This window comes from Paracoccus caeni (assembly GCF_016629665.1).
GTDB lineage: Bacteria > Pseudomonadota > Alphaproteobacteria > Rhodobacterales > Rhodobacteraceae > Paracoccus > Paracoccus caeni.
The window spans coordinates 1,135,168-1,190,133 of sequence record NZ_JAEPRQ010000001.1 but is presented as its reverse complement, the minus strand read 5'-3'; the positions used below and the strand labels follow the sequence as shown (position 1 = coordinate 1,190,133).

At 62.1% G+C, this 54,966-nt stretch carries 60 protein-coding genes and 1 tRNA gene (2 of these 61 cut by a window edge); 9 read left to right on the top strand and 52 right to left on the bottom strand.

The genetic code is table 11. The features are described from left to right. Positions 1-213, top strand: partial view of a hypothetical protein gene (locus tag JJJ17_RS05705; RefSeq protein WP_200684394.1) — the 3' portion only. The gene continues 42 nt to the left of window position 1, outside the view; only the last 213 of its 255 coding nucleotides appear in the window; the start codon falls outside the window, past its left edge; the stop codon is at positions 211-213. 402 nt (positions 214-615) lie between these two features. Here JJJ17_RS05705 and JJJ17_RS05700 read toward each other — a convergent pair whose 3' ends face one another. From JJJ17_RS05700 to JJJ17_RS05555, 30 genes are all read right to left on the bottom strand, one after another. Continuing rightward, a complete protein-coding gene (locus tag JJJ17_RS05700) occupies positions 616-2,292 on the bottom strand; it encodes a ribonuclease J (protein ID WP_200684392.1) in 1,677 nt (558 codons plus the stop codon). Continuing rightward, positions 2,285-3,064: a type III pantothenate kinase gene (locus JJJ17_RS05695; RefSeq protein ID WP_200684390.1), complete on the bottom strand. Its 780-nt coding sequence runs from the start codon at positions 3,062-3,064 to the stop codon at positions 2,285-2,287. Before JJJ17_RS05695 ends, JJJ17_RS05700 begins: the two co-directional genes overlap by 8 nt. Positions 3,065-3,069: 5 nt before the next feature. Continuing rightward, the gene (locus JJJ17_RS05690) at positions 3,070-3,828 is read right to left on the bottom strand and encodes a biotin--[acetyl-CoA-carboxylase] ligase (protein WP_234463958.1); all 759 of its coding nucleotides are present in this window, start codon (positions 3,826-3,828) and stop codon (positions 3,070-3,072) included. Positions 3,829-3,835: 7 nt separating this feature from the next. Further along, the gene (gene nuoN, locus JJJ17_RS05685; RefSeq protein ID WP_200684385.1) at positions 3,836-5,308 is read right to left on the bottom strand and encodes an NADH-quinone oxidoreductase subunit NuoN; all 1,473 of its coding nucleotides are present in this window, start codon (positions 5,306-5,308) and stop codon (positions 3,836-3,838) included. A gap of 10 nt (positions 5,309-5,318) precedes the next feature. After that, positions 5,319-6,899 carry an NADH-quinone oxidoreductase subunit M gene (locus JJJ17_RS05680; RefSeq protein WP_200684383.1) on the bottom strand — a complete coding sequence of 527 codons (1,581 nt, stop codon included), beginning with the start codon at positions 6,897-6,899 and terminating at the stop codon, positions 5,319-5,321. A 1-nt stretch (position 6,900) separates the two neighbouring features. Then, positions 6,901-9,072 (bottom strand): NADH-quinone oxidoreductase subunit L, encoded by a 2,172-nt coding sequence (nuoL, locus tag JJJ17_RS05675; RefSeq protein WP_200684381.1) that lies wholly within the window; start codon positions 9,070-9,072, stop codon positions 6,901-6,903. 6 nt (positions 9,073-9,078) lie between these two features. Further along, on the bottom strand, positions 9,079-9,384 hold the full coding sequence (gene nuoK / locus JJJ17_RS05670; protein ID WP_200684379.1) for an NADH-quinone oxidoreductase subunit NuoK: 306 nt from the start codon (positions 9,382-9,384) through the stop codon (positions 9,079-9,081). 73 nt (positions 9,385-9,457) lie between these two features. Further along, on the bottom strand, positions 9,458-10,039 hold the full coding sequence (locus JJJ17_RS05665; protein ID WP_200684377.1) for a hypothetical protein: 582 nt from the start codon (positions 10,037-10,039) through the stop codon (positions 9,458-9,460). Then, positions 10,036-10,515, bottom strand: a complete 480-nt coding sequence (locus JJJ17_RS05660) for a hypothetical protein (RefSeq protein WP_200684375.1) — start codon at positions 10,513-10,515, stop codon at positions 10,036-10,038. The genes JJJ17_RS05665 and JJJ17_RS05660 overlap by 4 nt, the downstream gene beginning before the upstream one ends. Before the next feature lie 14 nt (positions 10,516-10,529). Then, positions 10,530-11,132 (bottom strand): NADH-quinone oxidoreductase subunit J, encoded by a 603-nt coding sequence (locus tag JJJ17_RS05655; RefSeq protein WP_200684373.1) that lies wholly within the window; start codon positions 11,130-11,132, stop codon positions 10,530-10,532. Continuing rightward, positions 11,129-11,542 (bottom strand): carboxymuconolactone decarboxylase family protein, encoded by a 414-nt coding sequence (locus tag JJJ17_RS05650; RefSeq protein ID WP_200684372.1) that lies wholly within the window; start codon positions 11,540-11,542, stop codon positions 11,129-11,131. The genes JJJ17_RS05655 and JJJ17_RS05650 overlap by 4 nt, the downstream gene beginning before the upstream one ends. A gap of 136 nt (positions 11,543-11,678) precedes the next feature. Beyond that, positions 11,679-12,170: an NADH-quinone oxidoreductase subunit NuoI gene (gene nuoI / locus JJJ17_RS05645; protein WP_200684371.1), complete on the bottom strand. Its 492-nt coding sequence runs from the start codon at positions 12,168-12,170 to the stop codon at positions 11,679-11,681. A 5-nt stretch (positions 12,171-12,175) separates the two neighbouring features. Then, complete coding sequence (locus tag JJJ17_RS05640) at positions 12,176-12,355, bottom strand: hypothetical protein (RefSeq protein ID WP_200684370.1); 180 nt, start codon at positions 12,353-12,355, stop codon at positions 12,176-12,178. Positions 12,356-12,357: 2 nt separating this feature from the next. Further along, entirely contained in the window at positions 12,358-13,389 is a 1,032-nt protein-coding gene (nuoH, locus tag JJJ17_RS05635; RefSeq protein ID WP_200684369.1) for an NADH-quinone oxidoreductase subunit NuoH, read from the bottom strand. A 24-nt stretch (positions 13,390-13,413) separates the two neighbouring features. Continuing rightward, positions 13,414-14,181, bottom strand: coding sequence for a hypothetical protein (locus JJJ17_RS05630; RefSeq protein ID WP_200684368.1), 768 nt, complete (start codon positions 14,179-14,181; stop codon positions 13,414-13,416). Positions 14,182-14,186: 5 nt separating this feature from the next. Next, complete coding sequence (gene nuoG, locus JJJ17_RS05625; protein ID WP_200684367.1) at positions 14,187-16,208, bottom strand: NADH-quinone oxidoreductase subunit NuoG; 2,022 nt, start codon at positions 16,206-16,208, stop codon at positions 14,187-14,189. A gap of 16 nt (positions 16,209-16,224) precedes the next feature. Then, positions 16,225-16,389: a hypothetical protein gene (locus tag JJJ17_RS05620; protein WP_200684366.1), complete on the bottom strand. Its 165-nt coding sequence runs from the start codon at positions 16,387-16,389 to the stop codon at positions 16,225-16,227. Next, positions 16,386-16,745, bottom strand: a complete 360-nt coding sequence (locus JJJ17_RS05615; RefSeq protein ID WP_325168777.1) for a DUF5333 domain-containing protein — start codon at positions 16,743-16,745, stop codon at positions 16,386-16,388. Before JJJ17_RS05615 ends, JJJ17_RS05620 begins: the two co-directional genes overlap by 4 nt. 89 nt (positions 16,746-16,834) lie before the next feature. Continuing rightward, complete coding sequence (locus JJJ17_RS05610; RefSeq protein ID WP_200684365.1) at positions 16,835-17,395, bottom strand: hypothetical protein; 561 nt, start codon at positions 17,393-17,395, stop codon at positions 16,835-16,837. Continuing rightward, a complete protein-coding gene (gene nuoF / locus JJJ17_RS05605; RefSeq protein ID WP_200684364.1) occupies positions 17,392-18,687 on the bottom strand; it encodes an NADH-quinone oxidoreductase subunit NuoF in 1,296 nt (431 codons plus the stop codon). The genes JJJ17_RS05610 and nuoF overlap by 4 nt, the downstream gene beginning before the upstream one ends. Positions 18,688-18,711: 24 nt before the next feature. Next, on the bottom strand, positions 18,712-18,942 hold the full coding sequence (locus JJJ17_RS05600; protein WP_200684362.1) for a DUF5337 domain-containing protein: 231 nt from the start codon (positions 18,940-18,942) through the stop codon (positions 18,712-18,714). Beyond that, positions 18,939-19,574: a hypothetical protein gene (locus tag JJJ17_RS20530; RefSeq protein WP_200684360.1), complete on the bottom strand. Its 636-nt coding sequence runs from the start codon at positions 19,572-19,574 to the stop codon at positions 18,939-18,941. The genes JJJ17_RS05600 and JJJ17_RS20530 overlap by 4 nt, the downstream gene beginning before the upstream one ends. 39 nt (positions 19,575-19,613) lie before the next feature. Further along, entirely contained in the window at positions 19,614-20,540 is a 927-nt protein-coding gene (nuoE, locus tag JJJ17_RS05590) for an NADH-quinone oxidoreductase subunit NuoE (protein ID WP_200684357.1), read from the bottom strand. Positions 20,541-20,662: 122 nt separating this feature from the next. Next, positions 20,663-21,901: an NADH-quinone oxidoreductase subunit D gene (locus JJJ17_RS05585; RefSeq protein ID WP_200684355.1), complete on the bottom strand. Its 1,239-nt coding sequence runs from the start codon at positions 21,899-21,901 to the stop codon at positions 20,663-20,665. Then, entirely contained in the window at positions 21,901-22,521 is a 621-nt protein-coding gene (locus JJJ17_RS05580; RefSeq protein ID WP_200684353.1) for an NADH-quinone oxidoreductase subunit C, read from the bottom strand. Before JJJ17_RS05580 ends, JJJ17_RS05585 begins: the two co-directional genes overlap by 1 nt. Positions 22,522-22,525: 4 nt before the next feature. Continuing rightward, a complete protein-coding gene (locus JJJ17_RS05575) occupies positions 22,526-23,059 on the bottom strand; it encodes a NuoB/complex I 20 kDa subunit family protein (protein ID WP_200684351.1) in 534 nt (177 codons plus the stop codon). Further along, a complete protein-coding gene (locus JJJ17_RS05570; RefSeq protein ID WP_200684350.1) occupies positions 23,050-23,415 on the bottom strand; it encodes an NADH-quinone oxidoreductase subunit A in 366 nt (121 codons plus the stop codon). The genes JJJ17_RS05575 and JJJ17_RS05570 overlap by 10 nt, the downstream gene beginning before the upstream one ends. Before the next feature lie 268 nt (positions 23,416-23,683). Beyond that, positions 23,684-25,144 (bottom strand): xylulokinase, encoded by a 1,461-nt coding sequence (gene xylB / locus JJJ17_RS05565; RefSeq protein WP_200684349.1) that lies wholly within the window; start codon positions 25,142-25,144, stop codon positions 23,684-23,686. Between the two features lie 159 nt (positions 25,145-25,303). Then, complete coding sequence (locus JJJ17_RS05560; RefSeq protein WP_200684348.1) at positions 25,304-26,509, bottom strand: ABC transporter substrate-binding protein; 1,206 nt, start codon at positions 26,507-26,509, stop codon at positions 25,304-25,306. 193 nt (positions 26,510-26,702) lie between these two features. Further along, complete coding sequence (locus JJJ17_RS05555) at positions 26,703-27,275, bottom strand: NADPH-dependent FMN reductase (RefSeq protein ID WP_200684347.1); 573 nt, start codon at positions 27,273-27,275, stop codon at positions 26,703-26,705. Positions 27,276-27,580: 305 nt separating this feature from the next. Between JJJ17_RS05555 and JJJ17_RS05550 the strand changes: the two genes are divergently transcribed. Continuing rightward, complete coding sequence (locus JJJ17_RS05550) at positions 27,581-28,054, top strand: Lrp/AsnC family transcriptional regulator (protein ID WP_200684346.1); 474 nt, start codon at positions 27,581-27,583, stop codon at positions 28,052-28,054. 133 nt (positions 28,055-28,187) lie between these two features. Beyond that, positions 28,188-29,600 carry an FAD/NAD(P)-binding protein gene (locus JJJ17_RS05545; RefSeq protein WP_200684345.1) on the top strand — a complete coding sequence of 471 codons (1,413 nt, stop codon included), beginning with the start codon at positions 28,188-28,190 and terminating at the stop codon, positions 29,598-29,600. A 2-nt stretch (positions 29,601-29,602) separates the two neighbouring features. Here the strand turns inward: JJJ17_RS05545 and JJJ17_RS05540 are convergent, their stop codons facing one another. The 9 genes from JJJ17_RS05540 to JJJ17_RS05500 form a co-directional block, all read right to left on the bottom strand. After that, positions 29,603-30,445: a PhzF family phenazine biosynthesis protein gene (locus JJJ17_RS05540; RefSeq protein WP_200684343.1), complete on the bottom strand. Its 843-nt coding sequence runs from the start codon at positions 30,443-30,445 to the stop codon at positions 29,603-29,605. An 18-nt stretch (positions 30,446-30,463) separates the two neighbouring features. Next, positions 30,464-31,114: a CDP-alcohol phosphatidyltransferase family protein gene (locus JJJ17_RS05535; RefSeq protein ID WP_234463882.1), complete on the bottom strand. Its 651-nt coding sequence runs from the start codon at positions 31,112-31,114 to the stop codon at positions 30,464-30,466. Further along, entirely contained in the window at positions 31,111-31,479 is a 369-nt protein-coding gene (locus JJJ17_RS05530) for a hypothetical protein (RefSeq protein ID WP_200684341.1), read from the bottom strand. The genes JJJ17_RS05535 and JJJ17_RS05530 overlap by 4 nt, the downstream gene beginning before the upstream one ends. Beyond that, complete coding sequence (locus tag JJJ17_RS05525; RefSeq protein ID WP_234463881.1) at positions 31,479-32,429, bottom strand: phosphatidate cytidylyltransferase; 951 nt, start codon at positions 32,427-32,429, stop codon at positions 31,479-31,481. The genes JJJ17_RS05530 and JJJ17_RS05525 overlap by 1 nt, the downstream gene beginning before the upstream one ends. Then, the gene (locus JJJ17_RS05520; RefSeq protein ID WP_200684340.1) at positions 32,426-33,076 is read right to left on the bottom strand and encodes a lysophospholipid acyltransferase family protein; all 651 of its coding nucleotides are present in this window, start codon (positions 33,074-33,076) and stop codon (positions 32,426-32,428) included. Before JJJ17_RS05520 ends, JJJ17_RS05525 begins: the two co-directional genes overlap by 4 nt. A gap of 239 nt (positions 33,077-33,315) precedes the next feature. Continuing rightward, positions 33,316-34,524: an MFS transporter gene (locus tag JJJ17_RS05515; RefSeq protein ID WP_200684339.1), complete on the bottom strand. Its 1,209-nt coding sequence runs from the start codon at positions 34,522-34,524 to the stop codon at positions 33,316-33,318. Between the two features lie 162 nt (positions 34,525-34,686). Then, positions 34,687-35,859: a bifunctional 2-methylcitrate synthase/citrate synthase gene (gene prpC, locus JJJ17_RS05510; RefSeq protein WP_200684338.1), complete on the bottom strand. Its 1,173-nt coding sequence runs from the start codon at positions 35,857-35,859 to the stop codon at positions 34,687-34,689. Then, on the bottom strand, positions 35,856-37,379 hold the full coding sequence (locus JJJ17_RS05505) for an MmgE/PrpD family protein (RefSeq protein ID WP_234463880.1): 1,524 nt from the start codon (positions 37,377-37,379) through the stop codon (positions 35,856-35,858). The genes prpC and JJJ17_RS05505 overlap by 4 nt, the downstream gene beginning before the upstream one ends. Next, on the bottom strand, positions 37,376-37,771 hold the full coding sequence (locus JJJ17_RS05500; RefSeq protein ID WP_200684337.1) for an acyl-CoA thioesterase: 396 nt from the start codon (positions 37,769-37,771) through the stop codon (positions 37,376-37,378). Before JJJ17_RS05500 ends, JJJ17_RS05505 begins: the two co-directional genes overlap by 4 nt. 120 nt (positions 37,772-37,891) lie before the next feature. On the opposite strand from JJJ17_RS05500, the gene JJJ17_RS05495 reads away from it, so the two are divergent. Then, a complete protein-coding gene (locus JJJ17_RS05495; RefSeq protein ID WP_200684336.1) occupies positions 37,892-39,289 on the top strand; it encodes a short-chain fatty acyl-CoA regulator family protein in 1,398 nt (465 codons plus the stop codon). A gap of 9 nt (positions 39,290-39,298) precedes the next feature. Here JJJ17_RS05495 and JJJ17_RS05490 read toward each other — a convergent pair whose 3' ends face one another. The 10 genes from JJJ17_RS05490 to JJJ17_RS05445 all read right to left on the bottom strand — a co-directional run bounded on the left by JJJ17_RS05490 (position 39,299) and on the right by JJJ17_RS05445 (position 47,328). Further along, the gene (locus tag JJJ17_RS05490) at positions 39,299-40,339 is read right to left on the bottom strand and encodes a threonine aldolase family protein (protein ID WP_200684335.1); all 1,041 of its coding nucleotides are present in this window, start codon (positions 40,337-40,339) and stop codon (positions 39,299-39,301) included. Next, positions 40,336-40,776 carry a YcgN family cysteine cluster protein gene (locus JJJ17_RS05485; RefSeq protein ID WP_200684334.1) on the bottom strand — a complete coding sequence of 147 codons (441 nt, stop codon included), beginning with the start codon at positions 40,774-40,776 and terminating at the stop codon, positions 40,336-40,338. Before JJJ17_RS05485 ends, JJJ17_RS05490 begins: the two co-directional genes overlap by 4 nt. Next, the gene (locus tag JJJ17_RS05480; protein WP_200684836.1) at positions 40,776-41,708 is read right to left on the bottom strand and encodes a bifunctional riboflavin kinase/FAD synthetase; all 933 of its coding nucleotides are present in this window, start codon (positions 41,706-41,708) and stop codon (positions 40,776-40,778) included. Before JJJ17_RS05480 ends, JJJ17_RS05485 begins: the two co-directional genes overlap by 1 nt. Before the next feature lie 31 nt (positions 41,709-41,739). Then, positions 41,740-42,183 carry a MaoC family dehydratase gene (locus JJJ17_RS05475; RefSeq protein ID WP_200684333.1) on the bottom strand — a complete coding sequence of 148 codons (444 nt, stop codon included), beginning with the start codon at positions 42,181-42,183 and terminating at the stop codon, positions 41,740-41,742. Positions 42,184-42,372: 189 nt separating this feature from the next. After that, the gene (locus JJJ17_RS05470; RefSeq protein WP_200684331.1) at positions 42,373-43,152 is read right to left on the bottom strand and encodes a peptidoglycan-binding protein; all 780 of its coding nucleotides are present in this window, start codon (positions 43,150-43,152) and stop codon (positions 42,373-42,375) included. A gap of 368 nt (positions 43,153-43,520) precedes the next feature. Beyond that, a complete protein-coding gene (locus JJJ17_RS05465; protein WP_200684329.1) occupies positions 43,521-44,390 on the bottom strand; it encodes a TIGR01459 family HAD-type hydrolase in 870 nt (289 codons plus the stop codon). Further along, the gene (locus JJJ17_RS05460; RefSeq protein ID WP_200684327.1) at positions 44,390-45,307 is read right to left on the bottom strand and encodes a manganese-dependent inorganic pyrophosphatase; all 918 of its coding nucleotides are present in this window, start codon (positions 45,305-45,307) and stop codon (positions 44,390-44,392) included. Before JJJ17_RS05460 ends, JJJ17_RS05465 begins: the two co-directional genes overlap by 1 nt. 106 nt (positions 45,308-45,413) lie before the next feature. Further along, positions 45,414-45,902 (bottom strand): CatB-related O-acetyltransferase, encoded by a 489-nt coding sequence (locus JJJ17_RS20635; RefSeq protein WP_200684325.1) that lies wholly within the window; start codon positions 45,900-45,902, stop codon positions 45,414-45,416. 417 nt (positions 45,903-46,319) lie between these two features. Then, positions 46,320-46,706, bottom strand: a complete 387-nt coding sequence (locus JJJ17_RS05450; protein WP_200684323.1) for a hypothetical protein — start codon at positions 46,704-46,706, stop codon at positions 46,320-46,322. Then, on the bottom strand, positions 46,699-47,328 hold the full coding sequence (locus JJJ17_RS05445; protein WP_234463879.1) for a DUF5671 domain-containing protein: 630 nt from the start codon (positions 47,326-47,328) through the stop codon (positions 46,699-46,701). The genes JJJ17_RS05450 and JJJ17_RS05445 overlap by 8 nt, the downstream gene beginning before the upstream one ends. A 151-nt stretch (positions 47,329-47,479) precedes the next feature. On the opposite strand from JJJ17_RS05445, the gene JJJ17_RS05440 reads away from it, so the two are divergent. Together JJJ17_RS05440 and JJJ17_RS05435 are read left to right on the top strand one after the other, a co-directional pair. Beyond that, a tRNA-Gly gene (locus JJJ17_RS05440) sits at positions 47,480-47,554 on the top strand. Positions 47,555-47,861: 307 nt separating this feature from the next. Further along, positions 47,862-48,440 carry a TetR/AcrR family transcriptional regulator gene (locus tag JJJ17_RS05435; protein WP_200684321.1) on the top strand — a complete coding sequence of 193 codons (579 nt, stop codon included), beginning with the start codon at positions 47,862-47,864 and terminating at the stop codon, positions 48,438-48,440. Between the two features lie 77 nt (positions 48,441-48,517). On the opposite strand, the gene JJJ17_RS05430 is transcribed toward JJJ17_RS05435, so the two are convergent. After that, complete coding sequence (locus tag JJJ17_RS05430; protein WP_200684319.1) at positions 48,518-51,019, bottom strand: GcvT family protein; 2,502 nt, start codon at positions 51,017-51,019, stop codon at positions 48,518-48,520. A 177-nt stretch (positions 51,020-51,196) separates the two neighbouring features. On the opposite strand from JJJ17_RS05430, the gene panC reads away from it, so the two are divergent. After that, on the top strand, positions 51,197-52,054 hold the full coding sequence (gene panC, locus JJJ17_RS05425) for a pantoate--beta-alanine ligase (RefSeq protein WP_200684318.1): 858 nt from the start codon (positions 51,197-51,199) through the stop codon (positions 52,052-52,054). Between the two features lie 10 nt (positions 52,055-52,064). Beyond that, entirely contained in the window at positions 52,065-52,874 is an 810-nt protein-coding gene (panB, locus tag JJJ17_RS05420) for a 3-methyl-2-oxobutanoate hydroxymethyltransferase (RefSeq protein WP_200684317.1), read from the top strand. 16 nt (positions 52,875-52,890) lie between these two features. Here the strand turns inward: panB and JJJ17_RS05415 are convergent, their stop codons facing one another. Continuing rightward, a complete protein-coding gene (locus JJJ17_RS05415; protein WP_325168766.1) occupies positions 52,891-53,628 on the bottom strand; it encodes a LysE family translocator in 738 nt (245 codons plus the stop codon). A 262-nt stretch (positions 53,629-53,890) separates the two neighbouring features. Between JJJ17_RS05415 and JJJ17_RS05410 the strand changes: the two genes are divergently transcribed. Continuing rightward, on the top strand, positions 53,891-54,412 hold the full coding sequence (locus tag JJJ17_RS05410; protein ID WP_200684316.1) for a hypothetical protein: 522 nt from the start codon (positions 53,891-53,893) through the stop codon (positions 54,410-54,412). 33 nt (positions 54,413-54,445) lie between these two features. On the opposite strand, the gene JJJ17_RS05405 is transcribed toward JJJ17_RS05410, so the two are convergent. After that, positions 54,446-54,966, bottom strand: the 3' end of a protein-coding gene (locus JJJ17_RS05405) for an MFS transporter (RefSeq protein WP_200684315.1). The gene runs 634 nt beyond the window's last position; 521 of the gene's 1,155 nt are visible here — the last part of the coding sequence; its start codon lies beyond the right edge, outside the window; its stop codon occupies positions 54,446-54,448.

Sequence of the window (54,966 nt, the reverse complement as noted above, 5' to 3'; positions counted from 1 at the left end):
GGCGATCGGTTCCCGGATTTCGTGCCTCTGACGGATATGGGGGTTGCAGACCGAGATGCGCTCGCAAAGACCCTCGCATATTTTGAAGAGCACGGTTGGGTAGAATTGCAGAAGGTTGCGCCGAACACGCCGGGCGACACGGTCCTAGTATCTGCGAAAGCAACAGCGGCGGGATATGACGAAGCGGTGAGGCGCGGCGGCATTACCGACTAGGTTTGGTCCGGCCGCGCGATTCTCTGCCCGCCCCTTCGCCACACCGTCTCGAACACCTTGTCGAGGCGTGCGGGGGGTGAGACGCTGCACGTAGCGGCGCTTGGGAAGCATCTGATCGAACAGTCTGTCGAGGCGGCTTGCGGTCAGCTTGCGATCATTGGTGCCAGCCTTCGGTTCAATGGCGGGCGGGGCCCCATTATTGCTGCTCGGTCGGCGTGCGTCGTCGTGGCGCTTCCGTGATGAATTTGTCGCATGATGCGACCCTTCCTTTCCAAAGAAAGGGTCGCATCATCACATCGTGGGATCAAAGAGTTCGGCGAAATGAAAGCAACTGCTGTTCGAGACCGCCAATCAAGCGGCGCGAACTGAAACCGTCGTCTCCCTACACGCGCGCCGATCAGATCATTCCGCCATCAGGCGGCTGATGATCACCGTCACCTCGGGCTTTTTGCCGATCTCTTCCATGGAGACCTGACGGGTCACCTTGCGGATCGCCTCTTCCATCTTGGCGTCGTCGCGGACCACGCGGCTGTCGGCGCCTTCGAGGAACTCCGACAACTCGCCCTCGATATGCGCGGCCAGATCCTCGCCGCCGCGGGTGCGGCCCGGCAGGCCCATCAGCTCGACCCAGGCATCGGGAAGGACGTTGTCCTCTTCGTCCACGATGACGCTGACCAGCGCGTGACCGTTCAGCGCCATGCGGATACGGTCGCGGACAATGCCGTCCATGGCGCCGATCAGCACGTTGCCGTCCAGATAGATGCGGCCCGTCTCGATCTGATCGACGATACGCGGGGCGTCGCCGGTCAGGTCCAGCATGGCGCCATTCGTGACGATCTCGGCGGCGATGCCCTTGGATCGGGCAAGCTGGACATGCTCGCGCAGATGCATGTGTTCGCCATGCATCGGCACGACGATCCGGGGTTTCAGCAGGTCGTGCATCGCCTCGATATCCGGGCGGTTGGCGTGGCCCGAGACATGGAAGAAGCCGTCATCCGCGTCATAGACATCGACGCCCAATTCACTGAGCGCGTTCATGATGCGGATCACCGAACGCTCGTTCCCCGGAATGGTGCGCGAGCTGAACAGGAAGCTGTCGCCTTCCGCCAGCGACAGTCCCAGATAGCGACCGCGCGACAGTTGCGCACTGGCGGCGCGGCGTTCGCCCTGCGAGCCGGTGACCAGCAGCAGCACCTTGTTGCGCGGCAGATCGGCGGCTTCCTCGGGGCTGATCGTTTCGGGAAACTCTGACAGGATGCCGGTTTCCAGGCCGACCGAGACCATGCGCCGCATGGCCCGGCCCAGCAGGCAGATCTTGCGACCCGACGCCTTCGCGGCCTCGGCCAGCGTCTTCAGACGGGCAATATTGCTGGCGAAGGTTGTCGCCACCACAAGGTTCGGCTGCGTCACCATCCATTCGAGGATCGGATTGGCCAGCATCGCCTCGGACCGGCCGGGATGGGGTGAGAAGATGTTGGTCGAATCGCAGGCCAGAACCTTGACGCCCTGCCCTTCGCTGGCGATCTGCTGCCACATGGCGGGATCGAAGGCCTCGCCCACGACCGGGGTGCCATCCAGCTTGAAATCGCCGGTATGGACCACACGGCCCGCAGGCGTATCGATGATCAGCGCGCCGCTTTCGGGGATCGAGTGGCTGATCGGCACGAACTGCACCTTGAAGGGCCCGGCATCGATCACCTCGGGGCGCGCAGAGACGATGTTCACCGCCTCGGCAGGCAGACCATGCTCTTGCAGTTTCAGCCGACACAGCGCGCCGGTAAAGGCGCGGGCATAGATCGGCACATCAAGGCGCTTCCACAGGTGGCCAAGCGCGCCAAGGTGATCCTCATGACCATGGGTGATGAAGATGCCGTCAAGCCGGTCGCGGTTCGCCACCAGCCACGCCATATCCGGCATGATCAGATCGATGCCGGGCGAGCCGTCCATGTCGCCGAAGGTCACCCCCAGGTCGACCAGGATCAGCCGTTCCTTGCCGGGGCGGCCATAGCCATAGACATAGGCATTCATGCCGATTTCGCCCGCGCCGCCCAGCGGCAGATATATCAGGCGCTCAGCCATTGCCCATCTCCTTGTTGTAATCGTAAATCAGGCGCAATCCATGCACCGTCAAATCGTCTTCGATATGATCGAAGAGATCAAATCCCTGATCGAAGAGCGGCGCAAGTCCCCCCGTCGCCACGACTTTCATCGGCCGGTCACGCTCGGCCCGCATGCGTTTGATAATGCCCTCGATCAGCCCGATATAGCCCCAGAAAATCCCGGACTGGATACAGGCGACGGTATTGGTGCCGATGACCCGCTCGGGCATGGTCACATCGACATGGGGCAAGGCGGCGGCGGCCATGTGCAGCGCCTCCAGCGACAGGTTGACGCCGGGCGCGATGACGCCGCCGACATAGGCGCCATCCACATCGACCACGTCGAAATTGGTGGCGGTGCCGAAATCGACCACGACCGTATCGCCGCCATGGCGATCAAATGCGCCGACGGTATTGGCCAGACGATCGGGACCGGGGCGTGTGCCCTCATCCACGCGGGGCGGAACCGGCAGCAGGCAGTCGGGCTTGCCGACGACCAGCGGGCGGGTGTCGAAATATCGATTGCACAAGACGCGCAGGTTGAAGACCACGCGCGGGGCGGTGGCGCTGATGATGCAGGCATTCACCTGCAATTCGAACTTGCGCACCGCGATCAGGGTGGACAGCCAGACGTAATATTCATCCGCCGTGCGCCGATGATCGGTCGAGATGCGCCAATGCGCCAGAAACTTTTCGCCGTCCCAGATCGAGAAGACGGTGTTGGTATTGCCGGTATCGATGCAAAGCAGCATGGGCGTCAGCCTCCGCTGAAGAAGATGTCGGCGGCGGGGATGGCGGTGCGCCCCCGCGCGGTAGTCAGGATCAGTGCGCCGGTCTCATCGATGCCTTCGAAGCGGCCGGTGGTTTCGCTGCCGCCGGTGCGGGCGGTGATCGTCTCGCCCAGCTTGGCCGCACGGGCCAGCCATGCAGTGCGGATCGGCTGGAAACCAAATTCACGCATCTGTCGCGACCATTGATCGAAGGCCACGGCCAGCGCGTCCAGAAACTCGTCCGGCGTCACGATCAGCCCGGTTTCGCCCTTCAGGCTGACGGGCCGGGTTGCCTGTGTCTCGACCTCGGACGCCTCTGGCGCTGCGGCCAGATTGACACCGATACCGATCACCAGAGTCGAGACCTGCCCGCCCGATCCCGCGCTTTCCAGCAGGATGCCCGACAGCTTGCCGCCATTCAACAGCACATCATTCGGCCATTTCAGCGCGATATTCAGATGCGGCCCACACAAGGCGATCAGCGCGTCATGCACGGATAGCGCCGCGACAAAGGACAGCCGCGCCGCATCCGCCGCAGCGCCTTCCGGGCGCAGCACCAGCGAAGCCGCAAAATTGCCCGGCGGGTCGGTCCATGCCCTGCCCCGCCTGCCACGGCCTGCCTCTTGCTTGCGCGCCAAAACCCATGCCGGACCGCTGAGATGCGGGGCCAGTCGGAACGCCTCGGCATTGGTGCTGTCCACGCGGTCAAGCACATGCCGCGCGACCCCGTCAGGCCAGCCGGTCAGGTCGGGATCAGCCACCAGCGGGGGTCTCGGCCACGACCTCGGTCCCGACCAGAGATTGCGCGGCGGTGGCGGCGGCATCCTCGACGCCCAGCATGGTGATCGCACCGATCAGCAGCGCAGCCGCCGGAACCACCAGCGCCAGATACTGAACCGCGTTCATGCGGCTTTCCACGCCTTCGCTCTCACCGCCGAAGAACATGTAATAGACGATGCGCAGATAGTAGAAGGCACCGATGACCGAGGCGATCACGCCCAGCACCGCCAGCCATGCCATATCCGCCTGCACCGCCGCATTCAGCACGCCCAGCTTGGCGAAGAAGCCAAGGAAAGGCGGCACGCCGGCAAGGCTGAACATCAGGACCAGCACAGCAATCGCCTTCAGCGGCTCGCGCGAGGCGAAACGGTTCAGGCTATCCATATCGGTGATCGGGCGGCCATCACGCTCCATCGACAGGATGAAGGCGAAGGTGCCGACATTCATCACCGCATAGATCGCCATATACATCAGCATCGCCTGCACGCCGGTTGCCGTGCCTGCGGCAAGGCCGACCAGCGCGAAGCCCATATGCGCGATCGAGGAATAGGCCATCAGCCGCTTGATATTGCGCTGCCCGATCCCGGCAATCGCGCCAAGGAACATCGACAGCACCGCAAGGAAGGCGATGATCTGGCTCCAGTCGCCGGTGACATTGCCGAATGCCTCGAACATCAGCCGGGCGATCAGCGCCATGGCGGCGACTTTGGGTGCGGTGGCGAAGAAGGCGGTCACCGGCGTCGGCGAGCCTTCGTAAACGTCCGGGGTCCACATATGGAACGGCACTGCCGAGACCTTGAAGGCCAGGCCGACCAGCAGGAAGACCAGACCGAACAGCAGACCCATCGACAGATGGTCGCCGGTTACCGCGCCGATGATCCCCTCGAAGCTGGTGGTGCCCGAGAAACCATAGACCAGCGATGCGCCATAAAGCAGCAGACCCGAGCTCAGCGCGCCGAGGACGAAATATTTCAACCCGGCTTCCGACGATTTCACGCTGTCGCGGCGCATGGCGGCGACGACGTAAAGCGACAGCGATTGCAGCTCCAGCCCCATGTAAAGCGACAGCAGATCGCCCGCCGACACCATCATCATCATGCCGATCGAGGCCAGTGCGATCAGGATCGGAAACTCGAAGCGCAGAAAGTTGTAACGCTCCATATAGTCAACGCTCATCGCCAGCACGGCGGCGGCGGCCAGCAGGATCGTCACCTTGGCGAAACGCGCGAAGGCGTCGTCGATGAACATGCCGAAGAAGGCGGTCTCGTCGCTGCGGTCGCCGTAGCCGATATAGAAGGCCGTGATCAGCAGGGCGGCGACAGTGGCCCACAGGATCGGCTTGGCGATCTTGTCCTTGCCGAAATAGGCCCCGGCCATCAGTGCGGCCATCGCGAAGATCGCCAGCAAGAGCTCGGGCAGGATGGTCGAGAAATCGAGCGCGGTCATCTTGCTTACCTCAATGGCTGGCTTCGGCCGGTTCCGCCGCAGCGGCGGTAACGGCCAGCCCGTCGCGTCCGTCATGCGGCAGGGCGTCGTGATAGTTGACCAGCAACGCCTGAACGGCGGGGCCGGTGATGTCGGTCACAAGGCGCGGATAGACGCCAAGGATCAGGGTCATGGCGATCAGCGGCGCGAATATCCACTTCTCGCGGGCGGTCATGTCGTTGATCGTCTTCAGGCTTTCCTTGACCAGCGCGCCAAGCGTCACCCGGCGGTAAAGCCAGAGCGCATAGCCCGCTGACAGGATAACGCCGGTCGCGGCGACAAAGGCCACCCAGGTATTGGCCTTGAACGTCCCCATCAGGGTCAGAAACTCGCCCACGAAACCCGAGGTGCCCGGCAGGCCGACATTGGCCATGGTGAAGAACATGAAGACCAGCGCATAGACCGGCATCCGGTTCACCAGCCCGCCATAGGCGTCGATTTCCCGCGTATGCATGCGGTCATAGATCACGCCCACGCAGAGGAACAGCGCGCCCGAGATGAAGCCGTGCGACAGCATCTGGAAGATCGCCCCGTCCAGACCCTGCTGGTTCGCGGCAAAGATGCCCATGGTCACGTAGCCCATATGCGCAACCGAGGAATAGGCGATCAGCTTCTTCATATCGGTCTGCGCCAGCGCCACCAGCGAGGTATAGACGATGGCAATCGCCGACATCCAGAAGACCAGCGGTTGCAGCATATCGCTTGCCACCGGGAACATCGGCAGGCTGAAGCGCAGGAAGCCATAGCCGCCCATTTTCAGCAGCACCGCCGCCAGCACCACCGAGCCCGCCGTCGGCGCCTGAACGTGCGCGTCGGGCAACCATGTGTGAACCGGCCACATCGGCATCTTCACCGCGAAGCTGGCGAAGAAGGCGATGAACAGCAGCGTCTGCACGCCGCCGATCACGCTGATGCCAAGCACGCGGATCGTCTCGGACGGGAATGGCGTGCGGGACGGGTCAAGCAGCGCCGCGATATCGGTGGTGCCCGACATCCAGTACATCGCGATCATCGCCACCAGCATCAGCACCGAGCCAAGGAAGGTGTAGAGGAAGAACTTGAACGCCGCATAGATGCGGTTCGCGCCGCCCCAGATGCCGATGATCAGGAACATCGGGATCAGGCCTGCTTCGAAGAACAGGTAGAACAGGATCAGATCCAGCGCCGTGAAGACGCCGATCATCAGCCCTTCAAGAACCAGAAAGGCGATCATGTATTCCTTGACGCGGGTGTTCACATCCCATGTGGACAGGATCGTCAGCGGCATCAGGAAGGTGGTCAGCATCACGAACAGGATCGAGATGCCGTCCACGCCCATCTTGTAGCGCAGACCCATGATCCATTCGTGATCCTCGACGAACTGGAAGCCGGTATTGGCCGGGTCGAACCCGAACAGCACGAAGAGCGAGATCAGGAAGGTCGCCGTGGTCGCGATCAGCGCCAGATACTTGGCATTTTTCTGCGCAGCCTCATCGTCGCCACGCAGGAAGATCGCAAGGATCGCCGCCGCGACGATGGGCAGGAAGGTGATGATTGAAAGCAGGTTCGTCATATCAGTGCATGCTCCGCGACATCACCCAGATCAGCAGGCCCACGATGCCAAGCACCATCGCGAAGGCGTAATGGAAGAGATAGCCCGACTGCACCTTTCCGGCGAAGCGCGTCAGACGCGGGATGATTCCCATGGCCACCCCGTTGATGGTGCCGTCGATAATCTCTCCGTCCCCGACCGTCCATAGCTTGCGGCCCAGCCATTGCGCCGGACGCACGAACAGGAAGTTGTAGATCTCGTCGAAATACCACTTGTTCAGCAGGAACTGATACAAGGCCGGTTGCTGCGCCGCCAGTTTCGCGGGCGCGTTCGGGAACTTGATATACATCAGCCATGCCAGGCCAAACCCGATCAGCATCGCGAAGAAAGGCGACATTTTCACCAGTTTCGGCACGTAATGCGCGTCATGCATGACGTGGTTGTCGGGATGCATGTAGATCGCGCCCGGCGTCACCTCGACAGCGGCATGGGCCTCACCCTCGGCATGACCCTCGCCCTCAGCGGCGGTGTCGGCAACTGCCGCTTCGCCCTCGGCTTCCGCCGCCGCCGTGTCTGCGACAGCGTGGCCGTCAGCCTCGCCCGGTGCGGCGTCGGTGGCGTGATCTGCGGCGGGTTCGCCGTCATCTCCGGTCGTCGCTTCGGCATGTTCCGCCTCGGGGATGCCGAAGAAGCGATAGACATTGTCGCCGAAGAAGCTGCTATACCAGATCATCCCGGCCAGAACCGAGCCGACGGCCAGCACGCCCAGCGGAATGGTCATGACCGGCGGGCTCTCATGGGCATGGTCATGCGCATGATGATCGCCGCGCGGCTCGCCCCAGAAGGTCAGGAACATCAGCCGCCACGAATAGAAGCTGGTCATCAGTGCGGCAATCACCAGCATCCAGAACGCATAGCTGATCCCCGAAGCATAGGCGCTTTCGATGACGGCGTCTTTCGACAGGAAGCCTGCAAAGCCATAATGGGTCAGCGGAATGCCGACACCGGTAATCGCCAGCGTGCCGATCAGCATCGCCCAGAAGGTCAGCGGGATTTTCTTCCTGAGACCGCCATAGTTCCGCATGTCCTGCTCATGGTGCATCGCATGGATGACCGAGCCTGCGCCAAGGAACAGCATCGCCTTGAAGAAGGCGTGGGTGAACAGGTGGAACATCGCGACCGAATAGACGCCGGTTCCCGCAGCCACGAACATATAGCCAAGCTGCGAACAGGTCGAATAGGCGATCACGCGCTTGATGTCGTTCTGCACCAGACCCACGGTCGCGGCGAAGAAGGCGGTCGTCGCACCGATGATGGTGACGAACATCTTCGCCTCGGGAGCGAATTCGAACAGCGGCGACATGCGGCAAACAAGGAAGACACCGGCGGTCACCATGGTCGCGGCGTGGATCAGCGCCGAAACCGGCGTCGGGCCTTCCATCGCGTCCGGCAACCAAGTGTGCAGGAACAATTGCGCCGATTTACCCATGGCCCCGATGAACAGCAGGAAGGCCAGCAGGTTCGCCGCGTTCCAGTCGGTCCAGAGGAAATGGATCTGCGTCTGCGCCAGCGCGGGCACCTGCGCGAAAATCTCGTCAAACTGGATCGAGCCGGTCATCCACCACAGGCCAAAGATGCCCAGCAGGAAACCGAAATCGCCGACCCGGTTGACGATGAACGCCTTCATCGCTGCGGCATTGGCGCTGTCCTTGCGATAGTAGAAGCCGATCAGCAGGTAAGAGGCGACGCCGACGCCTTCCCAGCCGAAAAACATCTGCAGAAGGTTGTCCGCTGTCACCAGCATCAGCATGGCGAAGGTGAAGAAGGACAGATAGGCAAAGAAGCGCGCCTTGTAGTGTTCGTGATGGGTCCAGTTGTCGTCATGGGCCATGTAGCCCATCGAATACATATGGACGAGCGCCGAGACGCTGTTGACCACGATCAGCATGATCGCCGTCAGCCGGTCCAGCCGGATCGCCCATTCGCTGGTGAAATCGCCCGAGACGACCCAGTCAAGAACCGGGATATGCTGGGTCTGGCCGTCGAAGGTCAGAAAGACGATCCACGACAGGAACGCCCCGATGAAGAGAATGCCCGTGGTCAGGAACTGTGCGGCGCGTTCGCCGATGACCCGCCAGCCAAAGCCCGCGATCAGCGCACCGACCAGCGGCGCGAAAAGGATGAATTGCACCATGACCGCTTACCCCTTCATCACGTTGACGTCTTCGACCGCGATGGTGCCGCGGTTGCGGAAGAACACCACCAGGATCGCCAGCCCGATGGCCGCCTCGGCTGCGGCGACGGTCAGGATGAACATGGTGAAGATCTGCCCCGCCAGATCGCCCAGATGGGTCGAGAAGGCGACGAAGTTGATATTCACCGCCAGCAGCATCAACTCGATCGACATCAGGATGACGATGACGTTCTTTCGGTTCACGAAGATACCGAAGACCCCGGCGACGAACAGGATCGCCCCCACGACAAGGTAATGTGTCAAGCCTATCATCACTCTCAGTCCCTCCGGGCTATTTGCCGGTTTGTCTTCTTGGTGCGGCCCAAATAGGGCCGCGAATTACATCTTAGTTGCGATAGTACATCGCGCAGGCGCAGCTCATGTCGAAACTATGACCGTTCACCGACACTCTTGATTGCGACAGAGTGCCGGACTCGGCAACCCAATCCAGCCGCTGCGCGCGGGCAAGGATCGTCTCGGATGTCTCATCGCCAGTGAAGCCTGACTCTTCGGTTCGTATGAACGCCTCCGAAACCGATTCAACACCTAATATTGGCTTCGGCTCATGGTCAGGAATAGGCGGCACAGCCGCATCCATCGGCAAATCGCCGCCTCCAAGCCAGACGCCGACCGCACCCGTGCAGTCGTAATAGACGATGATGTTTTCCCCTATATCGCAAGCATTGGTACTGGCACTGATATATTGGCGCACGATTCCATGGCCAAGATCAACTGCGGCCCCCGAACTCACGCTAGGCCCATCCTTGGAAACATAAGATACCGAGCATTGCTCGCCACGGATTACCGCGTTCTCTTCGGGCCCGATCGGAATACATCCAAAAGCCGGGCCAGTTGCTACGAGCGTTACTGAAAGAACGCTGCCCATCCCGCCGCAAAACGCCAGTGCTTGTCGCATCGACTGGTTCATCGCGCATCCACGATATGATAAGATGACTTTCCACCCCGCAGTTCGGGATAGTAGGCCCGACAACCGCATTCCTCCTCGCTCGTCACGTCTGACTGGACGGCGACGCCTTGTTCTTCCGCCAATGCCTCAAGATAGGCCAGCGGGTTAGATGTATCACGGTCCTGAAATGCGATAAGCACCTTATCAACATTGACGGAGTGATCGAACGGCCGATCATCCTCTCCGAAATTACCGCGCCGCATCAGGGTTCTCTGTTCGCCCGACCGGCAGTCAGTCACATCGACGTAATGTTCATCGGTCGAAAAGCTGGCGAAACTCGTATCGCGGCGAATAAGGCCGCCCCCCAGATCCTTCGGCTCGTCTCCATGCGAATGAAGAACGTCAACTCTGCACATACCCGGAGACACCGATCGGACCGGGGCATTCGTGCAGCCGACGACCGACATCAGTGCGACGCTACTCACGCCGAACGCCATCTGAGGGAAACCGATCACAGCCCCTGCCCCGGTTTCACGTCGCGAAGCTCCATCGCCTTGGCCGGGTCGCGATACATCTGTTCCAGCACGTTCTGGCGCTTGATGTCCTTGCGGTGGCGCATGGTCAGGGTGATCGCGCCGATCATCGCAACCAGCAGCACCAGACCCGAAAGCTGGAACGGCAGCAGATAGCGGTCGTAAAGCAACGCGCCGATGGCGTGGGTGTTCTGCACCTCGGGCGAGATCGGCGCGGTACGCAGACCCTCGGCCATTTGCGAGGTCTCCCAGACCCCGAAGGCGATGCCAAGCTGGGCCAACAGCACGATGGCAATCAGCGCGCCAAGCGGCAGATAGCGGGCGAATTCGCCCTTCAGCTCGGCGAAATCGACGTCGAGCATCATCACCACGAACAGGAACAGCACGGCGACAGCGCCGACATAGACGATGACCAGAAGCATCGCCACGAATTCGGCCCCCTGCAGGATGAACAGGCCCGCCGAGGACAGGAAGGCCAGGATCAGCCACAGCACCGAATGGACCGGGTTTTTCGCCAGAACGACCATGAAGCCCGCAGTGCAGACGGAAATCGCAAAGAGGTAGAATGCAAAAGTGATCATTCCGGTTGTTTCCCCTCGTGTTCGGTAAAGACGCCCTGCGCGATTTCCAGCGCCTTCTGCATCGCGGGAATGCCGCCGAACATCCCCATCTGATAGATCACCTCGGCCACTTCGCGGGCGGTCGCGCCCGATTCAATGGCGTGGCGGATGGTCAGGCGCAGTTGCGGCTCGGCATGCGCGCCCTGCACGGTCAGCGCCGCGATGGTCACCAGAAGCCGCGTTTTCGCGTCCAGCCCGTCGCGGTTGAAGGTGCGCCCGAACCACATCTCCAGCATGTCTGCGGGCATGGTCGGGATCATCTTCTCGAATGCCCGCGTATCAAGGTTTTCCAGCGCCGGGTTGAAGGCCCGCGCCATTTCCTGACCCGATTGCATCATCTGCTGAAACATCTTCTGGAAGGCGTCGGTCATGGGCGTATCTCTTCCGCTTCACGGGTTGCATCCGCATCCGGCAGCCAGCCGTCATGGCGGCCGCGCAATGCGCTGTCGATGCCGGGGCGAGGCCGGTCCGCCAGGTCAAGCCCGCGCTGATATGCGGTGCAGCGGGTCATCTGTAAGGCGCGTCAATCGCAAGGTTGCGGGCGATTTCGGTTTCCCAACGGGCGCCGTTATCCAGCAGTTTGGCCTTGTCGTAGAACAGCTCTTCCCGGGTCTCGGTGGCGAATTCGAAATTCGGCCCCTCGACGATGGCATCGACCGGGCAGGCTTCCTGACAGAAGCCGCAATAGATGCACTTGGTCATGTCGATGTCGTAGCGCGTGGTGCGGCGGCTGCCATCCTCGCGCGGTTCGGCGTCGATGGTGATCGCCTGTGCCGGACAGATCGCCTCGCAGAGTTTGCAGGCGATGCAGCGTTCCTCGCCATTGGGATAGCGGCGCAGCGCGTGTTCGCCACGGAAACGCGGGCTGAGCGGTCCCTTTTCATGCGGATAGTTCAGCGTCGCCTTGGGCGCGAAGAAATAGCGCATGCCAAGGCCGAAACCTTTGATGAAATCCACCATCAGGAAGTATTTGGTGGCGCGCGCGATGTCGAAGGCCATTCTTGTCATTCCCCTCGCTTGGGCGCGGCGAAGCGGTCGAAAGCCGCCACATATTCGCGGACCCTGGCACTGTCTTTGGCGTGTTCGGCCGTGTCGAGATTGTTCGCAAGGAAATGCGCAAACTCGATCTTGTCGGTTTCGGATGCTGCTGCCAGCAACTCGGCGATGCGGTTGGAATAAGACATGCTTATGCTCCTGCCCAGCGGGCCCAGAAGGTCCCGAACACTTCATACCTTGCAAGGAAGGCGACGATCACGACCCAGGCCAGCGACAGCGGCAGGAACACTTTCCAGCCGATCCGCATAAGCTGGTCATAGCGGTAGCGCGGCACGATGGCCTTCACCATCGAGAACATCCAGAACCAGAAGACCATCTTCAGGAACATCCACAGCGCGCCATCGGGAATGCCGGGGATGGGCGACAGCCAGCCGCCGAAGAACAGCAGGCTGATCAGCGCGCACATCAGCCACATGGCGATATATTCGCCAGCCATGAACAGCAGATAGGGCGTCGAGGAATATTCGACCATGAAGCCCGCGACCAGTTCGGATTCTGCCTCTGGCAGATCGAAGGGCGGGCGGTTGGTTTCAGCCAGCGCCGAGACGAAGAACAGCACCACCATCGGCAGGTGCGGCAGCCAATACCAGCTCAGCAGACCGGCCCCGCTTTGCGCCTCGACAATGGCCGACAGGTTCATCGAGCCGGTCGAGATGATGACTCCGACGATGATCAGACCAATCGAGACCTCGTAAGAGATCATCTGCGCGGCGGACCGCAGCGAGCCGAGGAACGGATATTTCGAGTTCGACGCCCAGCCGCCCATGATCACGCCATACACTTCCAGCGAAGAGGCGGCGAAGATGAACAGGATGCCGACATTGATATCGGCCATCACCCAACCGGGTGCGAAGGGGATCGCCACAAAGGCGAACAGCGCCAGCATCATCGACAGGAAAGGCGCAAGGAAGAAGACGAATTTATCGGCCCCTGCCGGAACCACCACTTCCTTGACCACATATTTCAACGCATCCGCGAAGGTCTGCAACAGACCCCAGGGCCCGACCACATTCGGCCCGCGCCGCATCTGCACGGCGGCCCAGATCTTGCGGTCGCCATAGACCAGAAAGATCAGCGAGAGCATCACGAACGCGATCAGTGCCAGCCCCTGAGCCAGCATGATGATCGCGAATCCCAAGGAGGATGCCCAAAATTCAGCCATGACGCCCGTCCCTTTTCCTACCTTCTACGCCGCGGGAATGCCGCGTGCCCTGCATTCACGCAGGGTGTCTTCCGTTTCCATCACCCGCAGGCCCAGCGGCTTGCTGTCCGACAGCAGGAATGCCGCCCCGATCAGCAATTTGCCGTCGCGTGTGTCCTGTAATGTGCGGATATGGCGGCCGTATTCGCTGCCATTTTCCTTTGCCCATCCGGCCAACGCGCAGGTGGCATACGAGAACGCGATATCGGCGTCCACCCCCCTGCGAAGATTTGCCGTGACCTCGACCAGATCGGCCTTGCCATCCGCATTCAGCGCGCTGACCGTGACGCCCAGAAAGTCCTCGGGGACGATCTCGGTGCCCTCTGCCCATGCGGGCAAGGTCGGCTTGGTGCGAGCGGCGAATTCCTTCAGCGCGCGTTCCTGCGCGGTCATCCGGGGCGGTCTGCCGGGCAGCGAGACCATGCTGTCGCTGCCGCCAAGGTTCAGATCAAGATTGGCGTTCAGCGCCATCAGATCGGCCTCGGTCACCTCGAAGGCATCGCGGCCTTCGCTGCTGCCCAGATCCATCGTGGTGACGCTGCCATCCTCTTCCAGAATCAGGATTTCACCCGATTTGGTCGAAATCCGCGCGAGTTGCATCTGATCGCTGCCCGCTGCGGGGATCCGCGCGGTCATCGTCTCGGGCTTGGCCGGCGGACGGCCATCGGCCGCATCCTTGTCGCAGCCAGCCAGAACCACCGCGCCCAGAAGGGCGGCGATCACAAGGCGGGGCTGGCGGGATGCTGGCCACATGATGTTCACTCGGCCGCCATTGCGGGCGCGTTGCGCGCCGCGGCCATGCGGGACAATTCGCCCATCAGGGGCGAGCTGCGCGCAATCGGGTTGGTCAGGTAGAAATCCTTGACCGGATAGACGAAACTGGCCTTGCCCATGTCGCGTATCTCCAATGGCTGCCACTCATTTTCCGGCACCTGATCGATCATCGCCAGATGCGGCACCGCCTCGACCAGCGCGCGGCGCAGTTGCGCCAGGCTGTCCCAAGGCAGCGTCTGGTTCAGTTCCGCCGACAGGGCCCGCAGGATAGCCCAGTTTTCCTTGGCCTCACCCGGCGCGAAATTGGCGCGCAGGGCAAGTTGCGGGCGGCCTTCGGTATTCACGAACAGACCGTTTTCTTCGGTATAGCAGGCGGCGGGCAGGATCAGATCGGCGCGATGCGCACCGCGATCACCGTGGCTGCCCTGATAGATCACGAAGGGACCGGCGGCGATGTCCACCTCGTCCGCGCCAAGGTTATAGACCACCTCGGCGCCGTCGATGGCGGCGCTCAGACCGCCCTCGGTCACCGCACCCACATCCAGCGCGCCGACGCGCGAGGCGGCGGTGTGCAGGATCAGCAGCTTCGAATTGCTATTTTCCGCCAGCTTCATCGCATGGGCCAGAACCGCTTCGCCATCAGCTTCGCGGATGGCGCCCTGCCCCACGATCACCAAGGTCGGCTTGGCGCGGGTTTCTTCGCTGATCTCGCGCGAGGACAGGCTTTCCAGCGCTGCCCGGTCATTGCCGATATGCGCGTAGTCATAGGTCAGATCGACCGGCTGACCGACCAGCCCGATCTGCGCGCCACGAGCCCATGCCCGACGGATGCGCGAATTCAGGACCGGCGCTTCTTCGCGGGGATTGGTGCCGATCAACTGGATCATCTCGGCGCTGTCGATATCCTCGATCCGGCCATTGCCGACATAGGCCGAACGGTTGCCCGCAGGCAGACGCGCGCCATCGGTGCGGCTTTCGACATTCCCGCCCAAGGCCTCGATCAGCGTCTTCAGGCTGAACGCCGCCTCGACCGGGACCAGATCGCCGATAAGACCCGCGACCTTCTTGCCCGAGATGGCACGCGCCGCAACCGCCAGCGCCTCGGGCCAGCTTGCCACGCGCAGACGCCCGTTTTCACGGATATAGGGCTTGTCCAGCCGTTGACGGCGCAGACCGTCCCAAACGAAGCGGGATTTGTCGTTGATCCATTCCTCGTTCACGCCGTCATTGTTGCGCGGCATGATCCGCATGACTTCGCGACCCTTGGTGTCGATGCGGATATTGCTGCCAAGCGCGTCCATCACATCGATGGATTCGGTCTTGGTCAGTTCCCACGGACGGGCGGTGAAGGCATAGGGTTTGCTGACCAGCGCGCCGACCGGGCACAGATCGATGATATTACCCTGCATGTTCGAGGCCAGCGTCTCGTTCAGATAGCTGGTGATCTCGCTATCCTCGCCGCGGCCGGTCTGGCCCATCTGGGTGATGCCCGCGACCTCGGTGGTAAAGCGGACGCAGCGGGTGCAGGAAATGCAGCGGGTCATGTGGGTTTCGACCAGCGGGCCAAGGTTCAGCTCTTCGGCAGCACGTTTCGGCTCGCGGTAGCGGCTGAAATCGACGCCGTAAGCCATCGCCTGATCCTGAAGATCGCATTCACCGCCCTGATCGCAGATCGGGCAGTCAAGCGGATGGTTGATGAGCAGAAACTCCATCACGCCTTCGCGGGCCTTCTTGACCATCGGGCTGTTGGTCTTGATCTCGGACGGCGCGCCTTCCGGCCCCGGGCGCAAATCCTTGACCTGCATCGCGCAAGAGGCGGCGGGCTTGGGCGGTCCGCCCACGACTTCGACCAGACACATCCGGCAGTTCCCGGCAATCGACAGCCGCTCGTGATAGCAGAAGCGCGGGATTTCTACGCCTGCCTGCTCGCACGCCTGAATCAGCGTCAGGTTGGGATCGACCTCGATCACCTTGCCGTCGATGTTGATCTTGCGAAGTTCGCTCATCTGCCTGTCCTTTGCCTCAGCCCAACCGGGCGAAGGAATTGAAGTCTTGGGTCGACGCCTGCGTATCGGCAGCAGGCTGGCGCGGTTCCGCAGCGCCTGCCAGCATCAGGTCACCCGCCAGCATGGCAAAGGCGGCCAAGGCCAGCAGCACCGCACCTATGATCCGTGTCGTTCGTCTCATCGTGCCACCAAAAACGTTGCGATATACGAATTATTTGCGAATTCCTGTTGCCCCACGGCACAGAAACTTTGCGCATCGCCTTCCTTGGCACCCTTGCTGGTCAGGTATTGCTCAGCCACGGCATAGATCCGGCGACGCTCGGCCCGGTCGTCAAGGAAGGTATCGATCTGGGCGTTGGAATAGCCCTGCTCCAGCGCATAGCGTTTCAGCGCGCGGGCCTGCCCATAGGCATAGATCATCCGCGCATTATAGCTTGGGCATTCGCGGCGAATACGGTCGGCGATCCGCGCGGCGATCAGCCGGTCATTGATGTATTTTTCCTGCGCCAGCGGGGTTTGCTGGGCCATCGCGGGCACGGCGGTCAAGGCCAGCGCAACCGTGACCGCTGCACAGAGTGCCGATATCGTCTTTTCGCGTAACTTAAGGACATTCCTTTCGGCGCACATCATGCGGGTTCTCCGTCTGATCGGGTGCATATATCGGCGAACCGCCATTCAGCGTTTTCGAAACCAGCTTCGAGACCTATAAAGCTATAGTACGGACCGTCCACACGATTGGGAGCGGGCGGCGTTTTGACTTCGAAGGATGGTAGCGAAGCGCAGTACGCTCGAGCCACAGCCTCAGCTTCGGCCCGATCCGCGGGCGTATCTTCAAACTGTCCTTCTGCACGGCTAACAAGAGCCATTTGATAAAGCGTCGCCACTACCATTTCGCTGACATGGCCTTCTATCTCGACCAGTTCCACCAGATAGGTTTGACCATGATAATCAAACTTTTTTGCTGCAGTTTCAGCATTATAATACGGATCAGTCTCTGAACTCGCGGTACAACCCGTCAACGAAAAGACAAAAAACAAAGCGATTGCAGCGACCAGATAGCTCGTCCTGCCTGCCACTTTGGCTATAAAACGCCCCTCACTCACGCGACCCAATCGCGTGCAATAACTGCCCCACGGCGAGACAAAGCCCCGAGCGTCAAGTTCAGTGAGGGAACGCTGATTTATCATTCCGCCGCCATAGCGCCCATGCGCCCGGTGCGTTTGGCCTTGATGCGATCCTCGATCTCTTCGCGGAAGTTGCGGATCAAGCCTTGGATCGGCCATGCTGCCGCATCGCCAAGCGCGCAGATCGTGTGGCCCTCGACCTGTTTGGTCACGTCCAGCAGCATGTCGATTTCCTCGACCTCTGCCTCGCCTTTCACCAGACGGTCCATGACCCGCATCATCCAGCCGGTGCCCTCGCGACAAGGCGTGCATTGGCCGCAGCTTTCGTGCTTGAAGAACACCGACAGCCGCCAGATCGCCTTGATGATGTCGGTGGACTGATCCATCACGATCATGCAGGCGGTCCCGAAGGACGAGCGCAATTCGCGCATGCCGTCATAATCCATGATGGCGTTTTCGCATTGCTCGGCGGTCAGGACCGGGCAGGATGCGCCGCCGGGGATCACCGCCTTCAGGTTCTTCCAGCCGCCACGAACGCCGCCGCCATGCTTCTCGATCAACTCCTTCATCGGGATCGACATGGTTTCTTCGATCACGCAGGGGGTGTTGATGTGGCCGGTCAGACCGAACAGCTTGACGCCCGCATTGTTCGGACGCCCGAAGCCTGCAAACCATTCCGGGCCGCGCCGCAGGATCGTCGGCGTCACCGCGATGGATTCGACGTTGTTCACCGTGGTCGGGCAGCCGTAAAGCCCCGCGCCTGCCGGGAAAGGCGGCTTCATCCGCGGCATGCCCTTCTTGCCCTCAAGGCTTTCCAGAAGCGCGGTTTCCTCGCCACAGATATAGGCGCCCGCGCCGTGATGCAGGTAAAGGTCGAAATCCCAGCCGGAACCGGCAGCATTCGCGCCCAGAAGGCCCGCGTCATAGCATTCGTCAATGGCGGCTTGCAGCGATTCACGCTCGCGGATGAACTCGCCGCGCAGATAGATGTAGCTCACATGCGCGCCCATGGCGAAGCTGGCGATCAGCGCCCCCTCGATCAGGGTATGCGGATCGTGGCGCATGATCTCGCGGTCCTTGCAGGTCGCAGGCTCGGATTCGTCGCCGTTGATGACCAGATAGGAGGGGCGGCCATCGCTGACCTTGGGCATGAAGGACCACTTCATGCCGGTCGGGAAGCCCGCGCCGCCCCGGCCGCGCAGGCCGGATGCCTTGATCTCGTCCACGATCTTGTCGCGGCCACGCGCGATGATCTCGGCGGTGCCGTCCCAGCAGCCGCGCTTTTTCGCACCGGCAAGGCTGCGGTCGCCCATCCCGTAGAGGTTGGTGAAAATGCGATCCTGGTCTTTCAGCATCAAGTCAATCCTCTTACCCTGACGTCACGCATTCCTGCGCCGCCAGATACGCCAGGTCACGATCAGCGACCAGACAAAAGCAGCAATAGCGGCCAAATCGGCCAGAAAGGCCCATTTCGCCGCCCATCCATATTCGCGGCCCAGAAACTGGACCAAAAGCCATCCAAGCATGGCCACGGCGATCACCACGGCGACAAGGCGCATCTGCCCCGTATCGCGATCCTGCCCGCGATCCTGCCTGGAACCGCCCGTCATGCGGCACCATCGTTGCCAGCCAGAACCCTGGCCTGTTCCACCCATTCCTCACTGCGGATGCGGCCCCCAAGCCGACCCAGCAGTTCCGCGAAGTGATCCACCTCGGCATCGTCCCAAGCCGCGATCTGGGCGAAGGTGGTGACACCGTTTTCGTGCAGCACTTCCTCAAGTTTCGGGCCGACGCCCTTGATTTCCTTCAGGTCATCCGCCCTGGCCGCAACCGGCTTTTTGGCTTCCGACTTCGGTTTCGCCGCTGGCCGCGCCGCCGCCGCAGGCTTTGGTGCCGCCACCGGCTTCGCAGCCTCGGACTTCGGCTTCGGCGCCTCTGCCACCGGCGTTTCCGCCACTTCCTTCACCGCCTTCGGCTGAACCTGAGGCTGCGCCACCGTCTCGACCGGCTCCACAACAGGTTCGACCGGCGCGGCGACGGGCTGCGGTTCCCAGGCAGAGCCATCCTCGGCGGGGCTGCCCTGACTCATCCAGCCGATCAACCCGGTCAGCAACACGGCGGCGATGATGCCCAGAACCAGCCCGGCGAACCAACCCACCGATCCGGTGGTCATGATCCAGACCAGCAACCCCAGGACGATCCCCGGGATCAAGGCATTTCTGGCGGCGAAGGTGTCAGACATGTCTTGGGCTCCTTGCAGTGCTTGGCGGTGCTTTCGGTTCTACTCCTTGTCGCCGCCCTCGCTTTTGGCTGCGCCATCAGCGGCGCTGTCGGGCTGCGTCTTTTTCTCGATCTCTTTCGCGGCTTCAGGCTCGGCCTTCGACGCGGGCTGCGCGGCAGAGGCGGCCTGCGCCTCCTGCTTGGTCACGCCGGTTGCGTCGGGGCTGGCATTTGCCGAAGGCTGCGGGTCATTCGCGGGGGCTTTCGTCTCGACAGGCTCCTGCACGGGACGCAGCCATTTGGTCAGGATCGGCACCTCGGTCCCGTCGATCTTTTTCAGCGTCTCGCCGATATCGCGGGCCAAAGTGGCGCTGGCATTCAGATCATGGCCCGTCACTTCGGTGAGGCTGGTCAACCCGCCCAAAGGCTCGGACGAGAAGCGGCCATTCTGCGGACCGGGCAGCGGCACCTGACCTGCGGACATGGCGTCGATCAACTGTTCCAGCTTCTCGGGCGTCAGATCTTCGTAGAAATCCTTGCCGATCTGCGCCATCGGCGCGTTCGAGCAAGCGCCCAGACATTCGACCTCTTCCCACGAAAACTTGCCGTCAGCCGATACGGTATGCGGGGTCGGCGCGATCTTGCGTTTGCAGACTTCGGCCAAGGCCTCTGCCCCGCAGATCATACAGGTGGTGGTACCACAAATCTGGATATTCGCAACCGAACCAACAGGTTGAAGCTGGAACATAAAGTAGAATGTAGCAACTTCCAGCGCGCGAATATAGGGCATGCCCAAGAGCGAGGCGCAGTATTCGATGGCCGGACGCGAAAGCCAGCCTTCCTGTTCCTGCGCGCGCCACAGAACCGGAATGATCGCCGATTGCTGGCGGCCTTCCGGGTATTTGGTCATCTGCGCCTGCGCCCATTCAAGGTTGGCGGGCGAGAATTCAAAGCTGTCAGGCTGAACGGGTGAGAGACGGCGAAGCATGGATCAGCCCCCGAAAACGTAGGTAGCGCTCGCCCCGACGACAACGCCGAAATGAGCAACAGGATTGGGCGCAACCGCCGACAGAACGAGGATCAGGCCGAACACGCCAATACCGGACACCATCACCGATCCACCTCCCCGAACACGATATCCAGCGTCGCGATCAGCGCCGGAACGTCGGCCAGTTGGTGACCTTTGCCGATCCAGTCCATCGATTGCAGATGCAGGAATCCCGGCGCGCGCAGTTTCGCGCGGTAGGGTTTGTTGGTGCCGTCGCTGACCAGATAGACGCCGAATTCGCCCTTCGGCGCCTCGACGGCGGCGTAAACCTCACCGGCGGGAACCTTGAAGCCTTCGGTGTAAAGCTTGAAGTGGTGGATCAGGCTTTCCATGTCGCGCTTCATCTCGCCGCGTTTCGGCGGGGTCAGTTTGCCGCGCGCAAGGATGTCGCCCTGCGGTTCAAGCCGCAGTTTGGCCACGGCCTGCTTCATGATATTGCAGGATTCACGCATTTCCTGCATGCGGATCAGGAAGCGGTCATAGCAGTCGCCATTCTTGCCGACCGGAATCTTGAAGTCGAATTCGTCATAGCATTCATAGGGTTGCGCGCGGCGCAAATCCCAGGCCATGCCCGAACCACGAACCATCACGCCCGAATAACCCCAATCCAGCGCATCCTGTTCGGACACGATGCCGATACCGACCAGACGTTGCTTGAAGATCCGGTTCTCGGTCAGAAGCGTGTCGAGGTCATCGACCAGTTTCGGGAACCGTTCGCACCATTCCTCGATATCGTCCAGAAGCTGCGGCGTCAGATCCTGATGGACCCCGCCCGGACGGAAATAGGCCGCGTGCAGACGTGCGCCGCAGGCCCGCTCATAGAAGACCATCAGCTCTTCCCGCGCCTCGAAGGCCCAAAGCGGCGGCGTCAGCGCGCCAACGTCCAGCGCGCCGGTGGTCAAGCCCAGCAGGTGGTTCAGAATGCGGCCGATTTCCGAATACAGCACCCGGATCAGGCTGGCGCGGCGCGGAATCTTGGTGTCGGTCAGGCGTTCGATCGCCAGACACCATGCATGTTCCTGATTCATCGGCGCCACGTAATCGAGGCGGTCGAAATAAGGCAGGTTTTGCAGATAGGTGCGGCTTTCCATCAGCTTTTCGGTGCCGCGATGCAAAAGTCCGATATGCGGATCGGCGCGTTCAACGATCTCGCCGTCAAGCTCCAGCACCATGCGCAGCACGCCGTGCGCGGCAGGGTGCTGCGGGCCGAAGTTGATGTTGAAGTTCCTGATCCGCTGTTCGCCGGCAAGCGTATCCTCGGTGCCGTCGTCATAGCGGTTGTTGCGGATGTCGCCGTCCATCACTTGGCCCCCTGCTTTTCATCGCCGGGCAGCACGTATTTCGCGCCCTCCCATGGCGAGAGGAAATCGAACTGGCGGTATTCCTGCGTCAGGTTGACCGGCTCATAGATGACGCGCTTTTCGGCCTCGCTATAGCGAACCTCGACATAGCCGGTGGTCGGGAAATCCTTGCGCAACGGATGGCCCGAGAAGCCGTAATCGGTCAGGATCCGCCGCAGATCCGGGTGGCCGGCAAAGAGGATGCCGAACATGTCGAACACCTCACGCTCGAACCAATTGGCCGAGGGGTGCAGGTTCACTAAAGTCGGGACCATCTCATCCTCGCGGATGGCGACTTTCACGCGGATACGCTGGTTCTGATACATCGACAGGAAATGCCAGACGACATCGAAACGCTGCGGACGGGCCGGGTGATCGACGGCGGTGATGTCCACCAGCGACGAAAACCGGCAGGAACTGTCGCTGCGCAGAAATTCCACCAGATCCAGAAGGCCGCTGATCGTGCTGGTCACGGTCAGCTCGCCAAAGGCAACCTCGGTGTCCAGAACCTCGTGGCTGCGGCGCAACTGGATATGTTCGGCAAGCTGGGTGAGCGTGTCGATATCGGGATAAACGGCCATCGGGTTACCTCACCAGCGTGCCGGTGCGCCGAATCCGGCGCTGGAGTTGCAGGATGCCGTAAAGCAGAGCCTCGGCCGTGGGCGGGCAGCCGGGGACGTAGATATCCACCGGCACGATGCGGTCACAGCCGCGCACCACAGAATAGGAGTAATGGTAATAGCCGCCACCATTGGCGCAGCTTCCCATGCTGATGACATAGCGCGGCTCGGGCATCTGGTCATAGACCTTGCGCAAAGCCGGGGCCATCTTGTTGGTCAGCGTGCCCGCGACGATCATCAGGTCCGACTGACGCGGGGAAGCGCGCGGCGCGGTGCCGAAGCGTTCGATATCATAGCGCGGCATCGACATCTGGATCATCTCGACCGCGCAGCAGGCCAGCCCGAAGGTCATCCAGTGCAGCGAGCCGTTGCGGGCCCAGTTGATGATGTCGGCGGTCGAGGTCAGCAGGAAACCCTTGTCCTGCAGCTCGGCGTTCAGCGCGGCAGTGGCGACCTCACGGTCGGGACCAGCCGTATTGGCTCCGGTCATCACGCCCATTCCAGCGCCCCCTTCTTCCATTCATAGGCAAAGCCGATCGTCAGCACCCCAAGGAAGACCATCATCGACCAGAAGGCTACATCCGACAGATTTGCGAAATTCGTCGCCCAGGGGAACAGAAATGCCACTTCAAGGTCGAAAATGATGAAAAGAATCGACACCAGATAGAACCGGACATCGAATTTCATCCGCGCATCGTCGAATGCGTTGAAGCCGCATTCATAGGCGCTGACCTTTTCAGGATCGGGGTTGCGGATGGCGATCAGAAGCCCGGCCAGCAACAACAGAATGGCAAGTGCAGAGGCCATGCCCGCGAAGACGAGGATGGGCAGATATTCCTGCAACAAGTGTTCCACGGGCAAATTTCCCCTAGTGGGCCGCGGGGAAACTTGGCTGCCCGCGACGGGTTGGCTTTGGCCGGTTTAGACCTGACTGGCAGCGGGGTCAACGGGCCGCAACAGCCCAATAATACCTCATTCGACAGGTTTTTCCGTCTTTGTTAGCGGATGTCACACCCCTGCCCGCCCGCCATTCGACGGCGCGGGATTCGGCGACAAAAACACCCGGAAAATTGAAGACCTTCGGATGCTTGCCGAAAAGTAGCGCCCGCTGCCCCGTCCCGGCTCAGGCTTCGGCGCGATCCAGTTCTCTCAGTGCCATATAGGCTTCGCGCTGAAGGACCAGCTTCTCGGCATAGGCGCCCGCCAACGCAGCGTCAGGGGCGATTTCCTTGCTAACGCGAGGCGTCCCGAAGGTCGCGGCGGAAACATCGCCCGTCTTGCAGGCAACGGCCAGTTTCGCCGCGCCGAACGCCGCGCCGAAATCGCCGTCTTCCGGCACCAGAAGCGTGACCCCGGTGGCCGAGGCGATGATCTTCAGCCAGCTTTCCGACCGCGCCCCGCCACCGACGGCGAATGCGGCCTCGACCGGGGTTCCGGCCTTGCGCAGCGCATTGGCGCAATCGGCAAAGGCCAGCGCCACACCCTCCATCGCCGCCTGCGCCAGATCAGCAAGGCCATTGGCGCGGCGCAGACCCACGAAAGCCCCCGTCGCGCCGGGATCGTTCAGCGGTGTCCGTTCCCCCGACAGATATGGCAGAAACGCGACGTCAGAGACCGCCGTGACCGGATCGGCGACCAACGCCGCCAGTTCCGGCGCGGATTTGCCGGTGATCTCGGACAGCCATGCCAGACTGTCGGTGGCCGACAGGATCACCCCCATCTGATGCCATGTTTCGGGCAGCGCGTGACAGAAGGTGTGGACCGCATCGCCGGTATTGGGTGCATAGCTGGCGGTCGAGGCGAACAGCACCCCCGACGTGCCCAGCGACAGAAAGCCCACGCCCGGCTGGATCACCCCCATGCCGCAGGCGGTTGCCGCATTGTCGCCACCGCCCCCGGCCACCGCGACCTGCCCGACGCCCCATTCCCCGGCCAGTTCCGCCCGAAGCTGACCCGAGACATCGCTGCCTTCGACCAGCGACGGCATATGGCTGCGGTCCAGCCCGGTCGCGGCCAGCAATTCGTCCGACCAGTCGCGCTTCGCCACGTCCAGCCACAGCGTCCCGGCAGCGTCCGACATCTCGGCGACATGGCCGCCGGTCAGCCACAGGCGCAGATAATCCTTGGGCAGCAGCACCTTGGCCACGCGCGCGAAAATCTCGGGCTCATTCTCGGCCACCCAAAGCAGCTTTGGCGCGGTGAACCCCGCCATGACCAGATTGCCGCCAATGCCGCGAAAATCGGCGCGTTTGTCCAGCGTCTCGCATTGCGCGCCCGAGCGGCCGTCGTTCCACAGGATACAGGGCCGCAGCACCTGATCGGCACTGTCCAGCAACGTTGCGCCATGCATATGTCCCGACAGACCGATCGCCTGCAGCTTCGCCCATGCTTCGGGCTTGGCGCGCCTGATCTCGGCGATGACTTTGCTGCAGGCGGCGATCCAGTCCGCCGGGTCCTGCTCGGACCAGCCCGGATGCGGTCGGCTGACGCTCAGGCTTTCATGCGCGGTGGCGACGACATTGAAGCCGTCATCGATCAGCATCGCCTTGATGCCAGAGGTGCCCAGATCGATCCCCAGATACATTGCCTTCCCCTTCTTCCGTCACGCCGCCTGAACGCGGTTTCGGCGAGTAGTTAACATATCGGACCCGCACCGGAAGCCTTGAATCTGCAAGAAATAGCGAAAACGCGGGCCAAAATCCGGCCCGCGTCAAGATAGTATCAGAAATGGGTCAAATCCTGACTATTCGACCAGCGGGCAACCACTATCGGCGGGCGCGATATAGGCCTGATCGCCGGGGATCGTTGAGATGACATTGTAGTAATCCCACGGCACATCGCTTTCGCCGGGCGCTTTGACCTGCATCAGATAGACCTGATTCATCATCCGGCCATTCGGGGCGACATGACCATCGGTGACGAAGACATCGTTCACCGGCAGTTCATGCAGTTTCGCCGCGACGGCCTCGGTCTCATCGGTGCCCGCAGCCTCGATGGCCTTCAGGTAAGAGGTGACCGCCGAATAAGTGCCCGCATGCAGCATGTTCGGCATCATCCCGGTCCGGTCAAGGAACCGCTCGCCAAAGGCGCGGGTCTCGTCGTTCATGTTCCAGTAGAAGCTTTCGACCAGATACAGGCCCTGCGCAGTTTCCAGCCCAAGCCCATGCACCTCGGACAGGGTGAACAGCAGCGCTGCCAGCTTCTGCCCGGCCTGGGTGATACCGAACTCTGCCGCCTGCTTGATCGCGTTCTGCGTATCAAGCCCGGCCGAGGCAAGCCCGATCACCTTGGCCCCCGATGCCTGCGCCTGCAGCAGGAACGAGGAATAATCCGTCGTGCCCAGCGGGTGCCGCACAGATCCAAGGATCTCTCCGCCCGCTTCCTTCACGAAATTGGCGGTGTTTTCCTCAAGCGAATAGCCGAAGGCATAATCCGCCGTCAGGAAATACCAGCTATCATTGCCCTCCTTGACTAGCGCGCTGCCGGTGCCGACGGCAAGGGCATGGGTGTCATAGGCCCAATGGAAGCCATAGGGCGAACATTGCGCGCCGGTCAGCTCGGTCGTGCCGGCGCCGGTATTGATGGTGATCTTCTTCGCGTCGCGCGACAGGCCCTGCACGGCCAGACCGACCGAAGAGTTGGTCAATTCCATGATCGAGTCGACATTCTCGGTATCATACCACTGCCGCGCGATGTTCGAGGCGATGTCGGCCTTGTTCTGGTGATCGGCGGTCACGATCTCGACCGGCTTGCCCAGCACGGTCCCGCCAAAATCCTCGGCTGCCATCTTGGCGGCTTCAAAGGAATATTTGCCGCCAATATCGGCGAACGGCCCCGACTGGTCATTCAGGATGCCGATCTTGACCACGTCATCGCTGACCTCTTGCGCTACCGCCGCAAGCGGCGACAGCATCAGCGCCGACGCGCAAAGAATCTTGATATTCTTCATGAAATTCCTCCTCACCCATGAAACCAGCCGGAAAATGGCGATGGCAGCCGCATGACTGCATCGCTTCGCCCGGAACGCTCTTCCCCACGCTCCGATCCGTGGCCGACTGACGGTCCCCAAAGCTTACGAGAGGGAATCAAGCAGCGTCAACACGCCGCTGGCGAGAATGACCGAAGGGCCGCGGCCCAACCACTCAGGCCGCAGAAATCCGGCGGGGTGTTTTGCTTTCGATATAAGGCGCGAATTGCGCAACCGCCTGCGCCAACCGTCGCCGCAAAGCCATCGACGGCGGCTCGCCAATGCGCAATTCCAAGGCGGTGGCGTGGACGCCAACCGGCAGCACCTCGGCCTCGGTTGCTGCGAAAAGCGGGCGCAGCCGGTGTTCGATCACCAGATCATGCCGTCCTTCACCGCCCGCAAGCGCCAGAAGGACCGGCTTGCCCGCAAGCGTGGCCGGGTCGATCAGATCGAAAAGCCGCCGGAAGGTCGGGCTGTAGCTGTCGCGAAAAACCGCGCTGCCGATGACCAGCGCATCCGCCGCGAAGATCGTATCAAGCCGCCGCAGCGCAACAGGCGACAGACCGCGCCGAAAATCACCCTCGGTCAGCCCCGGTTGCAGATCGCCGATGTCATGGACCACACCTTCGACCCCGAACCGCGCCGCGATATCCTGCACCGCCATATCGACCAGCGCACGGGTCTTGCCGTTCCGGTTCAGACTTCCGGCGAAGCCCGCAATGCGGACGATTTTGTTGCGCGATGTCATGGCCTTCTCCGTTCGCGATGGGCACCAAGAATAGGCCGAACATGCCCCCGCGACGATTCCAAACTCTGCCTCGGAAAGGGAACAGCCACACCGCCCGCGCAGCCGTCGCGGTATCTTTTCCCTCGGCGGGACGACGCATCCGAATCGTTAAAGGAACCAGAAAAACTTGTGATTTGGCATTTCGGTGGAAGAAATAACCTTTCCGAAACAATTTCCTAAGCAAAAATCTGACTTAAAGACGATAAATCCAGTGGACATTTAGATATATTGCGTCATCCTTCCCTCAGACAGTTATGGAGGGCGGTATGACCGCGCTGGATCTGATCGACCGGAAGATCGTCGCGACGCTGATGTCGGACGCAACTTTGCCTATCGCACAGGTGGCCGAAAAGGTCGGCCTGTCGCAAAGCCCCTGCTGGAAGCGCATCCAGAAGCTTGAGGCGAATGGTATCCTGACCGGCCGCGTCGCCATCGTCGATCCGGCCCGGATCGGCTTCGGTCTGACCGTCTTCGTCAGCGTCGAGGCCAAGGATCACAGCGCCGAATGGCGCGAGCAGTTCCTGCAGGCCATCGCCGATTTCCCCGAAATCATGGAGGCCTATCGGATGGCGGGCGAAAAGGATTATCTGCTGCGGGTGGCCGTGCCCGATATCGGCACCTTCGACGATTTCTACCGTCGCCTGACCGAGGCGGTCACCTTCCGCAATCTCAGCTCGCATTTCGCGATGGAACGTCTGCGCTACAGCACGGTGTTCCCGGTCAATACGCGGGATCGCTGATGCCCTCTGGCTGTTGCACCCGCCGCCGTTGCGCCGGACCCTTTGTTGACGTGGCGGAAGCACGGGCAATGCGTCCTTGCCTTAAGGGGCATCGGGCCGCAGGCTCGGATGGCTGTCGCGCGGGGGGTGGCGGATGAATATCAAGAACGAACCGACCATTTTCGACGCAGCACCTGCGACGCGCCCGTCCCGGCATGTCATCGTCATAGGCGGCGGGGCCAGCGGTGTGCTGATGGCGTCGCATCTCTTGCGTCAGGAAGGCGCCGATCTGCGCGTCACCATCGTCGAGGGGCGGCATATGCTGGGCTGTGGCGTCGCCTATTCGACCACCGATCCGAACCACCTGCTGAACACCCGCGCCAGCAATATGAGCGCCTTTCCCGACCTGCCGGACGATTTCCTGAAATGGCTGGCTTCGCGCCGGGACATCGCCAATCGCGGCGCAGAGGCCTTTGTCAGCCGTGGCGTTTACGGCGCCTATATGTCCGACCTGCTGGAGAAATGGTCGGCGGGACAGGCCCCGACCCGGCTGCGCTGCGTCAGCGCACTGTGCCAGCGCCTTGACGAGACCGATACCGGCATCCGCGCCACGCTGGACGACGGACGAGAGATCGAGGCCGACCTTGCAATCATCGCCACCGGCCACGCTTTGCCCGATCCCGATCCCGAAGGGCTGATCGTGCGTGGCTGGGAAGCCGCATCCCCGATCCCGGCCGAGGGGCGCGTGGTCATCATCGGCTCGGGCCTGTCGATGGTCGATCAGGTTGTCTCGCTGCTAAACGAAGGGCATCGCGGCCAGATCGTCGCCCTGTCCCGACGCTCGCAACTGCCGCGCATCCATGCCGAGGGCGCGGCGCTCAACTTTGCGCCGGAAGAGCTGCCACTGGGCCAGCCGGTCAGTGCGCTGATGGCATGGCTGCGCGACCGCGCGCGCCGGGCCGAGGGCGATGGCGGCACATGGCGCGATGCCGTGGACGGTCTGCGCCCGCATCTGCGCGCGATCTGGCGTGCCCTGCCCAATCCCGAACGCGCCCGCTTTCTGCGCCATGCCGCATCGTGGTGGGAGGTGCATCGCCATCGCCTGCCTCCGGAAAGCGCCGAACAGATCAACGCCGCCCTTGCCTCGGGTCAGTTGCGGCTGGTCAGCGGTGCGTTTCTGCGGGCCGAGCGTGATGCTTCGGGCGGGATGCAGGCAGTGCTGCGCCCGCGCGGCGCGGCCAGCGAACAGGCGCTTCCGGCAGAGCGGATCGTCGATTGCAGGGGCATCCGCCGCGACCCGGCGGAACATGCGACACCGCTGATCGCGGGACTGCTGTCATCGGGTCAGGCCCGCATCGATCCGCTGCGGCTTGGTCTTGATATTGCGGCGAATTGCGCGTTGATCGATGCCAAGGGCAAGGCCAGCAACCGCATTTTCGCCATCGGCCCGGTCTCGCGCGCGGCCTTTTGGGAGATCACGGCGATCCCCGATATCCGCGAACAGACCGCCGCACTGGCGAAGATGCTGACCGCAACCACATGGCGGCACGAGGCCGCGCGCGGCTGAGATTACAGCGTCACCTGTCCCTCGATACAGGTGACGACCTCGCCGCCGATCCAGATCCCGTCGGCATCTTGGGTCACATGCACCCTGCCCTCGCGCCCAAGCGCCGTGCCCTGCGCGGCAAGATAGCGTGCCGGCGCGATCCCCGCACCGATTAGCCATTGCGCGATTCCGGCATTCAGGCTGCCAGTCACCGGATCTTCGAAGCCGTCGGTGAAGGCGCGGACTTCGAAAATCGTGCCATCGCCGCCCTCATCCGCCGACCAAGGCGCGACCACGCCGATCCGCTGCCCGGCCAGCGCCACGAAATCCGGGCGCAAGGCCAGAACCTCGGCCCGGTTTTCCAACAGAAGCCCCATCCAGCCCGGCCCGTTATCGATCCATTGCGCCGCCCGGATCCGTCCGGCATCCATGCCAAGACCCTGTGCCAGTTTCGGCAACAGATCGCCCTCGACCGGGCCGTCCCGCAACAAAGGCGGCGCGGCGAAGGCAAGGCGGCTGCCATCCGGGCGAATGCGGATCAGACCCGCGGCGCATTCCTGCACGATATCGCGTCCCTTCGGCTTGCCGCCCTGCGACAACCAGACATGACAACTGCCCAAAGTCGGATGCCCGGCAAAGGGCAGTTCCCGCATCGGGGTAAAGATCCGCAGCCGGTAATCCGCCGAAGGATCGGTCGGCGGCAGCAGAAAGGTGGTCTCGCTGAGATTGGTCCAATTGGCGAAAGCCGCCATCTGCTGATCGGTCAGACCGACCGCATCGATCACCACCGCCAGCGGATTGCCCTTCAGCGCGGTCTCGGTGAAGACATCCACCTGCCGAAAGCCATATGTCGCCTGACTGCTCATCTGATCCCCATATCGCTTTTAGTTTCGCCCGCTGCGCAGCCGTTCGACCTGACGCCAGCCCCGCCGCGCCGCCGTCAGCGCCGCCCCGATGGCGACGATCCACAGGGCCGCGCGCAGGACCTGCCCCTGCCCGGACCAGATCGGCTCGAATATGGCAAGGATGGCAGCGCCGGTCATCACCGCCATTCGATGCTGCTTGGCCATCGGTCCGGCGAAATCCGCCCCGGCCCCGGTATTGACGCCCAACTCCCGCACATAGGCGGTCAGAAAGGCGAAAGCCGCCGCCGCCCAGCCAAGCGCCGGATCGGCGACGCTTAAGCCCGCACCGACAAGGATCAGCATATCCGAGACGCGGTCGGGAAATTCGTTCCAGAAAGCACCATCAGGCGAGGCCCGCCCCGCCTCGATCGCGACCATCCCGTCGAAGAGATTACAGAGCAGCCGCCCCTGCACGAACAGAGCCGCCAGCAGCAGTAGGAACACGCGCCCCGCCCCGTCCGCGCTGCCCGCCGCCCAGAAACAGGCCCCTGCGATCAGCGCCGCCGCCATCCCGGCCATCGAGATCTGGTTCGGCGTCACCCGCGTTCCCGCCAGCCAGCGCGAGGTGCGAACGGCCCAGCCGGTTTGACGGCTGGCAAGCGGACGGCGGTTCGAGGTGTCGGGCATCATGACCTCCAGAGGGCGTAACTGTAGAGCGCGGCGTAGCTGGTCGAGACGATCAGTGGAACGGCAATCGTGGCGGCGATCTCGGGCGTGCCTGCCAGACTGTGCAGGATGCTCAGCAGGACCAGCGACAGGCAGAAGGCCAGCAGTGGCGGCACCAGCAGCGCGGCAAGTCCGCTCAGGCGGCGCGAGACGGCCTCGATCATCCGCTTCAGAAACAGCGTGATCAGGGCCGAGATCGTGCCTTGGACCAGACCTGCCAGCAGCGGCAGGGGCATCGGATGGGCGCTGTTGGCAAAGACCGCCCAGCCCCCCATCATCACGAAGGCCCCCGCCATATGCACCGCGCCCTTTCGGGCCAAAGCGGTCATCAGGCGCCCCAGTAATAGCGGGTGAGGTGGAAGAAGATCGGCGCGGCGAAGACCACCGAATCCAGCCGGTCGATGAAACCGCCATGCCCGGCGATGCTGTGGCCCCAGTCTTTCACACCCCGGTCACGCTTGATCGCCGACATGACCAGCCCGCCCAGAAAGCCCATTAGCGTGATGATCAGGCTCATCAGCGCAGCATGGAACGGCGAGAATGGCGTCATCCACCACAACGCGGCACCGATCAGGGTCGCGGACAGGGCACCGCCGATAAACCCCTCGACCGTTTTCGACGGCGACAGGCTGGGCGCGATCTTGCGCCGCCCGATCAGCTTGCCCCAGACATATTGCAACACGTCGCTCAACTGCACGACGATCACCAGAAATGCGATCAGCAGGACGCCGCGCCCCTCGTAACCGGGGATGTTCAGCGTCAGCAGCGCGGGCACATGCGAAACGCAGAAGACGCAGATCATCAGCGCCCATTGCATCTCGGCGATGCGGATCAGGAAATTGCGGGTATCGCCCGAAAGCGCCGAGACGATGGGCAGCAGCAGGAATACCCAGACCGGAATGAAGATCGAGAACATGCCATACCACTCGATCCAGATCAGGTAATACTGGACCGGCAGCACGATGAAGAACACCGCCGCCAATGTCCGGTGATCGGCCCGTGTGGCATTGGTCAGCGTCATGAACTCTCGCAAGGCCGCGAACGAGCACAAGGCGAACAGGATGACCACCCCGGTCCGGCCGCCCAGAAAGGCCAGTGCCAGCGCGATCGCCATCACCCACCAGGCCTTGATCCGGGCATTCAGGTTCTCGATCGCCTCGTTGCGGCCATCGGGCGACAGCCGGCGCTGCAGAAGCCAGCCGATCAGGCTGGCGACCAGAAGCACTCCGACGATGCCGGAGATCACGGTCAGAAGATCGGACATGGTGTTGTTGTTCATCCGCGCGTCTCCGCCTTGGGATTAAGCGCCAGCAGCGCGTTGCGGGTGCGGGTCAGGAATTCGTCCTTCTCCTCGTCCTCTTCCAGATGCATCGGCGCGCCGAACACCACCTTGCACATCAACGGCACCGGCACGACCGCACCCTTGGGCAGCACGCGGTTCAAGTTCTCGATCCAGACCGGGACCATCTCGATCTCGGGGCAGGTTCGGGCCAGATGGAAAAGGCCGCTTTTGAAGGGCAACAACACCTCTTCGGTCAGATTGCGGGTGCCTTCGGGGAAAAGGATCAGCGACGAGCCGTCGTCAAGCACATCGTCCATCTGCTCGACCGGGTCGGCGCTGCGACCCTCGGCATTGCGGGCGATCAGCAGGGCGTTGAACACATCCCGCCCGATGAACCGCCGCAGATCGCCGCGATCCCAGTAATCGGCCCCGGCAACCGGGCGCGCGCTTCGGCGCAAGGCGGGCGGCAACGCGGCCCAGATCAGCACGAAATCGCCATGGCTGGCGTGATTGGCGAAATAGACCCGCTGCCGGACCTGCGCCGGATCGATCCCCGTCCAGACCGGCTGCACCGCCGTCACCGCCCGCGCGAAGAAGGCAATCGCACCCCCCGCCAGATCCGCAATCCACGCCCGAAAGTTCATGCCACCTCGCCAAAGCCCGTTCGTCGGTCCTTGCTAGCGGAAAGTCACGGCAAAGCAAGCCTTTGACAGCAATATCCCCGGAACCGACGCAGGGCCGGGCTGACGCCCGCGGTTCATCTTCCTTGCCACGGCTGATAGAAAGGCGGTTCCTGAATACGGAATGTCAGAGGGTCGCGGCGACCAGGCCCGGCTGCTCCGATCGCTGATCGCTGCAATCGACACCTCCAGACGGCGCGACGCTATTTCCCCTCGTCGATCTTCGGCAGGAACCATGCCAGCAACCCGGCCAGCGGCATGAACGAGCAGATCCGATAGACCGTTTCGACATCGTAACGGTCGGCCAGCGCACCAAGGATGGCGGCGGCGATCCCGCCAAGGCCAAAGTTCAGCCCATAGAACAGCCCGCCGATCAGCCCGATCCGGTTCGGCAACAGCTCCATCGCGTAGATCAGGATCGAGGCGAAGGCGCTGGCCATGATCAGGTTGATCATCACCGTCAGCACGCCGGTCCAGAAAAGGTCGGCGTAAGGCAGGATCAGCGTCAGCGGCAGCGGTCCAAGAACCGAAATCCAGATCACCCGGTAACGACCGATCCGGTCGCCGACGATCCCACCGATCAGCGCACCCGCCGCCGAAGCCAGCAGGAAGATGAACAGCATCACCTGCGCCGAAGGGATCGACAACCCGAACTTGTCCATCAGGTAGAAGGTGTAGAAGGACCGGAAACTTTCGCCATAAGCGTTCTTCGAAAACATCAGCGCGGTCAGCACGATCAGCCCGATGGCGATGGTCATCGGCGCGTGCCGGACGGCGTCGGTCCCGCCCTTCCCGCCATTCGCGCGCGTCGCCGCGAATTCCAGACTGATCTCGCGCTGCTTGCTGCCGATCCAGACCAAAAGGCCCATCGCCAGCAGCGCAGTGACAGCGAACAGGGCAAGGCTCGGCTGCCCCCATGGCACGATGATCAGCGCCGCGAAGATCGGGCCAAGCGCACCGCCCGCCTGCCCGCCGACCTGAAAGATGCCCTGCGCCAGACCCTGCTTGCCCCCCGCCGCATAACGCGCCATCCGCGTCGCCTCGGGGTGGAAGATGGACGAGCCGATACCGATCAGCGCGACCGAGATCAGGATCACCCCGTAGCTATGGGCAAAGGCAAGGCTGACCAGCCCGGACAGGGTGAACATCATCCCCGCCACCGGCGAATAGGGCGCCGGATGGCGGTCGGTCACCATGCCGATGATCGGCTGCAGGATCGATCCGGCGATCTGGAAGGTCAGCGTGATCATCCCGATCTGGACGAAATCAAGCTGATAGGCGTCCTTCAGGATCGGATAAGAGGCAGGGATCAGCGACTGCATCAGGTCGTTGAGAAAATGCGTGGCACCCAGCATCAGCAGAACGGCGATGTGGGTTTTCGGACGCACGGCGGTGATCGTGGCGGACGTCATATCAACAGCTTCAGTTTTTTTGAAATCGATTGTGCGCCCATCTCTTTCAGACGTTCAGCGCAGACACAAGGCCCCACCGTGAAACTGTCCCGCCAGAGCGTGTCGATGGCCATCTGCTAACGCATTGCCCGAAAGCTCTCCCTTCCGGGCAATGCGGCGATCCTATTCTGCCGCGTGGGCATGGCCGGCCGCATCGCGGCGGTCCAGCGGCAGGAAATCGCGGTTCTCCGGGCCGATGTAATTGGCCGAGGGGCGGATGATCTTGTTGTCCACCCGCTGCTCGATCACATGGGCGGCCCAGCCGGTCGTGCGGGCGATCACGAAGATCGGGGTGAACATCGCCGTCGGCACCCCCAGCATGTGATAGGACACCGCCGAGAACCAGTCGAGATTGGGGAACATGCCCTTGGCATCGTCCATCACCCGCTCGATCCGTTCGGCGATGTCGAACATCTTCGTCGAGCCTGCGTCATCGGAAAGCGACTTCGCCACCCGCTTGATCACCACATTGCGCGGATCGGCAATCGTATAGACCGGGTGTCCGAAGCCGATCACCACTTCCTTGCTGGCGACCCTTTCGCGAATATCGGCCTCGGCCTCATCCGGCGTCGCGTAACGTTTCTGGATCTCGAAGGCGACCTCGTTCGCGCCGCCATGTTTCGGCCCGCGCAGCGCGCCAATCGCCCCCGCAATCGCCGAATAGATGTCAGAGCCGGTCCCGGCGATGATCCGCGCGGTGAAGGTCGAGGCGTTGAATTCATGCTCGGCATAAAGGTTCAGCGTCACCTGCATCGCCTTCACATGATCCTTGGTCGGGGCCACGCCATGCAGCAGATGCAGGAAATGGCCTGCGATGCTGTCGTCGTCAGTCTCGACCTCGATCCGCCGCCCGTTCTGGGCGAAGTGGTACCAGTAAAGCAGCATCGAGCCCTGCGCCGCGATCAGCCGGTCGGCAATGTCGCGCGCGCCGGGGCTGTTGTGGTCATGCGCCTCGGGCAGCGCGCAGCCCATGGCGCTGACGCCAGACCGCAGCACATCCATCGGATGCGCGGCGGCGGGGATCGCCTCCAGCGTCTGACGCACCGCAAGGGGCAGTCCGCGCAGCGCCTTCAGCTTCGCCCGATAGGCGGTCAGTTCCGCCGGGGTCGGCAGGCTGCCATGGATCAACAGATGCGCGACCTCTTCGAAATCGGCGGCTTCGGCCAGATCGAGGATGTCATAGCCCCGGTAATGCAGGTCGTTGCCGCTTTGCCCGACGCTGCAAAGTGCCGTGTTCCCGGCGATGACCCCCGAAAGGGCCACCGACTTTTTGGGTTTCGTAATCGGCCCGCTCATGACTTGCCCTTTCCGTAATCGAAGATGCCGGTCGGACGCGGCGCACCAAGTGCCGCCGGATCGACGGTGAAGTTGAGAATGCCAAGCCCGCCCGCCGCGAGCCCCGAGACGTTCTGCGCCGCCTCAAGAAACCGCTGCTGTTCCGCGGGGGCGATAATGCCTTCCGACAGGGTCAGGAATTTCTGCACATAGTTCGCCCGCACGAAGGGGCGCGCACCGTCCGGGTGGGCATCGGCCAGCGCAAGCTGATCCTCAATGACGGTGCCGTCTTTCAGCGTCACCACCACGCGCCCGCCGAACGCCTTCTCCTTCGGGTCGCGGGCGTGATAGCGGCGCGTCCATTCCGGGTCTTCGACGGTCGAGATCTTATGCCACAGATCCACGGTCGTCGGCCGCACCGCCCGTTCCGGCGCATAGGATTTTTCGTGATGCCAGCCGCCGTCTTCCAGCGCCACCGCGAAGATATACATGATCGAATGGTCCAGCGTCTCGCGGCTGGCCTTCGGGTCCATCTTCTGCGGATCGTTCGCGCCGGTGCCGATCACGTAATGGGTGTGATGGCTGGTATGGATGACGATGCTGTCCACCTGTTTCAGATCGCCGATCTTCGGCCCCATGCGGCGGGCAAGATCGATCAGCGCCTGCGACTGATACTCGGCGGAATGTTCCTTGGTGTAGGTATCAAGGATCGCCCGCTTGGCCTGACCCTTGCCGGGCAATGGCACCTGATAGCGCGCCTCGGGGCCCGATAGCAGCCATGCGATGAAGCCGTCCTCGCCTTCCCATGCCGGGCTTGGCGCACCCTCGCCACGCATGGCACGGTCCACCGCCTCGACCGCCATCTTACCGGCAAAGGACGGCGCGAAGGCCTTCCACGACGAAATCTCGCCCTTGCGGCTTTGGCGGGTGGTGGTGGTGACATGCAGCGCCTGCTGCACCGCCTGATAGATCACCTCGACCGGCAGTTTCAGCGCGGTGCCGATGCCCGCCGCCGCCGAGGCGCCCAGATGGGCGATATGGTCGATCTTGTGTTCATGCAGGCAAATGGCGCGGACCAGATTGACCTGCACCTCATAGCCGGTGGCGATGCCCCGGATCAGATCGGCGCCCGACAGCCCGACATGCTGCGCGACGGCGGTGATCGGCGGGATATTGTCGCCCGGATGGCTGTAATCGGCGGCAAGGAAGGTATCGTGGAAATCCAGTTCCCGCACCGCCGTCCCGTTGGCCCATGCCGCCCATTCCGGGCTGACCCGCGCATCCTTCAGCCCGAAGACCGTCGCGCCGGGCGTGAATGGATGGCCAAGCGCCTGCGTGCGCGCCGACGCCACCGGACGGCGGCCGACCGAGGCCGCCGCCACCGCCGCATTGTCGATGATCCGGTTCACGATCATCTCTTCGACATCGGCATCGACGGCGACCGGATCGGCGGCAATCTCGGCAATCTTCCACGCCAGTTGCTCTTCACGCGGCAAATCCTCGGCCGAGCGGTAGGTGCGGACATCGTGCATCTTCATCATGCGGTCTCCTTGGTGATATTCTGTTTCCTGATCGGTTGCGGGCGTCCCCCGGCATCAACGGCAACCATGACAAAGACCCCGCGCAGCACTTCGCGCGCGGTCCCGCCGGTCATCGGCTGGGCCTCTCCCACCACCTCGACCTGCATCGAACTGCGCCCGGTCCGCAGCACCGTCCCGGTCAGTTCCAGCATTTCGCCGACCTGAATGGGGGTGCTGAAATCGACCCGTTCGGATCGCGCCATGACCACCGCCATCCCCGAATGCCGGGTGGCGGCGACGAAGGCAGCCTTCGCCAACAGCGCCAGGGCATTGCCACCGAACAGCGTGCCGTAATGGTTCGCCTGATCGGGAAAGATCAGCTCTACCAGCTTGATCGTGGTGTCGGATGCCATTGCGCCCACCGATTAACAGGATTTGCAAAGGTATCTATTCACAAGTCTGTCTAGCTGTTAAACTACTGAAAAAGCGTAATCTTGCGAAGGGTTGCGTTGCAAATTGCGAAGGTTGCGAAGATGAGCAAGGCATTCATGGGCGTCCGCCTGCGAAAACTGCGCGAAGAACGGGGCATGAATCAGGCGGCGCTGGCCCGGTCGCTGGAGATCAGCCCCAGCTACCTGAACCAGATCGAGCATAACCAACGCCCGCTGACCGTGCCGGTGCTGCTGCGGCTGAACGCGGTTTTCGGGCTGGATGTGCAACTGTTCTCGGACAGTGACGAGGCGCGATTGATTACCGATCTGCGCGCCGCGCTTGCCGATCAGGGGGCCGATGCCGCGCTGGCCGAGATCAAGGAACTTGCCGCCAACATGCCCGAGATCGCCCGCACGATCATCGACATGCAGCGCCGCTTGCGCGACACGGCGGAACGCGCCGACCTGCTGGCGGGCCGGTTGACCACCGATGGCTCTGCCACGCCCGCCGCGTTCGAGGCCGTCCGCGACTGGTTCTACGACCGCCGCAATTACATCGATGATCTGGACCGCGCGGCCGAGGCGACAGGCACCGCCCTGCCCCTTGGCCGGATGACGCCGGGACTGATCGACCGGCTTGCGGGCCGCCACGGCATCCGCATCGCCACCGACCCCGAAGGCACCAGCCTGCGCCAGTTCGACCCCGGCACCCGCATCCTGCGGCTGGCCGCGCATCTGAACCCCGGTCAGCAAGCCTATCAGATCGCCACGCAACTGGCTTTCCTTGAACAGGGCGACGCGATCGACCGGATGGCGCAGGAATCGGCCCTGCCCCCCGAGGCGCAGACGCTGCTGCGCATCGGGCTTGCCAACTACTTCGCCGGTGCGCTGATCCTGCCCTACACGTCGTTTCTGGAGGTGGCCGAGCGGACCGGCTATGACATCGACCTGATCGCCAGCCGCTTCGGCGTCGGGTTTGAGACCACCTGCCACCGCCTTTCCACCCTGCAACGACCCGAGGCGCGGGGCGTGCCGTTCTTCTTCATCCGCGTGGATCGGGCGGGGAATATCTCGAAACGGCAATCGGCGACGGATTTCCACTTTTCGCGCATGGGCGGCTCTTGCCCGTTGTGGAACATCTACGAGGCTTTCGCGCGTCCGGGCGAGATTCTGCGCCAGATCGCGCAGATGCCGGATGGCAGCAGCTATCTGTGGATCGCCCGGATGGTGACGCATGGCAGGGGCGGTTTCGGTGCGCCGGTCAAGACCTTCGCGGTGGCGCTTGGCTGCGATCTGGCCCATGCGACGCGGCTGGTCTATGCGCGCGGTCTGGACCTGCGCAATCCGGGTCTTGCGACCCGGATTGGGCCGGGCTGCAAACTGTGCGAACGCCGCGCCTGTCCGCAACGCGCCTTCCCGATGGTCGGCAGACCGCTGGCCGTCTCGGTGGCAGAGGCGCAGTTCGCGCCCTATTCCAGCAAGGGCGAGCCGATTGCCTGACCGGCGCGCCTAGCCAAGAATGGTGGCGCAGAACCGCTGAATATCCTCATCCGGCGTGTTCCACGCCGCGACCAGTCGCAGCGGCACCGGGTCCAGCCCCTCGGCCGATTTGTCCGGCCAGAGGTGATAGATCGCACCGGCATCCCGCGCGCGGCGATGCGCCTCGGATGGCAGAGTCGCAAAGACCGCATTCGACTGCACCGGCACCAGCAGAGCGCCACCCGCCGCCAGAATCCCATCGGCCAGCCTCTGCGCTTTCTCATTCGCCTGCCGTGCCAGTCTCAGCCACAGCCCGTCCGTCGCCAGCGCAAGCATCTGCGCCGCCAGAAAGCGTTGCTTGGAAAAGACATGCCCGGTCTGCTTGCGGCGATAATCGAACCCCTCGGTCTGCGCGGGATCGAAGAACACCACCGCCTCTGCGGCCATTGCGCCATTCTTGGTGCCGCCAAAGCAAAGCGCATCGACCCCGGCCCGCCATGACAGTTCTGCTGCCGTCACGCCCAGCGAAGCCGCCGCATTGGCAAACCGCGCGCCGTCCATATGCAAAGCCAGCCCGGCCTGACGGGTGATCCGCGCCAGTTCAGCCACTTCATCGACGCTATAGACCGTGCCCCATTCCGTCGCATTGGCGATAGAGACGGCAGCATTCCGGCCCGCGATCAGCCCACCGCCCTTACCGCGCCGGATCGCCTCGGCCAGCATATCGGGGGCGATCTTGCCGTCCGCGCCCGGCAGCGTCACCAGCTTGGCCCCGCCGCTGATGAATTCAGGTGCCGCACATTCGCTGGTCTCGATATGGGCATCCTCGTGGCAATAGATGCGGCCATAGGGCGGCGAAAGCTGCGCCAAGGCCAGCGCATTCGCCGCCGTGCCGGTGGCCACGAAACGGATCACCGCTTCCGGGGCTTCCAACAACTCGCGCAGAGCCGCCTCGGCCCGCGCGGTGACGGGATCGGCGCCATAGGCCATCATCGGCTGGTCATTCACCTCGGCCAGCAGGTGCATCACGGCAGGATGCGCGCCCCAAGCGTTGTCGGACGAGAAATTCATGACAGATCCTCGATGATGTAATCTTCCCAGTCGTCCTCGGTCACTTCCAGCTCACTGACGGTCCAGCCGCGAACGCTGATCCCGGCCTGATGCACCGTCTCGCGGTCGCCCGAGATCAGATAATGCCATTTGAACAACGGCTTGCCCTCGTGCCGCAGACGATAGGCGCAGGTCGCGGGCAGCCACCAGGCGACTTCCTTGATCTTCTTCGGTGTCAGCACCACGCAATCGGGCACGAATTGATGGCGGTTGTGATAGCTGCTGCACTGGCATTTCTCGCCGTCCAGCAATTTGCAGGCGACGCGGGTGAAGGCCAGTTCGCCATCATCCTCGAACTCGATCTTGTTGAGGCAGCATTTGCCGCAGCCGTCGCACAAAGCCTCCCATTCGTCGGGGGCCAGCTTCGGCAACGGCATTTCCCAGAACCGCTCGCGCATCACGCGCCCGCCAGCACCTTGCGCGCCTGATCCGCATCATTGGCGATCTGCTGGATCAGCACCTCGACCGAATCGAACTTCGCCTCGTCCCGCAGGAAATCGACGAGGGCGACGGACAGGTGCTTGCCGTAAAGATCGCCGCTGAAATCGAACAGATGCACTTCTAGGTTCGGCTCGTTGCGGCCAAACATCGGACGCACGCCGATGCTGGCCACGCCGCCGCCCGACAGCTTGTCAGCGCCGGTCAGCACATCGACCGTCACCGCATAAACGCCAAGGCGCGGCACATGCAGATCGTCGATCCGCATATTGGCGGTGGGCCAGCCAAATTCACGGCCACGCTTGTTGCCATGAACCACCTCGCCCTCGATCCGGTGCAGGTGGCCCAGAATGCGGCTGGCATCCTCGATCCGGCCCTCGGCCAGCGCCTGCCGGATCGCGGTCGAGCTGTAATCGCGCCCGTCCCCCGCCCCGACCAGCGGCACGGCGGTCACGCCAAAGCCAAGCTTGCGGCCCAGATCAATCAGCGTCTCTGCATCGCCCGCGCGATCCTTGCCGAAACAGAAATCCGCGCCGACGGTGACATGATTGACGCCCAGCCCATCGACCAGAACCTCGCGGGCAAAAGCTTCCGGCGTCAGACCGGCAAGGACCGGGCCGAAGGGCAATTCGTAAAGCTGTTCGACGCCCAGCCGGGCCAGCCGGTTGGCGCGGGATTCCGAATTCATCAGCCGGAACGGCGGCGCGTCGGGGGCGAAATACTGGCGGGGATGCGGCTCGAAGGTCAGGATGCCAAGCGGCGCATCGGACGCCTCGCGCGCGGCATCGATGACGGCGCGGTGACCCAGATGCACCCCGTCGAAATTGCCCATGGCGATGGACGCCCCGCGGGCGGTTACCGGCAAACCTGTCCAGTCGTGATGGATCTGCAAATACGCCCCCAATGAGGCGGATGCCGCCTCGTCAGTCGAACTTCCGGCTTGGGGCCATGACAACCGCCTCGCCTTTCAGGACGACCGTATCACCCACGATGCAGCGGGTTGCAAGCGTGACACGGCGTTTCGCATATTCGATCCCTTCGACTGTCACTTCTGCACGCACCATGTCGCCGGGCCGAACCGGCGCCATGAACTTCAGCGTCTGGCCCAGATAGATGGTGCCATGTCCGGGCAGTTGTTCCCCAATCACCGCCGAGATCAGGCTGGCGGTCAGCATTCCATGCGCTATCCGCCCCTCGAATGTGGTTTCGCGGGCATATTCCTCATCCAGATGCACCGGATTGCGGTCGGTCGAGATGGCGGCGAACATCCCGATATCCTCGTCCGTCACCTGCTTTTGCAGATGCCGGGTCATGCCGATCTCGATATCTTCGAGAAAGATCGTGCCGCGCGGAAGATTGTCCAACATGGGGCCTCGGGCAGGTCAACGTGATTGAGCGATACTTATGCTGCATAGCAGCAATTTCACTTTTGCGCAATAAAATTTCACATACGACAAAGGTATGGTCACTTTATTGCGATACCAGAACCCCGCGTGAGGCACCGAACCGCCCTTGGCTGTCCCACAACCCTCGAATGATGCCAGCTACGCGAGGCCCTACGCCTCTAGTCTCTCTCTGGTTTTGGGCCCGACGATACCATCCACGACAAGACCATTGCTCCGCTGAAACTCCATCACCGCCGCCCGTGTCGCCGGACCGAAGATGCCATCGACATCCAGATCCAATCCAAGCAGCAGGTTCAGCTTCTTCTGCAGATCCTCGACCGCGGATCCGCGATCACCGAAATCGATCAAACCGACGGTGCCAGACGGGGTTCCATTCAGCAGCCCGTCATCGGCCCATCTGCGGATCAGTTGATCCGACGCCTCGAAATGCATCGAATCTTCGGTCGTGAACGCCGCACCCCAGAAAAACCCATGCTCATTGAAAATCGGGCGCAGTTTCAAAAGCCCCTCTTGCGTGCGGTTATCGCCCCTGCTGTCCAGTCTGCCCTCAAGCGTCAGATCGATCGCCGTGCCCCATGAATGGTTGGAAATCGCCGAGCGGGAGCCACGCACATAACGACAGCACATCATCCCGACATGCCCAAGCACGTCGTAAACCGCACGCTCTTCCCGTTTGACCTGCGCCAAAATGCGTTCAAGCGTCTCAACGGCGGGCTTCAACCCGGTCACACTGAACGGACCGACATCGCGCGACACGGTCTGCGCAAGAATGGCCCGGTTCGTCGGCGATCTGCATTCCTGATCATAGTTGCCGCGCGGATTGCCGATCAGGGTCAGCATCGTTACATTCCGCGCCCCGATAAGGTCGCCGTTAATTCTGCGCCGATCGATGACCAGTTCGGAAAAGGCAATTGTTCTGGACAGTCCCATTGCAAGCTCCTGGTGAAAAAATTGACCAAGTGTCAGTTCTTGCTGCCGGATAGTGCCGTTGCCCTGAATTTCGATCCAAAGCCGAAATTCCCGCCCGCGATGACGATATCTTCAGTATCGTTTGCCGAGCTGCATCAAATTTAACATATCTGAACTTAACGGTATATATTCATTATAATCACGGAATGATGCCGTCTATTCAGCATGACAATCAATGTAATTCATTGAAGTTTAACAATATGCTGTTGAAAATATGAAACATTGTGCGGGCCATTTGACCGCACTGGTTAATTCAATCGAAAATATGACCCGGCAAAACAAAAAGCCCGCACCTTGGGCGCGGGCTTTATCGCTTCATTCGAAAGTTATCAGCGCAGACGTCCGATGCTGAACTCGGGCTGCATCAGATGCAGGCTCAGCCATTCGTTCAGCCGCTCGCCGACCGGGTTTTCGACATCATCGCCGAAATTGTCAGCCGCAAGACCGCCGGTCACGAACAGGCAATCGATGCCTTCCTGCTGCGCGCCCTTCACATCGGTATTGATCCCGTCGCCGATCACCAGAATCCGCGCATTCTGCGCCAGATTCATCAACCGATGTGCGCGTTCGTAGATCGGCGGATGCGGCTTGCCGAAATACAGCGATTTGCCGCCCATATCCTCATAGAACTCGGCCAGCGCGCCGGCGCAGTAGATGCGCGTCTCGCCCATATCCACGACCACGTCGGGATTGGCGCAAAGCAGCGGCAACCCACGCTCCAGCGCAGCGGCGAAGCGGGTGCGGTAATCTTCAGGCGCCTCGTTGATTTCGTCGAACGGGCCGGTGACGACGATGCCGTCAGCCTCTTCCAGCGAAACACGCGTGACTTGCGGCGCATCTGCCCATTCCGGCGGAATATCGTTGAAAAAGCCGTCATCCTTGGCGGTGCCGACGTGCCAGACCTTCTGGCCCACCGCCCCCGCGAACATCGCGTCCTGCGCCGCATCGCCCGAACTGACCACCATATCCCATGCATCGCGTGGCACGCCCATGCGGTCAAGCTGCGCCTCGACATAGGGATACGGGCGCGGTGCGTTGGTCATCAGCACCACCCGGCCACCGCTGCGGCGATAGGTTTGCAGCGCCTCAACCGCGGCGGGATAGGCCGCCTTGCCGTTATGCAGACAGCCCCAGAGATCACAGTAAACCGCGTCGTAATTCAGCGAGATCTGTGCAAGAGAAGATACGATGCGCGACATCAGACTGCCAATACCGGGATGATTTGTTTCTTGCGGCTCATGACGCCCGGCAGGACGACACTGTCGCCTGCAACCGCGACGCCGAAGCTCTTTTCGGCGATCTGCTTCACATAGTCGTTCGGGACCAGCAGCGTCGCCTGTTCGTTCAAAATATCGACGATGAACAGCAGCACCTGATCGGCACCGTCAGCCGCGGCCACCACCGGCATGGCGGCGATCAGCGCGTCCTTGCGGTCCAACAGCACCTGCGGCGCCGTGGTTTCCAGAACCGAGACGCGCAACTGCTTGCCGTTCAGCTCGTATTCCTTGCTGTCCATCCGCAACAGCGCCTCATCCGAGAAGGCGCTGACATCGGACTTCGCCGCAAACATCTCGGCCGCGTAATCGGTGATATTGATGCGCAGATCGGCGGCCAGCTTTTCGGCGACATGACGGTCATGCGCGGTCGTGGTCGGGCTGCGGAATTCCAGCGTGTCCGACAGGATACAGGTCAGCATCGCGCCCTTCACACCTTCCGGCGCGCGCGAGATGTCGTCGCCGATCAGGTCATGCAGAATGGTGGCGGTGCAGGCCAGCGGGCGGACGGTGATATTGATCGGCGCGCGAGTCTTGATGCCACCGGCCAGCATGTGGTGATCGATGATCTCGATCACATCGGCATCGTTGATGCTGTCAGGCAGTTCAGCCGGGTTGTTGGTATCCACGATCACACATTGATCGCCCGCCGCCACGTCCGAGATGATCTCGGGCTTGTCGAGGCTCCAACGGGTCAGCATCCACGCCGCCTCAGTATTCGGTTCGCCCTGCAGGACCGCCTTTGCCGGGGTTTTGCGAACCTCGTTCAGATACCAGGCCCAGATGATGGGCGAGCCGGTCGAGTCGGTGTCGGGGGCGGTATGGCCGAATACCTTGATCATATATGCACCTTTGCAAGGTCAGGAGGTCGCGCGCCTTATAGGATGACCCAAGGGTGATGTCCACGCGGGCAGACCGCAACTGTTGGGGTGTCAGCCGACGCGAGGCTCAGCCGTCAGTGTCCGCCGGATATGTGATCCGCGGATACACAGCGGGCGCGAAATCGTTCTGTTGCCGACGCTGCAGCAGTTGGATCGAGGCCGCATCCGGGTCGTGCCACGGGACGCCATCCAGAGATTCGAGACTGAATTCCCACCACTTCGCCTCGGTCAAACGCTCGACCGTCTTCATATCGAAACGATAACGCAAACTCTGCGCGGGGACGCCCATGACGATCTCGTAAGGTGCCACATCGCGCGAGATGACAGAGTTGGCGCCGATGACAGCGCCGTCGCCAATCGTCACGCCTTTGCGGATGATCGCCCCCTGACCGATCCAGACGTCATTTCCGATCACCACCTGCATTCTGTTGCGCGAGGTCGGCGCACGAATAGCGTCCAAAGTGCTTGTAAGGATGTCCTTGTTGCGGGCGCGAAACTGCTCCAGTTCCTCGCAGTCCCAGCTATGGCTGTTCAGAAAAGTGCTTGTGGAAAGCATGGAGGTTTTGTGTTCGTCGGGACCGATCGTGACATCGGGCGCGAGGGAACAGAACCTGCCGATAGACTTGACCGCCCCGAACCATCCGCCACGGCAGAACGAAAACGCCCCGAAGCTATCGACATCGAAATGCCGGACGCCCCCGATTTTCGCTGGTCCTTCCACGACCGCGCGTTTGGCGAAGATTTTTGCCCTGATCACCGGAGAGGCGATAGTGATTGACGGTGGAACAAATGGAGACTCTATCACCTTGCACTCCCTCTGGGTTCTCGCTGACTAAATCAGGATGGGACGAAAGGAAAGCCAGCAAAGGCCGTGACTTGCGGGATCAGTATCTCGCGGGCTCAGCACGACCTCGGTTAATATGTCTGAAGATTTCGACGCCATCATGCGGGATACGGGCATTTTTCGGCCGCTTCACTCCAGTTCCACCCGCTCGATCAGACATCCGTCAGCATCGTGGGTAAAGTAGTCCGCCTGCTTGTTCACGCCGATCTCGAAATCAGCGCAAAGGCGCAGGTTCTGCGCATCCACCAACTCAACCCGATAGGGCGCAGCGGTGAATGGGTCCGCCAGACGCGGCGTCATCGGACAGGCTTCCGTGGGCGTCGGATCGGTGCCGAGCGACCCCGTCTCACGCGCCTTGCACAGCAGCAGTTGATACAAAGCGGACAGATCACCTGTCCGCACCTGATCCCGCTTCTCGGCGCGACCCTGTGCGGGACCGCCGGTGGCGATCAGCCCCGCCACCAACACCGCCAGACACAGCGCGACGAAGCCCCAAACCGGCCATTTCCTAACCATCCAGATCCTCGTGATAACAGGCGGCGACCAGCAGGGCCACGCCACCGACAAGCACCGCCTTGACGATGAAGCGCAATGTCAGATCGCCCGAAAGAAGCGCATAGATGATCGCGACCACATCGCCCAGAACCACCAGCGCCGCGATCAGCACGGTGATCGAGGCGAAAATCCGCCGCACCTGCGACCGACGACGCAATTCGCGCCCCTGCAACCGCGCCGCCATCCGGTGATCCAGAAGCACGAAGATCGGCAGAAACGCTATGATGGCCGCGATCGAGAAACGCATAGACCAGTTATCCACATACCCTCGTTCGCTAAGATCGGGGATCGCTGTATCGACGACGTGGAAACCAAGGCTCAGCACGTGCCAGCAGACCACCGCCAGCGCGACCATCAACAGCGTGTAAAGCATCGCCTCGCGGGCAGAGACATAGGCGCGCGGACGTGGCACTGCAGGCAGATCATCGACCGGCTGCCATCCGGCAAGGGCGGTGTCGATTTCGGCGGGCGACCATCCGGTCTGGGTCAAGGCGCTGCGAATCCGCTCTTCGCCATGGCCCCCCTCCATCGCCTTGCGCACGAAATCCGATAGCTGATCGGCTGCCCCCACGGTAAACCTCATTGCTGTTGCCGGTCGCAGGTTCAGCCCTTCCGGCCAGCAAGTCAACGCCACGGAAAAAATCCGCTGAAAAGGTGAAAATACCCCTTGCACCCCCTGACACAGTCCCATAAATCACCCCTCACCGAAGGCGGCAACGCTGACGGTAACGGATGCGGGCGTAGCTCAGGGGTAGAGCATAACCTTGCCAAGGTTAGGGTCGTGAGTTCGAATCTCATCGCCCGCTCCAGAAAATCAAGAAGGCCGGGCGATACAAAGCCCGGCCTTCTTGATTTACATTTGTTTCGGTTGTCCTCGGCGATGTTCGTCGGCAGGAAAAGGCATCGTATCGGCCACGACATACGCGATCCGCGCGGGCTCTGGTCTGACACACAAAAAACAACAATGACTACCACTCAGACCAGAGCCTTCGACGGGCTGCCCGGGAATAACTCATTCATCAGGTGCGTGTGTGGCCGCACGACACGTAAAATTCCGGGTGCGATAAGCATCTATGGAAAGCTTTACACTGTCAAGTTTCTGCAATGCAGCATCGCATGAATCCCTCAATAAACACTGGTCGAGGCGACGTTCGCGAGGCGCTGATTCTCGCGGGGATTGAATTGCTGGATGAGCAAGCTACCGAGGGGCTAAGCCTGCGCCGAATCGCCGCCCGTGCGGGCGTTTCTCACGCAGCCCCGGCCCATTATTTCGACGGTCTGCCGGGACTGCGCCACGCAATTGCGCAGCGCGGCTTTGTCCTCTTCGCGGCGGCGCTTGCGACAGCCCGCGACGATCAGCGGCTGCGGCACAGTTTCGAGAAACTGGAGGCTATCTGCCTTTCATATATACAGTTTGCGGCAAATCGGATGTCGCTGTTCCGGCTGATGTTCGATGAGCTTCGGACGCCCAGCCCCGATCTGAGCAAGGTCGCAACCCGCAGCTATCTGATCTTGCAAGAGGCCTCTGCACCCTATTCCAAGGGAACTGCGCCGGACGAATTTGAAACGACGCTCTGGGCGATGACGCATGGCTATGCATCGCTTGAACTGGGTCGGGAAAGACCGCCTTCGGCGCCGTTCAAGGCTCCCGCTTTCAGCGAAATGCTGAACAATCTGATCGCGCGGAACGGGTAGAAGAATTTTTTTACTGGTAATGAAAAACAGGACGGCAAAGCCGTCCTGTCATGGTCTCTAGGGCTGTTTTTCGCGACTCAGCCGTCGACGCGGATCTTCGCGTTGGTCGGATCGAAGGGGCTGTCTTCGGTCACTTCGGCATCCCACAATTCGCGGAACATGCGGACCTTCAGCTTGGTGCCCGGCTCGGCCAGATCGGGGCGGACATAGCCCATACCGATCTGCTTGCCAAAGCCCACCGAATAGCCACCCGAGGTCAGACGCCCGACCCGCTCGCCATCGGCAAACAGACCCTCGCGGCCCCAGGGATCGGCATCTTCCGGCCCGTCGATCAGCACGGTCACGCATTTGAAGCGGACGCCCTTGTCCAGCATCGCCTGCTTGCCCTTGAAGTCCTTGTCCAGATCGACAAAGCGGTCCAGCGCGGCTTCCAGCGGGGTCGCGTCGCGGCCCAGTTCGGTGCCGAAGGCGCGATAGGATTTCTCCTGCCGCAGCCAGTTCTGCGCCCGACCACCGACCAGCTTCATCCCCTCGGGTTCGCCCGCTTCCATGAGCCGGTCGAACAAGTGGTTCTGCATCTCGATCGGGTGGTGCAGCTCCCAGCCAAGTTCGCCGGTATAGGCGACGCGGATGGCATTCACCGGCACCATGCCAAGCTCGATCTTCTTGGCCGAGAGCCAGGGGAAGCGCTTGTTGGACAGCGCGGTCGCCGGGTCGGCATCGCCGATCAGCTTCTTCAGGATGTCGCGCGATTTCGGACCTGCGATGGCGAAGACGCCCCATTGCGTGGTCACGTCCTGCACGCTGACGAAGTCACCACCATTGGCCATAAAGTCTTCCGCCGACTTCACCAGATTGTCGCCGTCATAATCCTGCCACGCCCCGGCCGAGACCAGATAATAGTCATTCTCGGCCAGCCGGACGATGGTGTATTCGGTATGAGTGGTACCGGCATTGGTCAGCGCATAGGTCAGGTTGATCCGGCCGACTTTCGGCAGCTTGTTGGTGGTCAACCAGTCAAGGAACGCCGTCGCCCCCGGCCCTTTCACCATGTGCTTGGCAAAGGCGGTCGCGTCGATCAGACCTGCGGTATTGCGGATCGCCTCGGCCTCGGCCTTGGCATATTGCCACCAGCCGCCGCGACGGAAGCTGCGGGCATTGTGGTCGAAATCGGCAGGCGCATCCAGCGGGCCGTAATAGTTCGGGCGATCCCAGCCATTGACGCTGCCGAATTGCGCGCCGCGCGCCTTTTGGCGGTCATAGGCGGGCGAGGTGCGCAGCGGACGGCAGGCTTCCCGCTCTTCATCGGGGTGGTGAAGGATGAAGACATGCTCATAGCATTCCTCGTTCTTCCGCGCCGCATATTCGGTGGTCATCCAGCGCCCATAACGGCGCGGATCAAGGCTGGCCATGTCGATCTCGGCCTCGCCCTGCGTCATCATCTGCGCAAGGTAATGGCCGACGCCGCCTGCTGCGGTGATGCCGAAGCTGAAGCCCTCGGCCAGCCACATATTGCGCAGACCGGGCGCCGGGCCGACCAGCGGGTTCCCGTCCGGGGTATAGCAGATCGGGCCGTTGAAATCGTCCTTCAGACCAACCGTTTCCGAGGACGGAAGCCGGTGGATCATCGACATATATTCTTCCTCGATCCGCTCCAGATCCAGCGGGAACAGATCGGCGCGGAAGGTCTCCGGCACGTCATAGAGGAACCGTGCAGGCGCATTCCGCTCGTACGGGCCAAGGATCCAGCCGCCGCGTTCTTCGCGGACATACCATTTGGCATCGGCATCACGCAGAACCGGGTGTTCCGGGTTACCCTCGGCACGCCATTTCAGCAGCGCCGGATCGGGTTCGGTGACGATGAACTGGTGTTCGACCGGAATGGCCGGGATCTTGATGCCCAGCAGACGCGCGGTCCGTTGGGCGTGGTTGCCGGTCGCGGTGACGACATGCTCGGCCCGGATCTCGAAAATCTCGCCCGAGGGCACCAGATTGCCGCCCTTGTCCACCATCTTCTCGCAGGTGACGATCCATTCGCTGCCGGTCCACTGATAGCCGTTGACCTGAATCTTACGCTCGATCGTGGCACCGGCCATCCGTGCGCCCTTGGCCATCGCCTGCGTCACATCGGCGGGGTTGATATAGCCGTCGGTCGGGTGGAACAGCGCGCCCTTCAGCCCGTCGATATTGACCAGCGGCCAGCGGTCCTTGATCTCTTTCGGGGTCAGGAATTCATGCTCGACATTCACCGTCTCGGCGATGGCGGAATAAAGCTGATATTCATCCATCCGGTCCTGCGTCTGCGCCATGCGCAGGTTGCCGCAGCGGGTGAAGCCCGCGTTCAGCCCGGTCTGGGCCTCAAGCTCAGCATAAAGCTTGACCGAATAATCGTGGATATGGCTGGTGGCGTAGCCCATGTTGAACAAAGGCAGCAGCCCCGCGGCATGCCATGTGGAGCCTGCGGTCAGCTCATCCCGCTCGACCAGCATCGTTTCCCATCCGGCGCGGGCCAGATGCAGGGCGATACCGCAGCCAACAGCGCCGCCCCCGACCACCAGAACCTTCACATGCGACTTCATCCCGGCGACTCCCTTTGGCCTCAAGTTTCTGCACCGTATCTGCCAGAGCGAATGACGCCCCGTCAGATAAGGCCCGACCATTGTCAGCGAAAAACGACATGCTGCAATGCAGCACTTGGCGAATCCGGGACTTGGCCTTAGGTTGCGCCCGACACCGCGGGGGGCAAAGGGGACGCGATGGAGATTTGCCGCAACAAGCAGGCCATGCGCGACTGCGTGGCCGAATGGCGCAAACAGGGTCACTCCGTGGCGCTGGTGCCCACGATGGGGGCGCTTCATGATGGCCACCTGACATTGGTGCGCCGCGCCCGCGACTGGCTGGATCAGCAGGGCGGCGGTCGCATCGTCACCTCGATCTTCGTCAACCCGACGCAATTCGGCCCGAACGAGGATCTGGCCAAATACCCTCGGGACGAGGCGAACGATCTTCGCATGCTGGAAGAGGTCGGCTGCGATGCCGTATTCTTGCCGGGTGTCGAGGACATCTACCGCCCCGGCGCGCAGACCATCGTGGAAACCACCGGCCTTGCGAAAATGCTGATGGGCCGCCTGCGCCCCGGCCATTTCCGTGGCGTCGCGACGGTGGTGACAAAGCTGTTCAACATCGTCCAACCCGACGCCGCAGCTTTCGGCGAAAAGGACTACCAACAGCTCACCATCATCCGCCAGATGGTCGCCGATCTGGATATGCCGGTCCAGATCATCGGCGTGCCTACGGTGCGCGAAGCTGACGGCCTTGCCATGTCGTCCCGCAACCGCCGCCTGTCGCCCGAGGATCGCGCCGCCGCCCCGGTCCTGCCCCGCGCGCTTGACCGGGCCGAGGCGATGGTGGCCGAAGGCGCCCCCCTCTCCGCCGTCCGGGCCGAGCTTCGCCGCATCCTGCGGGCCGAGCCGCGCGGCACTGTCCGCTCGATCGACATTCGCAACGCCGCCGATCTGTCAAAGATCACCGCGATCACCCGCCCCGTGGTGATCCTGCTGGCCGTCGGTTTTGGTGATGTGCTGCTGATCGACCAGCGCGTCGCCCACCCCTGAGGAGGTTCCCATGTCCGCACAGGCCCCGGTAAAACGCATCACCGTTCCGCAGATCGCCGCCCGCAAAGGCGACACCCCCATCGTGACGCTGACCGCTTATACCGCACCGATGGCCGCGCTGGTCGATGCCCATGCCGATGTGATCCTTGTCGGCGACAGCCTTGGCATGGTGGTCCACGGCCTGCCTTCGACCATCGGCGTCACGCTGGAAATGATGATCCTGCACGGTCAGGCGGTCATGCGCGGCTCGGACAAGGCAATGGTGGTCATCGACATGCCCTTCGGGTCCTATGAGGAAAGCCCCGAACAGGCGTTCCGCAACTCGGCCCGCGTCATGGCGGAAACCGGCTGCGGCGCGGTGAAGCTGGAAGGCGGCAGCCGCATGGCGCCCACCATCCGCTTCCTGACCGAACGCGGCATCCCGGTCATGGCCCATATCGGCCTGACCCCGCAGGCGACGATGACCCTTGGCGGCTTCAAGACCCAGGGCCGCGACCCGGCCACATGGCCCGCCCATATTCAGGACGCCATTGATGTTGAGGCCGCCGGAGCCTTCTCGGTCGTGGTCGAGGGGGTGATGGAGCCCCTTGCCGACCGCATCACCGAAGCGGTGAAGATCCCGACAATCGGCATCGGCGCGTCGAAGAATTGCGACGGTCAGGTGCTGGTGCTGGACGACATGCTGGGCCTGTCAGGCCGGGTGCCGCGCTTCGTGAAGAAGTTCAGCGATCTCGGCCCACGCGCCAGCGAAGCCATCGCCGAATATGCCGCCGCCGTCCGCGACCGCAGCTTTCCGGGCGACGATCAGGTCTATCGCTGAATGCGCTGAGCGACCGTCAGGCTGCAGCTCGTTTCCAGCTTGCGGCCAGCGCGCCCGCAGCGATCATTAATGACCCGCCAACCCGGTTAACCACCCGTTGCACGCCCGGCTTACGGATCGACTTGCGCGCCATCGACGCCATCAACGCATAGAAACCCGCGTTCAGGATCGCCAGCACAAGAAACGTCGTCTCGAAGATGATCATTTGCGGCAATACCGGCTGCGCCGTGTTCAGGAACTGGGGCAGGAACGCGACGAAGAAGATGATGCTCTTCGGATTAAGCGCGGTGACGATATAGGTGTGCAGGAAAATCCGTATAGGTCTTTCTTTCGGCGATGCTTCGGCATTCGCGCCTGTCGTCCCTGCCGAAACCGGCGCGCGCCAGAGCTTCACACCAAGGTAAATCAGATAGGCAGCGCCGACCCATTTCAACACGGTAAACAACGTGGCCGAGGCTGCAAGCAGCGCTCCAAGACCAAGCATGGAAGCTGTCATGGCGGTAAAATCGCCAAGAGCAACACCGCCGACCGTCGCCCCTGCGGCCTTTTTGCCGTGCCCAAGCGCATAGGAGATGACCAGCAAAATCGTGGGACCCGGAATTGCCAGCAAGACGGCGGATGCCGCTGCGAAGGCGAGCCATTGTTCAAAAGACATCATATTCCTCCTGTTGGAGGTCCGAGCAATCCATAGGGCTGATGGTGGTGCAAGTATTTTGTGAACGCCAGCTCCGTTCGCAGGGCAGGCTTCCGGCATCAGTCACCACGGAGGCGATTTCGGCTCGTTTCAGGGCACAGTGCGCATCATCAGCGGTGCACATGCTGTGTACATCCTGTGCCTATTCAGTGCCCGCCCTGTGCAGCGATAATCCCAGCATTTGCTAATCGAAACCCCGCCCGGCATTTCTCCGTTGCGAAAATACCGATTGCAACGCCCGCAAGCCGTAGCCCGACAGATTGCCCGACGAACCGAACCCGGCTAAAGTCATGGCAGATCAAAGTTATTGCATGAGACGACCATGAACCCGCGCCTCCCGTTGACGGGATTGGCCTTCCTTGCTGCGGCTGTTGCGGTCGCGTTCTTCATCCGAAGCGCAGCAGATGAGCCGCAGGACACGGAATATAACTGGGGACAAATCGTCTCTGCCGAGGCGCTGTCGTCACACCTCGACGAGGTCACATCCGAGATCCCCACTCCACCCATTCAAATATGCCGATTTCGTCTGCAATATCTGGACGATCCACGACTTCTGGATGCCAGACTGCTCATAATACTAGATTTTTTCGATCACAGCGGTTGGCTGGCCTATGATGGTCCAGTCGCGCCAGAGATCGATCTGGATTTTCCCGGCGAAGGTCCGGAAGACCTTGTCGAGGCCCGGATTCTGGTCAATGCCATAGCCCGCGACGATCTCCACCTCGTCACTTGGAATTCCTACCGTACCTATCGGTTCGGATGCAGCGCCAAGCCCCGGACGATCCGATTGCTACAGGATTTCGACATGGATGGCACCCGCGGCAACCTGCATCTGATCGACTGACGGAAGCCTTTGAAAGAAGGCGCTATCGCCGCCTCAATGCCCGCCGTCGAAATCCGCCGTCCCTGCCAGCCGCGACAGTGCCAGCGGCAGCAGCAACAGCACGGCAAGACCTACGAAAATCGTCGCAAAACTTAGCTTTTCGGCAAGAAAACCAATGCTGCCGGGGGCCAGTAGGATGCCGGAATAGCCCATCGTCGTGACCACCGACAGCCCGATCCCGTGACCCAGACCGGGCAGGTTTCCGGCGGCGGAAAAGGCGATCGGCACCATATTCGCAAGCCCGACCCCCGCGATCCCGAAGCCTATGATCGCGGCCCAAGGCGAGGGCGCAAAACCTGCCACCGCAAGTCCGGCAATCGCGATGACCGCGCTGATCCTCAGCGTCGTTACCGCGCCCAGCCGCTGCCGGATCAGGTCGCCCAGAAAACGCATCACCGCCATCGTCCCCGCACAGGCCGCAAAGCCCAGACCCGCCATTGACAGCGACGCTCCCAATTCGCGCCGCAGATAGACCGCCGCCCAGTCAAGGATCGCCCCTTCAGGGATCATGCAGC

Bases quoted from the DNA above. Each gene is read 5' to 3' on its own strand.
- JJJ17_RS05700 (WP_200684392.1), bottom strand. From the start codon at position 2,292: ATGGCTGAGCGCCTGATATATCTGCCGCTGGGCGGCGCGGGCGAAATC.
- JJJ17_RS05695 (WP_200684390.1), bottom strand. From the start codon at position 3,064: ATGCTGCTTTGCATCGATACCGGCAATACCAACACCGTCTTCTCGATC.
- nuoN (WP_200684385.1), bottom strand. From the start codon at position 5,308: ATGACCGCGCTCGATTTCTCGACCATCCTGCCCGAGCTCTTGCTGGCG.
- JJJ17_RS05680 (WP_200684383.1), bottom strand. From the start codon at position 6,899: ATGACGAACCTGCTTTCAATCATCACCTTCCTGCCCATCGTCGCGGCG.
- nuoL (WP_200684381.1), bottom strand. From the start codon at position 9,072: ATGGTGCAATTCATCCTTTTCGCGCCGCTGGTCGGTGCGCTGATCGCG.
- nuoK (WP_200684379.1), bottom strand. From the start codon at position 9,384: ATGATAGGCTTGACACATTACCTTGTCGTGGGGGCGATCCTGTTCGTC.
- JJJ17_RS05665 (WP_200684377.1), bottom strand. From the start codon at position 10,039: ATGAACCAGTCGATGCGACAAGCACTGGCGTTTTGCGGCGGGATGGGC.
- JJJ17_RS05660 (WP_200684375.1), bottom strand. From the start codon at position 10,515: ATGGCGTTCGGCGTGAGTAGCGTCGCACTGATGTCGGTCGTCGGCTGC.
- JJJ17_RS05655 (WP_200684373.1), bottom strand. From the start codon at position 11,132: ATGATCACTTTTGCATTCTACCTCTTTGCGATTTCCGTCTGCACTGCG.
- JJJ17_RS05650 (WP_200684372.1), bottom strand. From the start codon at position 11,542: ATGACCGACGCCTTCCAGAAGATGTTTCAGCAGATGATGCAATCGGGT.
- nuoI (WP_200684371.1), bottom strand. From the start codon at position 12,170: ATGGCCTTCGACATCGCGCGCGCCACCAAATACTTCCTGATGGTGGAT.
- JJJ17_RS05640 (WP_200684370.1), bottom strand. From the start codon at position 12,355: ATGTCTTATTCCAACCGCATCGCCGAGTTGCTGGCAGCAGCATCCGAA.
- nuoH (WP_200684369.1), bottom strand. From the start codon at position 13,389: ATGGCTGAATTTTGGGCATCCTCCTTGGGATTCGCGATCATCATGCTG.
- JJJ17_RS05630 (WP_200684368.1), bottom strand. From the start codon at position 14,181: ATGTGGCCAGCATCCCGCCAGCCCCGCCTTGTGATCGCCGCCCTTCTG.
- nuoG (WP_200684367.1), bottom strand. From the start codon at position 16,208: ATGAGCGAACTTCGCAAGATCAACATCGACGGCAAGGTGATCGAGGTC.
- JJJ17_RS05620 (WP_200684366.1), bottom strand. From the start codon at position 16,389: ATGAGACGAACGACACGGATCATAGGTGCGGTGCTGCTGGCCTTGGCC.
- JJJ17_RS05610 (WP_200684365.1), bottom strand. From the start codon at position 17,395: ATGATAAATCAGCGTTCCCTCACTGAACTTGACGCTCGGGGCTTTGTC.
- nuoF (WP_200684364.1), bottom strand. From the start codon at position 18,687: ATGCTGAAAGACCAGGATCGCATTTTCACCAACCTCTACGGGATGGGC.
- JJJ17_RS05600 (WP_200684362.1), bottom strand. From the start codon at position 18,942: ATGACGGGCGGTTCCAGGCAGGATCGCGGGCAGGATCGCGATACGGGG.
- JJJ17_RS20530 (WP_200684360.1), bottom strand. From the start codon at position 19,574: ATGTCTGACACCTTCGCCGCCAGAAATGCCTTGATCCCGGGGATCGTC.
- nuoE (WP_200684357.1), bottom strand. From the start codon at position 20,540: ATGCTTCGCCGTCTCTCACCCGTTCAGCCTGACAGCTTTGAATTCTCG.
- JJJ17_RS05585 (WP_200684355.1), bottom strand. From the start codon at position 21,901: ATGGACGGCGACATCCGCAACAACCGCTATGACGACGGCACCGAGGAT.
- JJJ17_RS05580 (WP_200684353.1), bottom strand. From the start codon at position 22,521: ATGGCCGTTTATCCCGATATCGACACGCTCACCCAGCTTGCCGAACAT.
- JJJ17_RS05575 (WP_200684351.1), bottom strand. From the start codon at position 23,059: ATGGGCGTGATGACCGGAGCCAATACGGCTGGTCCCGACCGTGAGGTC.
- xylB (WP_200684349.1), bottom strand. From the start codon at position 25,144: ATGTATCTGGGGATCGATCTGGGCACCTCTGGCATCAAGGCGATGCTG.
- JJJ17_RS05560 (WP_200684348.1), bottom strand. From the start codon at position 26,509: ATGAAGAATATCAAGATTCTTTGCGCGTCGGCGCTGATGCTGTCGCCG.
- JJJ17_RS05555 (WP_200684347.1), bottom strand. From the start codon at position 27,275: ATGACATCGCGCAACAAAATCGTCCGCATTGCGGGCTTCGCCGGAAGT.
- JJJ17_RS05550 (WP_200684346.1), top strand. From the start codon at position 27,581: ATGACCGCGCTGGATCTGATCGACCGGAAGATCGTCGCGACGCTGATG.
- JJJ17_RS05545 (WP_200684345.1), top strand. From the start codon at position 28,188: ATGAATATCAAGAACGAACCGACCATTTTCGACGCAGCACCTGCGACG.
- JJJ17_RS05540 (WP_200684343.1), bottom strand. From the start codon at position 30,445: ATGAGCAGTCAGGCGACATATGGCTTTCGGCAGGTGGATGTCTTCACC.
- JJJ17_RS05535 (WP_234463882.1), bottom strand. From the start codon at position 31,114: ATGATGCCCGACACCTCGAACCGCCGTCCGCTTGCCAGCCGTCAAACC.
- JJJ17_RS05530 (WP_200684341.1), bottom strand. From the start codon at position 31,479: ATGACCGCTTTGGCCCGAAAGGGCGCGGTGCATATGGCGGGGGCCTTC.
- JJJ17_RS05525 (WP_234463881.1), bottom strand. From the start codon at position 32,429: ATGAACAACAACACCATGTCCGATCTTCTGACCGTGATCTCCGGCATC.
- JJJ17_RS05520 (WP_200684340.1), bottom strand. From the start codon at position 33,076: ATGAACTTTCGGGCGTGGATTGCGGATCTGGCGGGGGGTGCGATTGCC.
- JJJ17_RS05515 (WP_200684339.1), bottom strand. From the start codon at position 34,524: ATGACGTCCGCCACGATCACCGCCGTGCGTCCGAAAACCCACATCGCC.
- prpC (WP_200684338.1), bottom strand. From the start codon at position 35,859: ATGAGCGGGCCGATTACGAAACCCAAAAAGTCGGTGGCCCTTTCGGGG.
- JJJ17_RS05505 (WP_234463880.1), bottom strand. From the start codon at position 37,379: ATGATGAAGATGCACGATGTCCGCACCTACCGCTCGGCCGAGGATTTG.
- JJJ17_RS05500 (WP_200684337.1), bottom strand. From the start codon at position 37,771: ATGGCATCCGACACCACGATCAAGCTGGTAGAGCTGATCTTTCCCGAT.
- JJJ17_RS05495 (WP_200684336.1), top strand. From the start codon at position 37,892: ATGAGCAAGGCATTCATGGGCGTCCGCCTGCGAAAACTGCGCGAAGAA.
- JJJ17_RS05490 (WP_200684335.1), bottom strand. From the start codon at position 40,339: ATGAATTTCTCGTCCGACAACGCTTGGGGCGCGCATCCTGCCGTGATG.
- JJJ17_RS05485 (WP_200684334.1), bottom strand. From the start codon at position 40,776: ATGCGCGAGCGGTTCTGGGAAATGCCGTTGCCGAAGCTGGCCCCCGAC.
- JJJ17_RS05475 (WP_200684333.1), bottom strand. From the start codon at position 42,183: ATGTTGGACAATCTTCCGCGCGGCACGATCTTTCTCGAAGATATCGAG.
- JJJ17_RS05470 (WP_200684331.1), bottom strand. From the start codon at position 43,152: ATGGGACTGTCCAGAACAATTGCCTTTTCCGAACTGGTCATCGATCGG.
- JJJ17_RS05465 (WP_200684329.1), bottom strand. From the start codon at position 44,390: ATGTCGCGCATCGTATCTTCTCTTGCACAGATCTCGCTGAATTACGAC.
- JJJ17_RS05460 (WP_200684327.1), bottom strand. From the start codon at position 45,307: ATGATCAAGGTATTCGGCCATACCGCCCCCGACACCGACTCGACCGGC.
- JJJ17_RS20635 (WP_200684325.1), bottom strand. From the start codon at position 45,902: ATGCTTTCCACAAGCACTTTTCTGAACAGCCATAGCTGGGACTGCGAG.
- JJJ17_RS05450 (WP_200684323.1), bottom strand. From the start codon at position 46,706: ATGGTTAGGAAATGGCCGGTTTGGGGCTTCGTCGCGCTGTGTCTGGCG.
- JJJ17_RS05445 (WP_234463879.1), bottom strand. From the start codon at position 47,328: ATGAGGTTTACCGTGGGGGCAGCCGATCAGCTATCGGATTTCGTGCGC.
- JJJ17_RS05435 (WP_200684321.1), top strand. From the start codon at position 47,862: ATGAATCCCTCAATAAACACTGGTCGAGGCGACGTTCGCGAGGCGCTG.
- JJJ17_RS05430 (WP_200684319.1), bottom strand. From the start codon at position 51,019: ATGAAGTCGCATGTGAAGGTTCTGGTGGTCGGGGGCGGCGCTGTTGGC.
- panC (WP_200684318.1), top strand. From the start codon at position 51,197: ATGGAGATTTGCCGCAACAAGCAGGCCATGCGCGACTGCGTGGCCGAA.
- panB (WP_200684317.1), top strand. From the start codon at position 52,065: ATGTCCGCACAGGCCCCGGTAAAACGCATCACCGTTCCGCAGATCGCC.
- JJJ17_RS05415 (WP_325168766.1), bottom strand. From the start codon at position 53,628: ATGCCGGAAGCCTGCCCTGCGAACGGAGCTGGCGTTCACAAAATACTT.
- JJJ17_RS05410 (WP_200684316.1), top strand. From the start codon at position 53,891: ATGAACCCGCGCCTCCCGTTGACGGGATTGGCCTTCCTTGCTGCGGCT.